55 protein-coding genes and 1 rRNA gene (1 of these 56 only partly in view) are annotated in these 54,804 nt (G+C 72.4%); 33 read left to right on the forward strand and 23 right to left on the reverse strand.

Annotated features, from left to right (window positions below):
- The 9 genes from rrf to ACWGSR_RS30395 all read left to right on the forward strand — a co-directional run.
- A 5S ribosomal RNA gene (gene rrf / locus ACWGSR_RS30355) occupies window positions 1–92 on the forward strand; the annotation flags it as partial.
- An 89-nt stretch (window positions 93–181) separates the two neighbouring features.
- On the forward strand, window positions 182–829 hold the full coding sequence (locus tag ACWGSR_RS30360) for an HAD family hydrolase (protein WP_453571184.1): 648 nt from the start codon (window positions 182–184) through the stop codon (window positions 827–829).
- A gap of 43 nt (window positions 830–872) precedes the next feature.
- Window positions 873–2,075 carry an MFS transporter gene (locus ACWGSR_RS30365; RefSeq protein WP_453571187.1) on the forward strand — a complete coding sequence of 401 codons (1,203 nt, stop codon included), beginning with the start codon at window positions 873–875 and terminating at the stop codon, window positions 2,073–2,075.
- Complete coding sequence (locus ACWGSR_RS30370) at window positions 2,044–3,219, forward strand: acetoin utilization protein AcuC (protein ID WP_453571190.1); 1,176 nt, start codon at window positions 2,044–2,046, stop codon at window positions 3,217–3,219. Before ACWGSR_RS30365 ends, ACWGSR_RS30370 begins: the two co-directional genes overlap by 32 nt.
- A 103-nt stretch (window positions 3,220–3,322) precedes the next feature.
- Entirely contained in the window at window positions 3,323–4,138 is an 816-nt protein-coding gene (locus ACWGSR_RS30375; RefSeq protein ID WP_376244172.1) for a phosphatase, read from the forward strand.
- 127 nt (window positions 4,139–4,265) lie between these two features.
- Window positions 4,266–4,475 carry a helix-turn-helix domain-containing protein gene (locus ACWGSR_RS30380; RefSeq protein ID WP_030219271.1) on the forward strand — a complete coding sequence of 70 codons (210 nt, stop codon included), beginning with the start codon at window positions 4,266–4,268 and terminating at the stop codon, window positions 4,473–4,475.
- A gap of 194 nt (window positions 4,476–4,669) precedes the next feature.
- Window positions 4,670–4,768 (forward strand): 30S ribosomal protein bS22, encoded by a 99-nt coding sequence (locus ACWGSR_RS30385; protein WP_003948845.1) that lies wholly within the window; start codon window positions 4,670–4,672, stop codon window positions 4,766–4,768.
- A gap of 196 nt (window positions 4,769–4,964) precedes the next feature.
- Window positions 4,965–6,050: an NAD-dependent epimerase/dehydratase family protein gene (locus tag ACWGSR_RS30390; protein ID WP_401571004.1), complete on the forward strand. Its 1,086-nt coding sequence runs from the start codon at window positions 4,965–4,967 to the stop codon at window positions 6,048–6,050.
- Window positions 6,051–6,065: 15 nt separating this feature from the next.
- Window positions 6,066–7,094 (forward strand): lysophospholipid acyltransferase family protein, encoded by a 1,029-nt coding sequence (locus ACWGSR_RS30395; RefSeq protein WP_376244165.1) that lies wholly within the window; start codon window positions 6,066–6,068, stop codon window positions 7,092–7,094.
- A gap of 114 nt (window positions 7,095–7,208) precedes the next feature.
- On the opposite strand, the gene ACWGSR_RS30400 is transcribed toward ACWGSR_RS30395, so the two are convergent.
- The 3 genes from ACWGSR_RS30400 to ACWGSR_RS30410 form a co-directional block, all read right to left on the reverse strand.
- Window positions 7,209–8,462, reverse strand: a complete 1,254-nt coding sequence (locus ACWGSR_RS30400) for a DUF5667 domain-containing protein (protein ID WP_453571196.1) — start codon at window positions 8,460–8,462, stop codon at window positions 7,209–7,211.
- A 317-nt stretch (window positions 8,463–8,779) separates the two neighbouring features.
- Window positions 8,780–9,565 (reverse strand): ECF subfamily RNA polymerase sigma factor, BldN family, encoded by a 786-nt coding sequence (locus ACWGSR_RS30405; RefSeq protein WP_376244160.1) that lies wholly within the window; start codon window positions 9,563–9,565, stop codon window positions 8,780–8,782.
- A 501-nt stretch (window positions 9,566–10,066) separates the two neighbouring features.
- Complete coding sequence (locus tag ACWGSR_RS30410; protein WP_376244157.1) at window positions 10,067–11,008, reverse strand: HAD family hydrolase; 942 nt, start codon at window positions 11,006–11,008, stop codon at window positions 10,067–10,069.
- 183 nt (window positions 11,009–11,191) lie between these two features.
- Here ACWGSR_RS30410 and ACWGSR_RS30415 point away from each other — a divergent pair, with 183 nt between their 5' ends.
- From ACWGSR_RS30415 to ACWGSR_RS30445, 7 genes are all read left to right on the forward strand, one after another.
- A complete protein-coding gene (locus tag ACWGSR_RS30415) occupies window positions 11,192–11,470 on the forward strand; it encodes a glutaredoxin family protein (RefSeq protein WP_376244154.1) in 279 nt (92 codons plus the stop codon).
- A gap of 272 nt (window positions 11,471–11,742) precedes the next feature.
- The gene (locus tag ACWGSR_RS30420) at window positions 11,743–12,540 is read left to right on the forward strand and encodes a redox-sensing transcriptional repressor Rex (protein ID WP_376244151.1); all 798 of its coding nucleotides are present in this window, start codon (window positions 11,743–11,745) and stop codon (window positions 12,538–12,540) included.
- Window positions 12,537–13,892 carry a glutamyl-tRNA reductase gene (locus ACWGSR_RS30425; RefSeq protein WP_376244148.1) on the forward strand — a complete coding sequence of 452 codons (1,356 nt, stop codon included), beginning with the start codon at window positions 12,537–12,539 and terminating at the stop codon, window positions 13,890–13,892. The genes ACWGSR_RS30420 and ACWGSR_RS30425 overlap by 4 nt, the downstream gene beginning before the upstream one ends.
- A complete protein-coding gene (gene hemC, locus ACWGSR_RS30430; RefSeq protein WP_366377221.1) occupies window positions 13,889–14,875 on the forward strand; it encodes a hydroxymethylbilane synthase in 987 nt (328 codons plus the stop codon). Before ACWGSR_RS30425 ends, hemC begins: the two co-directional genes overlap by 4 nt.
- Window positions 14,872–16,542, forward strand: a complete 1,671-nt coding sequence (locus tag ACWGSR_RS30435; protein WP_030219243.1) for a bifunctional uroporphyrinogen-III C-methyltransferase/uroporphyrinogen-III synthase — start codon at window positions 14,872–14,874, stop codon at window positions 16,540–16,542. The genes hemC and ACWGSR_RS30435 overlap by 4 nt, the downstream gene beginning before the upstream one ends.
- A 199-nt stretch (window positions 16,543–16,741) precedes the next feature.
- Entirely contained in the window at window positions 16,742–17,743 is a 1,002-nt protein-coding gene (gene hemB / locus ACWGSR_RS30440) for a porphobilinogen synthase (RefSeq protein ID WP_376244145.1), read from the forward strand.
- Window positions 17,744–17,853: 110 nt separating this feature from the next.
- Entirely contained in the window at window positions 17,854–18,123 is a 270-nt protein-coding gene (locus tag ACWGSR_RS30445; RefSeq protein WP_376244183.1) for a DUF1876 domain-containing protein, read from the forward strand.
- A 72-nt stretch (window positions 18,124–18,195) separates the two neighbouring features.
- Here the strand turns inward: ACWGSR_RS30445 and ACWGSR_RS30450 are convergent, their stop codons facing one another.
- Window positions 18,196–18,960 (reverse strand): DUF4232 domain-containing protein, encoded by a 765-nt coding sequence (locus ACWGSR_RS30450; RefSeq protein WP_453571203.1) that lies wholly within the window; start codon window positions 18,958–18,960, stop codon window positions 18,196–18,198.
- 237 nt (window positions 18,961–19,197) lie between these two features.
- On the opposite strand from ACWGSR_RS30450, the gene ACWGSR_RS30455 reads away from it, so the two are divergent.
- A complete protein-coding gene (locus ACWGSR_RS30455; protein ID WP_453571206.1) occupies window positions 19,198–20,682 on the forward strand; it encodes a helix-turn-helix domain-containing protein in 1,485 nt (494 codons plus the stop codon).
- Window positions 20,683–20,752: 70 nt separating this feature from the next.
- On the opposite strand, the gene argS is transcribed toward ACWGSR_RS30455, so the two are convergent.
- Complete coding sequence (argS, locus tag ACWGSR_RS30460) at window positions 20,753–22,543, reverse strand: arginine--tRNA ligase (protein WP_453571209.1); 1,791 nt, start codon at window positions 22,541–22,543, stop codon at window positions 20,753–20,755.
- Window positions 22,544–22,717: 174 nt separating this feature from the next.
- Here argS and lysS point away from each other — a divergent pair, with 174 nt between their 5' ends.
- Complete coding sequence (gene lysS, locus ACWGSR_RS30465) at window positions 22,718–24,505, forward strand: lysine--tRNA ligase (RefSeq protein WP_453571212.1); 1,788 nt, start codon at window positions 22,718–22,720, stop codon at window positions 24,503–24,505.
- A gap of 107 nt (window positions 24,506–24,612) precedes the next feature.
- On the opposite strand, the gene ACWGSR_RS30470 is transcribed toward lysS, so the two are convergent.
- The 3 genes from ACWGSR_RS30470 to ACWGSR_RS30480 form a co-directional block, all read right to left on the reverse strand.
- On the reverse strand, window positions 24,613–25,860 hold the full coding sequence (locus ACWGSR_RS30470; RefSeq protein WP_453571215.1) for a DUF2637 domain-containing protein: 1,248 nt from the start codon (window positions 25,858–25,860) through the stop codon (window positions 24,613–24,615).
- Window positions 25,861–26,021: 161 nt separating this feature from the next.
- On the reverse strand, window positions 26,022–26,753 hold the full coding sequence (locus ACWGSR_RS30475) for a DUF3558 domain-containing protein (RefSeq protein WP_376240619.1): 732 nt from the start codon (window positions 26,751–26,753) through the stop codon (window positions 26,022–26,024).
- A gap of 195 nt (window positions 26,754–26,948) precedes the next feature.
- The gene (locus ACWGSR_RS30480; RefSeq protein ID WP_453571219.1) at window positions 26,949–27,884 is read right to left on the reverse strand and encodes a DUF3558 domain-containing protein; all 936 of its coding nucleotides are present in this window, start codon (window positions 27,882–27,884) and stop codon (window positions 26,949–26,951) included.
- 175 nt (window positions 27,885–28,059) lie between these two features.
- Between ACWGSR_RS30480 and ACWGSR_RS30485 the strand changes: the two genes are divergently transcribed.
- Window positions 28,060–29,253, forward strand: a complete 1,194-nt coding sequence (locus ACWGSR_RS30485) for an RtcB family protein (RefSeq protein WP_453571222.1) — start codon at window positions 28,060–28,062, stop codon at window positions 29,251–29,253.
- Between the two features lie 59 nt (window positions 29,254–29,312).
- On the opposite strand, the gene ACWGSR_RS30490 is transcribed toward ACWGSR_RS30485, so the two are convergent.
- On the reverse strand, window positions 29,313–30,191 hold the full coding sequence (locus ACWGSR_RS30490) for a hypothetical protein (RefSeq protein ID WP_453571225.1): 879 nt from the start codon (window positions 30,189–30,191) through the stop codon (window positions 29,313–29,315).
- 154 nt (window positions 30,192–30,345) lie between these two features.
- Window positions 30,346–31,110, reverse strand: a complete 765-nt coding sequence (locus ACWGSR_RS30495) for an SDR family NAD(P)-dependent oxidoreductase (RefSeq protein ID WP_453571228.1) — start codon at window positions 31,108–31,110, stop codon at window positions 30,346–30,348.
- A 227-nt stretch (window positions 31,111–31,337) separates the two neighbouring features.
- On the opposite strand from ACWGSR_RS30495, the gene ACWGSR_RS30500 reads away from it, so the two are divergent.
- Entirely contained in the window at window positions 31,338–31,838 is a 501-nt protein-coding gene (locus ACWGSR_RS30500; RefSeq protein WP_453571231.1) for a MarR family winged helix-turn-helix transcriptional regulator, read from the forward strand.
- 161 nt (window positions 31,839–31,999) lie between these two features.
- Here ACWGSR_RS30500 and ACWGSR_RS30505 read toward each other — a convergent pair whose 3' ends face one another.
- Both ACWGSR_RS30505 and ACWGSR_RS30510 read right to left on the reverse strand, forming a co-directional pair.
- The gene (locus tag ACWGSR_RS30505) at window positions 32,000–32,737 is read right to left on the reverse strand and encodes a Mut7-C RNAse domain-containing protein (RefSeq protein ID WP_453571234.1); all 738 of its coding nucleotides are present in this window, start codon (window positions 32,735–32,737) and stop codon (window positions 32,000–32,002) included.
- A gap of 125 nt (window positions 32,738–32,862) precedes the next feature.
- Window positions 32,863–33,705 carry an NAD(P)H-binding protein gene (locus tag ACWGSR_RS30510; RefSeq protein WP_453571237.1) on the reverse strand — a complete coding sequence of 281 codons (843 nt, stop codon included), beginning with the start codon at window positions 33,703–33,705 and terminating at the stop codon, window positions 32,863–32,865.
- Window positions 33,706–33,907: 202 nt separating this feature from the next.
- On the opposite strand from ACWGSR_RS30510, the gene ACWGSR_RS30515 reads away from it, so the two are divergent.
- On the forward strand, window positions 33,908–34,357 hold the full coding sequence (locus ACWGSR_RS30515; protein ID WP_376240599.1) for a GNAT family N-acetyltransferase: 450 nt from the start codon (window positions 33,908–33,910) through the stop codon (window positions 34,355–34,357).
- Here ACWGSR_RS30515 and ACWGSR_RS30520 read toward each other — a convergent pair.
- Both ACWGSR_RS30520 and ACWGSR_RS30525 read right to left on the reverse strand, forming a co-directional pair.
- Window positions 34,345–34,881 (reverse strand): GNAT family N-acetyltransferase, encoded by a 537-nt coding sequence (locus ACWGSR_RS30520; RefSeq protein ID WP_453571334.1) that lies wholly within the window; start codon window positions 34,879–34,881, stop codon window positions 34,345–34,347. The two genes, ACWGSR_RS30515 and ACWGSR_RS30520, sit on opposite strands and share 13 nt — an antisense overlap.
- A 14-nt stretch (window positions 34,882–34,895) precedes the next feature.
- Window positions 34,896–35,756, reverse strand: a complete 861-nt coding sequence (locus ACWGSR_RS30525; protein ID WP_453571241.1) for an AraC family transcriptional regulator — start codon at window positions 35,754–35,756, stop codon at window positions 34,896–34,898.
- Window positions 35,757–35,840: 84 nt separating this feature from the next.
- Between ACWGSR_RS30525 and ACWGSR_RS30530 the strand changes: the two genes are divergently transcribed.
- Entirely contained in the window at window positions 35,841–36,419 is a 579-nt protein-coding gene (locus ACWGSR_RS30530; protein ID WP_453571244.1) for a TIGR03086 family metal-binding protein, read from the forward strand.
- 143 nt (window positions 36,420–36,562) lie between these two features.
- Here the strand turns inward: ACWGSR_RS30530 and ACWGSR_RS30535 are convergent, their stop codons facing one another.
- Window positions 36,563–36,808: a hypothetical protein gene (locus tag ACWGSR_RS30535; RefSeq protein WP_453571247.1), complete on the reverse strand. Its 246-nt coding sequence runs from the start codon at window positions 36,806–36,808 to the stop codon at window positions 36,563–36,565.
- A 268-nt stretch (window positions 36,809–37,076) separates the two neighbouring features.
- Here ACWGSR_RS30535 and ACWGSR_RS30540 point away from each other — a divergent pair, with 268 nt between their 5' ends.
- Window positions 37,077–38,105: an ABC transporter substrate-binding protein gene (locus ACWGSR_RS30540; RefSeq protein ID WP_453571250.1), complete on the forward strand. Its 1,029-nt coding sequence runs from the start codon at window positions 37,077–37,079 to the stop codon at window positions 38,103–38,105.
- A gap of 15 nt (window positions 38,106–38,120) precedes the next feature.
- Here ACWGSR_RS30540 and ACWGSR_RS30545 read toward each other — a convergent pair whose 3' ends face one another.
- Both ACWGSR_RS30545 and ACWGSR_RS30550 read right to left on the reverse strand, forming a co-directional pair.
- Complete coding sequence (locus ACWGSR_RS30545) at window positions 38,121–38,537, reverse strand: MerR family transcriptional regulator (RefSeq protein ID WP_453571336.1); 417 nt, start codon at window positions 38,535–38,537, stop codon at window positions 38,121–38,123.
- A 329-nt stretch (window positions 38,538–38,866) separates the two neighbouring features.
- Complete coding sequence (locus ACWGSR_RS30550; RefSeq protein ID WP_376240588.1) at window positions 38,867–39,475, reverse strand: hypothetical protein; 609 nt, start codon at window positions 39,473–39,475, stop codon at window positions 38,867–38,869.
- 269 nt (window positions 39,476–39,744) lie between these two features.
- Here ACWGSR_RS30550 and hemL point away from each other — a divergent pair, with 269 nt between their 5' ends.
- From hemL to ACWGSR_RS30590, 8 genes are all read left to right on the forward strand, one after another.
- A complete protein-coding gene (gene hemL, locus ACWGSR_RS30555; RefSeq protein ID WP_453571253.1) occupies window positions 39,745–41,052 on the forward strand; it encodes a glutamate-1-semialdehyde 2,1-aminomutase in 1,308 nt (435 codons plus the stop codon).
- 110 nt (window positions 41,053–41,162) lie between these two features.
- Window positions 41,163–41,810, forward strand: coding sequence for a histidine phosphatase family protein (locus tag ACWGSR_RS30560; protein WP_376240629.1), 648 nt, complete (start codon window positions 41,163–41,165; stop codon window positions 41,808–41,810).
- A gap of 279 nt (window positions 41,811–42,089) precedes the next feature.
- Window positions 42,090–43,358, forward strand: a complete 1,269-nt coding sequence (locus ACWGSR_RS30565; protein ID WP_453571256.1) for a hypothetical protein — start codon at window positions 42,090–42,092, stop codon at window positions 43,356–43,358.
- A 105-nt stretch (window positions 43,359–43,463) separates the two neighbouring features.
- Window positions 43,464–44,063 carry a TlpA family protein disulfide reductase gene (locus ACWGSR_RS30570; protein ID WP_453571258.1) on the forward strand — a complete coding sequence of 200 codons (600 nt, stop codon included), beginning with the start codon at window positions 43,464–43,466 and terminating at the stop codon, window positions 44,061–44,063.
- Between the two features lie 4 nt (window positions 44,064–44,067).
- Complete coding sequence (locus ACWGSR_RS30575) at window positions 44,068–44,805, forward strand: cytochrome c biogenesis CcdA family protein (protein ID WP_376240577.1); 738 nt, start codon at window positions 44,068–44,070, stop codon at window positions 44,803–44,805.
- A gap of 6 nt (window positions 44,806–44,811) precedes the next feature.
- On the forward strand, window positions 44,812–46,560 hold the full coding sequence (resB, locus tag ACWGSR_RS30580; protein ID WP_453571261.1) for a cytochrome c biogenesis protein ResB: 1,749 nt from the start codon (window positions 44,812–44,814) through the stop codon (window positions 46,558–46,560).
- Window positions 46,557–47,642, forward strand: coding sequence for a c-type cytochrome biogenesis protein CcsB (gene ccsB / locus ACWGSR_RS30585; RefSeq protein ID WP_376240571.1), 1,086 nt, complete (start codon window positions 46,557–46,559; stop codon window positions 47,640–47,642). Before resB ends, ccsB begins: the two co-directional genes overlap by 4 nt.
- 51 nt (window positions 47,643–47,693) lie before the next feature.
- A complete protein-coding gene (locus ACWGSR_RS30590; protein ID WP_376240569.1) occupies window positions 47,694–48,233 on the forward strand; it encodes an SRPBCC domain-containing protein in 540 nt (179 codons plus the stop codon).
- A gap of 9 nt (window positions 48,234–48,242) precedes the next feature.
- Here ACWGSR_RS30590 and ACWGSR_RS30595 read toward each other — a convergent pair whose 3' ends face one another.
- From ACWGSR_RS30595 to ACWGSR_RS30610, 4 genes are all read right to left on the reverse strand, one after another.
- Window positions 48,243–49,796, reverse strand: a complete 1,554-nt coding sequence (locus ACWGSR_RS30595) for a hypothetical protein (protein ID WP_453571265.1) — start codon at window positions 49,794–49,796, stop codon at window positions 48,243–48,245.
- Between the two features lie 4 nt (window positions 49,797–49,800).
- Entirely contained in the window at window positions 49,801–51,909 is a 2,109-nt protein-coding gene (locus tag ACWGSR_RS30600; protein WP_453571267.1) for a hypothetical protein, read from the reverse strand.
- Window positions 51,910–52,036: 127 nt separating this feature from the next.
- Window positions 52,037–52,489: a nucleoside deaminase gene (locus tag ACWGSR_RS30605; protein ID WP_453571339.1), complete on the reverse strand. Its 453-nt coding sequence runs from the start codon at window positions 52,487–52,489 to the stop codon at window positions 52,037–52,039.
- A 39-nt stretch (window positions 52,490–52,528) separates the two neighbouring features.
- Window positions 52,529–52,780 (reverse strand): GntR family transcriptional regulator, encoded by a 252-nt coding sequence (locus ACWGSR_RS30610; protein WP_376240561.1) that lies wholly within the window; start codon window positions 52,778–52,780, stop codon window positions 52,529–52,531.
- A 161-nt stretch (window positions 52,781–52,941) separates the two neighbouring features.
- On the opposite strand from ACWGSR_RS30610, the gene ACWGSR_RS30615 reads away from it, so the two are divergent.
- Window positions 52,942–53,283 carry a hypothetical protein gene (locus ACWGSR_RS30615; protein ID WP_453571271.1) on the forward strand — a complete coding sequence of 114 codons (342 nt, stop codon included), beginning with the start codon at window positions 52,942–52,944 and terminating at the stop codon, window positions 53,281–53,283.
- Window positions 53,271–53,621 carry a hypothetical protein gene (locus ACWGSR_RS30620; RefSeq protein ID WP_453571273.1) on the forward strand — a complete coding sequence of 117 codons (351 nt, stop codon included), beginning with the start codon at window positions 53,271–53,273 and terminating at the stop codon, window positions 53,619–53,621. The genes ACWGSR_RS30615 and ACWGSR_RS30620 overlap by 13 nt, the downstream gene beginning before the upstream one ends.
- Before the next feature lie 15 nt (window positions 53,622–53,636).
- Here the strand turns inward: ACWGSR_RS30620 and ACWGSR_RS30625 are convergent, their stop codons facing one another.
- Both ACWGSR_RS30625 and ACWGSR_RS30630 read right to left on the reverse strand, forming a co-directional pair.
- Window positions 53,637–54,167, reverse strand: a complete 531-nt coding sequence (locus ACWGSR_RS30625; protein ID WP_453571276.1) for a DUF6879 family protein — start codon at window positions 54,165–54,167, stop codon at window positions 53,637–53,639.
- Between the two features lie 23 nt (window positions 54,168–54,190).
- Window positions 54,191–54,804: the 3' portion of a helix-turn-helix domain-containing protein gene (locus ACWGSR_RS30630; RefSeq protein WP_453571279.1), read on the reverse strand. The gene runs 238 nt beyond the window's last position; the window shows 614 of its 852 coding nt (coding positions 239–852); its start codon lies beyond the right edge, outside the window; its stop codon occupies window positions 54,191–54,193.

Consider the following 54,804-nt stretch of genomic DNA (forward strand, 5'->3'; position numbering starts at 1 on the left):
CGCCCGGTTACATTCCGAACCCGGAAGCTAAGCCTTTCAGCGCCGATGGTACTGCAGGGGGGACCCTGTGGGAGAGTAGGACACCGCCGAACAATTTTTAGCCTCAACCCCCGGACCATGTCCGGGGGTTGAGGCATTTTTGCGTTCCGGATGTGTTCCGGGCGCGTTCTACGCTTGGGCCATGCGATACGACTTGGTCATCTTCGACAACGACGGTGTGCTGGTGGACAGCGAGCCGATCTCCAACACCCTGTTGGCCGGCTATCTGACGGAGCTCGGGCACCCCACCTCGTACGAGGACTCGCTGCGCGACTACATGGGGTCCGCCATGCACCGCGTCCACGACCTGGTCGAGGAGCGGACCGGGCAGCGGCTGCCCGCGGACTTCGACGACGTCTTCCACGCGCGCGTCTTCGCCGCGTTCCGGGCCGAGTTGGAGCCCGTGCCCGGGGTCGAGGACGTGCTGAAGCGGCTGGTGGCGGCCGGGGTTCCGTACTGCGTGGCCTCCTCGGGGAGTCACGAGCGGATCAGGGTCGGGCACCGGAAGACCGGGCTCGACGCCTGGTTCCGGGACGAGAACGTCTTCAGCTCCGAGGACGTCGGCCGGGGCAAGCCGGCGCCGGACCTGTTCCTGCACGCCGCCGCGCGGATGGGCGTCGAGCCCGGGCGGTGCGTCGTCGTCGAGGACAGCCGGCTCGGCGTGCAGGCCGCCGTCGCCGCCGGGATGGACGTGTACGGGTTCATCGCGATGACGCCCGAGGAGAAGCTCGCCGGGGCCGAGGGGTTCTTCCGGAGGATGGACGAGCTGCCCGCGATTCTGGGGATGTGATCCGTCTACCCAGGGGTAGTTTCCGGCCGTACGCTGTGCCGCCATGACGGATGCGCGGTTGCGGCGTGGGCGGGGATCCCTGGCGTTCGGTTTCTTCGTGCAGGGGGTCACCTTCGCCCTGCTCGTGACCCGGATACCCGCGATCCAGGACCGGTACGGGATATCCGACGGGCTGCTGCCCGCCTTCCTGGCCGCCGTGCCGATCCTCGCCGGAGTGGCGAGCGTGACGACCGAGAAGGTCGTCGCCCGGGTGGGGCCGGCCGTGGTGCTGCGCTGGTCCCAGCCCTTCGTGCTCCTCGCCCTGCTCGCCGTCGGCGCCGGTACGGAGCTGTGGCAGGCCGCCGTCGCCCTCGGGCTCTTCGGGGTCGCCGTGGGCGCCCTGGACGCGTCCATGAACATGCTGGGCGTGAGCCTCCAGCGGGCGTACGGGCGCAGCATCATGCTCGGCTTCCACGCCGCGTACAGCCTCGGCGGGATCGTGGGGGCCTCGCTCGCCTGGGCCGGGGCGCACTGGCACCTCTCGCTGTTCACGTCCTATCTGCCGGTCGTGGCCGCCCTGTTGCCCCTCGCGCTCGTCGGCAGCCGGTGGTACGCGGCCGGTGGCGACGGGCCCGGGCCGGAGGCGGGCGGGGAGGAGGGGAGCGGCGGGGTCGCGTTCAAGCTGCTGCTGCCGCTCTGCCTGGTGATGAGCTTCGCGTACATCGGGGACTCCACGGTCGCCAACTGGAGCGCCAAGTACCTCCAGGACGTGCTGGGCAGCTCCGAGGAGCTGGCGACCGTGCCGTACAACGCGTACATGGTGACGACGCTCCTCGGGCGGGCCGTCGGGGACTTCGGGGTGCGCCGGCTCGGGGCCGCGGCGGTCGTGCGGGGCGGTGCCGTGCTCGCGGCGCTCGGGTTCGGGCTCGTCGCGGTGGCGCCGGGAGCCTGGGCGGGGATCGCGGCGTTCACGCTCCTCGGGCTCGGGCTCAGCGTGATCGTGCCGCAGACCTTCGCCGCCGCCGGGCGGCTCTTCCCCGGGAACAGCGACGCGGCCGTGGCGCGGCTCAACGTCTTCAACTACGTCGGGTTCCTCGTCGGGTCGCCGCTCGTGGGGGCGCTCGGGGACGCGTGGAGCTACCGGGGCGCCATGCTGGTGCCGATGGTGCTCGTCCTGGTGACGGTGGTGTACGCCACGTCGTTCGGCCCGCGAGGGGCCCGATACGGTGGCGGGCATGAGCGGCCGCGCACTGTTGATGTGGGATGAAGCTGTCACGCAGTACGACTTCGGGTCCGAGCATCCGATGGATCCGGTACGGCTCGCGCTGACGATGTCGCTGGTGCGGGCCCACGGGCTCGACCGGGCGGTCGACGTGGTCGCGGCGAAGCCGGCCGGGGACTCGACGCTGCGGCTCGTGCACCGCGAGGACTACGTGGCGGCCGTGCGGGCGGCCTCGGCCGATCCGCGCCGTGCCGACCAGGCGTACGGGCTCGGCACGGTCGACGATCCGGCGTTCGCCGGGATGCACGAGGTGTCGGCGCTGATCGCCGGGCAGTCGGTGGGGGCGGCGGAGGCGATCTGGCGCGGGGAGGCCGCGCACGCGGTCAACTTCTCCGGCGGGCTGCACCACGCGATGCCCGGCGCCGCGTCCGGCTTCTGCATCTACAACGACGCCTCGCTCGCCATCGCCCGGCTGCTCGAACTGGGCGCGGAGCGGGTGGCGTACGTGGACGTGGACGTGCACCACGGGGACGGGGTGCAGGCGGCGTTCTGGGAGGATCCGCGGGTCCTGACGGTCTCGCTGCACGAGCACCCGAGGACGCTGTTCCCGCAGACCGGCTGGCCGGAGGAGACCGGTGCGCCGGGGGCCGGCGAGGGCGGGGCCGTGAACGTGGCGCTTCCGGCCGGGACCGGGGACGCGGGATGGCTGCGGGCCTTCCACGCGGTCGTGCCGGAGGTGATCGCGGACTTCCGGCCGCAGGTCCTCGTCACGCAGCACGGGGCGGACACGCACTTCGAGGACCCGCTCGCCCACCTGGCGGTCTCCCTCGACGCCCAGCGGGCGGTCCAGGAGGCCTGTCACGAGCTGGCGCACGAGCACGCCGGCGGGCGGTGGCTGGCGCTCGGCGGCGGCGGGTACGCGGTGGTCGACGTCGTACCCCGGTCGTGGACGCACCTGGTGGGGATCGTGGCGCACGCGCCCGTGGACCCCGCGTCGGTGATCCCCTCGTCCTGGCGGGACGAGGTGTACGCGCGAACGCGGCAGTCGGGTCCGGCGCGGATGACGGACGGGCGGTGGCCGGTGGCCTTCCGGGACTGGTCCGAGGGGTACGACCCGGCGGACCGGCTCGACCAGGCGGTGATCGCGACCCGTAGGGCGGCCTTCCCGCTGCGGGGGCTGCTGGCCTGAAGCGCCGCCCGTCCGGGGAACGCCCTACCGGAAGTTACGCCGACGGTGGGGCGTCCTGGAGGTTCGCGTCCCCGGGCGGCCGTGTTCCGGCAGCATCGGAGGGGTGTGGAGCACCGGGGCGCTGCGGGCGCATCTGTTGGCGGCGGGGTTGGCGGGCGCGGTGGCGACCCCCCGGGAGGAGAACCTGCGGAGCTACCGGCTCTTCGCCGCGCGCGATCCCCGGGTGCTGCTCGGGCTCGACCCGGTGCGCGGATGGGACGAGGCCGGGCTGCTGCGGCTCATGGCCGACCGGTGCGGGGTCTCGGGGGATCCGCGGCACCGGTCGGGCCCCGACGCCATCGATCCGGAGCGCACCCTGCGGGGGCTCGACGCCTTCGCGGCGCGGCTCGGAGCGGCGGCGGCGCGGCGGGTTCCGGTGCTCCTGGGCACGGGCCATCCGCACCGGCTGCTCGGTTTCTACGCCGTCCTCGCAGACGCGTTGTCGGCGGCGGGATGTCTTGTCCTCACCCCGGCGCAGGGGAGATGTGTCGACATAACGACCCGGTTCGGCGTACGCACGTACCTCCTCGACTACGCACGGGGGGTGGCGTTCGTACGGGAACCCGGACCGCCCGGGGGCGGGCGCGCACCGGGGGCGCACTGCCATTCGCCGCTACCGGTCAGGGCCGCCCTGGAGAGCGCGGCCGACTCCGGAGGGCCGCTCCCGGAGCTGGTGGTCGGGGACCACGGATGGGTCTGCGGAGCAGGTCAGCTGGGTATCGAGGCCATCGGGCTCGCCGACACGGACGATCCCGCGCTGTTCGTCGGGGAGGCGGAGGGGCAGGTGTCGGCGGTGGTTCCGCTTGACGACGGCGTGCGCTCCGCCTCGTACCTCCCGCTGACGCGCTATGTACTCAATCGAGCGTGTCTGTCACGGTAAACGGCCGGTGGTGGCTCCTCTTCCCCACTCGTACCACCCGCCCCTACTCTGGATCGTGAGCGCTCGGCGACGAAGAGTCACCGGAGGGGAAGCCGGTGGGCGTCGCGGCGGAAGGTACAGGTGGGTCATGGCTGCTGGCGATCGACCTCTCAACGAGGTCAAGTTTCTGACCGTGGCGGAAGTCGCCTCGGTGATGCGCGTCTCGAAGATGACCGTGTACCGCTTGGTGCACAGCGGTCATCTGCCGGCGATCCGGGTGGGCAGGTCCTTCCGGGTGCCCGAGCAGGCGGTGCACGAGTACCTCCGGGAGTCCTACGTGGGGGTGGGGACCGCGTAGCGAGCGCGCGGCACGGTGCCGGGAGAAGTCCGGGAGGACCCCGGGCGGCTCCCGGGAGAGCCGGATATTGCCCTCGGATTACGAGCGAGGTGCTCGGGACGGTAGGCTAGGCCGACGTAGGTCGTGTGGGCCCAGACGCCCCGCACCGATTCCCGCCGAGGCGGGAATGTTCCGAGAAGTGAGCGAGGGTAGTCGTGGGCTCTGTTATCAAGAAGCGGCGCAAGCGGATGGCGAAGAAGAAGCACCGCAAGCTGCTCAAGCGCACGCGCGTTCAGCGTCGCAACAAGAAGTAAGGCGACCGCTGCACCGCAGCATTCAGTGCGTCGGGCGTGGCCCTTCACCGTTCGCGGTGAAGGGCCACGTCTTTTATTGCGCGGAAATCTGGAAGCGCTACGGTGGCGACCTACGGAACCGGCGGAACCCGGCGGAACCGGCGGGACTCGCGGAAGCGTTCCACGGAAGACCGAAGACGGACGGAAGGCGCTGATCTTGGGCAGGGTCGTGCTCGTCACCGGTGCCGCCCGGCACCTCGGCGGCCGCTTCGTGCGGCGGATCCAGCGGGACCCCGAGGTGGAGCGGGTGATCGCGGTCGACGCGGTCGACCCGGCGCACCAGCTCGGCGCCGCCGACTTCGTACGGGTGGACATCCGCCGCCCCGAGATCGCGAAGGTCCTCGCCGAGCACGACGTCGACACGGTGGTCCATCTGGACGTCACCGGGACGGCCCTCGGCGGTGGCGGCCGGACGTCGGTCAAGGAGACCAACGTCATCGGCACCATGCAGCTCCTCGGCGCCTGCCAGAAGTCGCCGCGGATCGGGCGCCTCGTCGTCAAGTCCAGTACGAGCGTGTACGGCTCCGCGCCGCGCGACCCGGCCGTCTTCACCGAGACGACGCCCGCGAAGGCGCTGCCGAGCGGGGGCTTCGCGAAGGACGCCGTCGAGGTCGAGGGGTACGTGCGGGGCTTCGCCCGGCGCCGCCCGGACGTGGCCGTGTGCGTGCTGAGGTTCGCGAACATCCTGGGCCCCCGGATCGACTCCCCGCTGACCGAGTACCTGGCGCTGCCCGTCCTGCCGACCGTCCTCGGCTACGACCCGCGGCTGCAGTTCGTCCACGAGGACGACGTGATCGACGTCCTGCGGCTCGCGGCGCACGAGCCGCGCAGGGCCACCCAGAACAGCGGCACCTTCAACGTGGCCGGGGACGGGGTGCTGCTCCTCTCCCAGTGCGCGCGGCGGCTCGGCCGGCCGACGGTCCCGGTGCTCCTCCCGGCGGTCACCTGGGTGGGGACGGCGCTGCGCACGGTCGGGATCACCGACTTCGCACCCGAGCAGATCCGGCTGCTCACGCATGGCCGGGTCGTCTCCACGGTCCACACGCGCGAGGTCTTCGGCTTCTCGCCCCGGCACACCACGGCGGAGGCCTTCGCGGACTTCGCGCGCGGCCGGGGGCGGGGGCTGCTGCCGCCCGAGGCGCTGGCGGGGGCGGTGGACCGGCTGGCCGGGCACCTGGTCCCGGCCGCTGTCCCTTCCCCCTCTTCTCCTTCCGGAGCTCCCACAGTTCACGACGGCGCCTGAGGAGGCCCGACTGCGATGGCGGACGCCAAGGTCATTCCCTTCGACGACGACCGCTCACGGGCGCGCAGGCGGCCCGCCCGGGCCGACGGCGAGGCGGCGGCCGTACGGGCCCTGCCGGGGCCGCAGGAGCCGGAACTCCCCGCCGCCCGGGCGGCGGTGGAGGAGCCGGCCGCACCCGTCGCCCCGGAGCCGCCGGCCGCCGGGGGCGACTGGGAGCGGCGGCTCGCGGGCGGACTCGCGTTCCTGCGGCGGCGGATCACCGGCGAGTACGAGGTCGACGAGTTCGGCTACGACGAGGAGCTCACCGACCAGGTCCTGATGTCGCTGCTGCGCCCGCTGTACGAGAAGTACTTCCGGGTGGAGGTGAAGGGCGTCGAGAACATCCCCGACAAGGGCGGGGCGCTGATCGTCGCCAACCACTCGGGGACGCTGCCGCTGGACGGGCTGATGATGCAGGTCGCCGTCCACGACCACCACCCGGCGGGGCGGCACCTGCGGCTGCTCGCCGCGGACCTGGTCTTCGTGCTGCCGGTCGTCAACGAGCTGGCGCGCAAGGCCGGGCACACCCTGGCGTGCGCGGAGGACGCGGAGCGGCTGCTGCGCTCCGGCGAGATCGTCGGGGTGATGCCGGAGGGCTTCAAGGGGATCGGGAAGCCCTTCGGGGAGCGGTACAAGCTCCAGCGGTTCGGGCGGGGCGGGTTCGTCTCGACGGCGCTGCGGGCCGGGGTGCCGATCGTGCCCTGCTCGATCGTGGGCGCGGAGGAGATATACCCCATGGTGGGGAACGCGAAGACGCTGGCGCGGATCCTGGGCCTGCCGTACTTCCCGCTGACCCCGACCTTCCCGTGGCTGGGACCGCTGGGGGCGCTGCCGCTGCCGACGAAGTGGACGATCCAGTTCGGGGAGCCGATCCCGACGGAGTCGTACGCGCCGGAGGCGGCGGAGGACCCGATGCTGATGTTCAACCTGACGGACCAGGTGCGGGAGCAGATCCAGCACACGCTGTACAAGCTGCTGGTGCAGCGGAGGTCGGTGTTCTTCTGAGCCCGGGGTTCTGGGCCCGTGTTCTTCTGGGTCCGGTCGCGCGGAAGCGCATGAAGAAGCGGAAGCGCATGAAGAAGGGGCGCCCCCCGTCCGTGGGGGCGCCCCTTCCTCTTGCTAGCGAGCGTCCTCGCTGTCGATGCCGAGGCCCGGAAGCAGGCCCGGCAGGATGGGCGGGATGGTGACGTCGGGGACGTCCGGGGCCGGCTGGTCCGCCGCCGGCGGGGACGGCGGGGTCCCGGTCGGGGAGGGCTTGAGCAGTCCGCCGGTGTCGCCGCCGATGAGGCCGTCGTCCTTCGGCGGGGCGGTGGTGCCGCTGTCCGCGCCCGGGCCGGTGTCCGTGCCGGGACCCGACGGGCGGGGCGCGGTGGACGGGTTGCCGGAGGAGGGCGTCTCCCGGCCGGCCGGCGGCCGCTGGGTGTCCGTCTTCCCGGCGTCCTGCGACGTGCTGGGGGTGCTGCGCGGGCCCTCGGTGCCGACCGCGCCCCTCTCGGGGGTGCGGGGGAGCACCGACTGGAGCGGCTCGACCTCTTCGTCTATGGCGTCGAAGACGTGCGTGACCTCGCTGCCGACGTCCGCGAGCTGGACGGGGAGCCGGTCGCGGAGGCCGTCCCAGGTGTCCCGGTGGGCCTGGGCGAAGGAGTTGAGCCGGGCCATCGGGCCGAGGGCGCCGTCCCGCTCGTACGCCTGGCGCAGGAGCCGGTGGCCCTCGGCGGCGTCGTGCTTCATCCCGCCCAGGACGCGGCGGATCTCGGCGAGCGACTCGTGGTCGAGGTCGCCCGCGCGGCCGCGCTCCATGAGGCGGCGGGCCTCGCTGAGGCGGGTGGAGGCCTGGTCGAGGTAGATGCCGCCGCGGTCCGCGTCGTCGTCCGCCATGCCCAGCTTGATGTCCTCCATCCCGCGCTTCAGCCCGTAGAGCGAGTCACCGGGGAGGGCGTCGGAGCTGGCGGCGGCCACTCCGCCGAAGGCTCCGGCGGCCACGCCGACCGTGAGGCCGCCGGCGGCGAGCCCCTTGGACCAGCGGGAACGGGGGCGGAGCTTCCGGAGCGGGGACGCCCGGTGGGCTCCCTTGCCGGTGGACGTCCGCTGCTCCGGGACCGTGGGGCCCGCTGCCGCACCCCCCTCCATGAGCATCGCTTCCATGGCGGCGACCAACTGGGCCCGCTGCACCACTTTGACCTCGGGGTCCAGCTGCGGCTTGGGCAGCTCGCCGAGTCCGTTCGCCAAGGCCAGGAGCCGTCCCTGCTCCGCAGGTTCGGCCGGTGGGGCCGGGGCCTCGGGCTGCTCGGCCGCAGCGCCCTCGGACGCCCGGTCCTCCAGGGCCTGGGCGAAGGCGTTCGCCCGCCGGTGCGCCGATACGTTCGCGATCACTGGCGGCACCTCCTCTCGTCATGACGGTCGACTCCCCGGGGTGTCCGGAGGGTTGCACACCTTGAGCGCATCCACACGAAAGAGTGAGTGGCTGCGGGCAGGGCGTGACCACGGGGAGCCTGCATCCCGCACAACGAGCGGCGCGGCACTTGGGTTACGCGCGAGAGATGATCGGACCAGTGCGTCATCGGGGCGTCACCGACTGTGAGTTGGACGGGGGTCGGGGGCATGTGGGGGGAGGGGACGGGCCGCGGACCGGGGCGGGTCACGGTGGGACGTGCGTGGGGAGCCACGCGGTCGGCGGCCGGCGTCCCCGGTCAGCGGGCGTCGTCGGGGAGGAGCCGGGCCAGGGTGCGGACCGCCCGGTACTGGAGGGTCTTGATCGCCCCCTCGTTCTTCCCCATGACGCGGGCGGTCTCGGCGACCGAGAGGCCCTGGAGGAAGCGCAGGGTCACGCACTCCTGCTGCTGGGGGTTGAGGCGGCGGACCGCGTCGAGGAGGGCGGCGTTGGAGAGGGACTCCAGGACGGAGTCCTCGGGGCTGCGCTCCACCTCGTTGGCGTCGAGCATCTCGCCGGTGGTGACCTCCAGCCGGAAGCGGCTGGACTTGAAGTGGTCGGCGACCAGGTTCCTGGCGATGGTGACGAGCCAGGCGCCGAAGTCGCGGCCCTGCCAGGTGAAGGTCGAGATCCGGCGCAGGGCGCGCAGGAAGGTCTCGCTGGTCAGGTCCTCCGCCGTCGCCTTCCCGCCGACGCGGTAGTAGATGTAGCGGTAGACCGTGTCGCTGTACTGGTCGTACAGGCGGCCGAAGGCCTCGGCCTCGCCCGCCTGGGCCCGTTCGACCAGGTCCATCATGCGGGCGCTGTCGCTGTCCGCGGCGGGCCGGCGGGAGGCGGTCGAGGTGCCGGAACGGGCGCCGCGTCTGCCCACGGCGGGGCCGCCGTCGGCCAGGGCGTAGCAAGGCCCGACGGGTGCCGGTGCGGCGAAGGCGAAGGCGGGGACGGGGCCGGCGTACGCGGTGGGGACGAAGCCGCGCAAGTGGTCGAGGACCGTTGCGCGCAGCGTAGCCAGGCCCGAGGTGTCAACCCCGACGTGTGGGTACACGGGACTCCCAGAGGCAGAGCTTCCATCACGTGCAGTGCGGGACCGTTCACTCGTCGTGGCGACGGGAGGGTCCTTTGTGCGTCTGAGGAGAATAACGCTTCGTACAGGCGGCGCTACACCCAGTTGCAGAAATCGCCGGTTCCGTCGTATCTGTTACTGCTTGCAGTCGGATCAAGGTCCAGTTGGTGACTGGTTGTTGATCGGTCTGCTTTCGAATGTGATCACGTGCACGCTCTGTTGTGCTCAAGTGAGAGATGCGCGAGTGATCGGGGCCGCTGCGGGGTAAGGGGCCGGGAATGCCCGGGAGTCGACCTGTGCGGTGCTGTTCGACCACGGACGGGTGAGGGCGCCCGGTCCGGGGTTGTCGCAGATGATCGCAGCCGAAACGTATCGGCGGAGGCGGGCGCGGAGCGGCGGACGCGGGGCCCGTCGGTGGGCGCGGGGGCCTGTCGGCGGACGCGGTCGGCGGGAGCGCTCCGGGGCCGGCGGCGGCCCCCGGGGTCAGTGGCGGCGGCGGTGCAGGGCGACCGCGGCGGCCGTGCCGCCGGCCAGCGCGCCCAGGCCCGCGGCGGCGGGGATGCCGACCTTGGCGGCCTTGCGCCCGGTCCGGTAGTCGCGCAGCCGCCACTCCCGTTCCTTCGCGTGCTTCCGGAGCTTGGTGTCCGGGTTGATCGCGTACGGGTGCCCGACGAGCGAGAGCATCGGGATGTCGTTGTGCGAGTCGCTGTACGCGGCGCAGCGGCCCAGGTCCAGGCCCTCGGCGGTGGCGAGCGCCCGTACCGCCTCGGCCTTGGCCGGTCCGTGCAGGGGCTCGCCGACCAGCCTGCCGGTGTAGACGCCGTCGACGGACTCGGCGACCGTGCCGAGCGCGCCGGTCAGGCCGAGCCGGCGGGCGATGATCGTGGCCGTCTCGACCGGGGCGGCCGTGACGAGCCACACCTTCTGGCCCGCGTCCAGGTGCGCCTGGGCGAGGCCGCGGGTCCCGGGCCAGATGCGGTCGGCCATGTACTCGTCGTAGATCTCCTCGCCGATGCTCATCAGCTCGGAGACCCGGTGGCCCTTGACGATGGACAGGGCGCTCTCGCGGGCGTCCTGCATGTGCTCGGGGTCCTCGACGCCGGCGAGCCGGAACCAGGCCTGCTGCCAGGCGAAGCGGGTGAGTTCGCGGCGCTGGAAGAACTTCCGCTTGTACAGGCCGCGGCCGAAGTGGAAGATCGCGGCGCCCTGCATCACGGTGTTGTCGAGGTCGAAGAAGGCCGCCGCCCGCACGTCGCCGACGACCGGGAACTCGGGCTCGGCGGGGGGTTCGGCCGAGGCCTCCTCCCGCTCCCGTTCCAGCTGGAGCGAGGTCTTGCGCGCTGCCTCGGCAGCGGCCTCACCTGCGAGGACGCTGCGCGCGGTGGCGGAGCGCCTACGAGGGGTGAGCCATCCCAGAGCGGCCATGCCGTGAGCATAGCCAGTCTGTTCGGTACTTCCCGACTTGTGACGATGCCGCGGCGTGAACAGTGCGGGACCCCCCTGTTAATCGGATCACGTCCGGACGGGTCCGGAACCGGCTCCGGCGGGTGGGGGGCGGGGGCCGGAAGCGGCCTCGGCGGGCGGGTCCGGTCCCGGCGGCGGGACAGAATGGGAGCCATGTTCGGACGGAAGAAGAAGGCGGACGCCGGGGCGCGGACCGTGACCCTCATCGGCAGGCCGGGGTGTCATCTCTGCGACGACGCACGGGCGGTGGTCGAGGCCGTGTGCGCGGAGACCGGGGCGTCCTGGGAGGAGAAGGACATCACCCGCGACGAGGATCTTTACCGGGCTCACTGGGAGCAGATCCCCGTCGTCCTGGTCGACGGGGAGCAGCACACCTTCTGGCGGGTGGACGCCGAACGGCTCCGGCGCGAACTGGGTGCGTGACCGGAACCCGGTTACCATCATGGACGTTTTGTTGGGTTTCGGGGGCGGCGTCGTGAGGAGAGTGTGCGGTTTTGCCCCCTTCGGGTTCTCAACGCGCTGAGCTTCTCCGCGGTTCCACGACGGCGGGAACCAGCCGCGTGACCCCGGTCACTTTGGCCGGACAAAACGGACACCATCTTTGTGCACGCGTTCACAAAGACATAGCCTGCATTCGACGGGGCGGTCTTGGGACATATGGCCGCCTGCAGCCCCGCTCATCCCGCAGGAGCACCGTGGCAACTGGCCGAACTCACCGACCGGCGACCCGTAGCCGAGGAATTCCCGAGGCCACCGTCGCCCGGCTTCCGCTGTATCTGCGCGCGCTGACCGCGCTCTCGGAGCGTTCCGTACCCACGGTCTCCTCCGAGGAGCTCGCGGCCGCGGCGGGGGTCAACTCCGCGAAGCTGCGCAAGGACTTCAGCTACCTCGGCTCCTACGGCACCCGCGGGGTCGGCTACGACGTCGAGTACCTCGTCTACCAGATCTCCCGCGAGCTGGGCCTCACCCAGGACTGGCCCGTCGTCATCGTCGGCATCGGCAACCTCGGCGCCGCGCTCGCCGGGTACGGCGGCTTCGCCTCCCGCGGCTTCCGCGTCGCCGCGCTGATCGACGCCGACCCGGCCATGACCGGCAGGCCCGTCGCCGGCATCCCCGTCCAGCACAGCGACGACCTGGAGCGGATCATCGAGGAGGACGGCGTCTCCATCGGCGTCATCGCCACCCCCGCCGGCGTCGCCCAGCAGGTCTGCGACCGCCTCGTGGCCGCCGGCGTCACCTCCATCCTGAACTTCGCCCCGACCGTCCTCTCCGTCCCCGACGGCGTCGACGTGCGCAAGGTCGACCTCTCCATCGAGCTCCAGATCCTCGCCTTCCACGAGCAGCGCAAGGCCGGCGAGGAAGCCGGGGCCGACGGCGCCGCGGGCGCCGACACCGCGCCCGCCCCCGCCGCCGTACCGCCCGCCCCCCGCGGCACCACGGGCGGCAGCCGCAAGGGACCCGACGGGGACGTCCCCGCCGTGATGCCGGCATGAGCCTCCTCGTCGTCGGACTCAGCCACCGCAGCGCCCCCGTCTCCATCCTGGAACGGGCCGCCCTGCCGGCCGACACCCGCACCAAGCTGCTCCAGGACACCCTCGCCGCCGAACCGGCCACCGAGGGCACCGTCCTGGCCACCTGCAACCGCATCGAGCTCTACGCCGACGTCGACAAGTTCCACGCCGGCGTCGCCGAGCTGTCCACGCTCCTCGCCCAGCACAGCGGCGTCGGCCTGGACGAGCTCACCCCCTACCTCTACGTGCACTACGAGGACCGGGCCGTCCACCACCTCTTCTCCGTGGCCTGCGGCCTGGACTCCATGGTCGTCGGCGAGGGCCAGATCCTCGGCCAGATCAAGGACGCCCTCGCCCTCGGCCAGGACCTGCACACCGCCGGACGCCTCCTCAACGACCTCTTCCAGCAGGCCCTGAGGGTCGGCAAGCGCGCCCACAGCGAGACCGGCATCGACCGCGCGGGACAGTCGCTGGTCACCTTCGGACTCCAGCAGCTCGCCGACGGCACCGACGTCGAGACCTGGGCCAAGGGCAAGAGGGCCCTCGTCATCGGCGCCGGCTCGATGTCCTCCCTGGCCGCCGCCACCCTCGCCCGCTCCGGCGTCGCCGAGATCGTCGTCGCCAACCGCACCCTCGCCCGCGCCGAGCGCCTCGCCCAGATCCTGAGCGAGCCCGGCGGCACCGGAGTCGTCGCACGCGCGGCCGAGATGGTTGCCGTCGGCGACGAACTGCACCGCGCCGACATCGTCGTCTCCTGCACCGGAGCCACCGGACTCGTCCTCACCGGCGACGACGTCGCCGACGCCGTACGGGACCGCCGGGCCCCCCTCGCCCTGCTCGACCTCGCCATGCCCCGCGACATCGACGCCGCCGCCCACCGCGTCCCCGGCGTCCGGCTCGTCGACATCGAGTCGCTCGCCGAGGCCTCCGCCGACGCGCCCATGGCGGCCGACGTCGACCAGGTCCGGGCCATCGTCTCCGACGAGGTCGCCGCCTTCGGCGCCGCCCAGCGCGCCGCCCACATCACCCCGACCGTCGTCGCCCTGCGCGCCATGGCCGCCGACGTCGTGACCACCGAGGTCGCGCGCCTCGAAGGCCGGCTCCCCGGCCTCGACGAGAAGCAGCGCGCCGAGATCACCCAGACCGTGCGCCGCGTGGTCGACAAGCTCCTGCACGCGCCGACCGTGCGGGTCAAGCAGCTCGCCAGCGAGCCCGGCGGCGCCGGGTACGCGGACGCGCTGCGGACACTCTTCGACCTCGACCCGGAGACGGTCGCCGCCGTCAGCCGGGCCGACCTGAATGACGCCGACGTCAAGAACCGAGGGCGAGTATGACCGAGAGGGCACTGAGGCTCGGGACCAGGCGCAGCAAGCTCGCCATGGCCCAGTCCGGGCACGTGGCCGACGCCGTACGGCAGCTGACCGGCCGGCCCGTCGAGCTCGTGGAGATCACGACGTACGGGGACACCTCCCGCGAGCACCTCGCGCAGATCGGCGGCACCGGCGTCTTCGTCGCCGCCCTGCGCGACGCGCTGCTCGCCGGCGAGGTGGACTTCGCCGTCCACTCGCTGAAGGACCTGCCGACCACCCCGCACCCCGACCTCGTCGTGGCCGCGATCCCCCGCCGCGAGGACCCCCGCGACGTACTGATCGCCCCCGACGGCATCACGCTGGACCGGCTGCCCAAGGGCGCCCGGGTCGGCACCGGATCGCCGCGCCGCATGGCCCAGCTGCACGCCTACGCGCGCAGCCACGGCCTGGAGCTCACCTGCGTCCCGATCCGGGGCAACATCGACACCCGCGTCGGCTACGTCCGCAGCGGAGAACTCGACGCGGTGGTCCTCGCCGCGGCCGGACTCAACCGCATCGGCGGCACCGAGGAGCTCACCGGCTCCCTGACGGTCGACCGCCTCCCGGTCGACTCCGTGCTGCCCGCCCCCGGCCAGGGGGCCCTCGCCGTCGAGTGTCCGGCGTCCGACGCCGGACTCGTCGCCGCGCTCGCCGCTCTCGACGACCCGCACACGCGGGTCGCCGTGACCGCCGAGCGCTCCCTGCTCGCCGCCCTGGAGGCCGGCTGTTCCGCACCCGTGGGTGCGCTCGCCGACCTGCTGGCCGACGACCCCGGTCACGGGCAGGCTGTCACCGAAATGCGCCTGCGCGGCGTCGTCGGCACCACCGACGGCTCGACGCTGGTGCAGCTGTCCACCACCGGACCCGTACCCACCTCGCACGACGAGGCCATGGCGCTCGGACGCGTACTCGCGGACGAGATGCTCGCCAAGGGTGCGGCCGGTCTTATGGGGGAGCGAGCACTTTGAACCCCACCAGCCCGACCACCAGCCCCCTGTCCCCGGCCTTCGCGGGCCACGGGCACGTCACGTTCCTCGGCGCGGGACCGGGCGACCCCGGACTCCTGACCCTGAGGGCCGTCGAGGCCCTCGCGGGAGCGGACGTCCTGATCGCCGAGCCCGAGGTCCTCGACGTCGTCCGCGGCCATGCGCGCGCGGGGGTGAGCACGCCGGAGCTGGCGGTCGTCGACGAGGCGTCAACAGCCGCCGGTGTCCCCGTGTTGAGGGATGCCGCCAATCTTGTCATGGAGGCCGCGAGGGGCGGCAGGCGGGTCGTCCGTGCGGTGACCGGCGACCCCGGCCTCGACGGCAACGCCGGCGCCGAGATGCTCGCCTGCGCCGCCGAGGGCATCCCCTTCGAGGTCGTCCCCGGCGTCGCCACCGCCGTCGGCGTCCCCGCGTACGCCGGCGTGCCGCTGCGCGACGCCCAGGGCACCGACGTGCGCTTCGTCGACGCCCGCACCGCCGACGAGCGGTGCTGGAGCGAGGTCGGCGCCTCCGACGGCACCGTCGTCGTCTCCACCACGCTCGACGCGGTGGCCGCCGCCGCCGGCGAACTGGTCGCGGCCGGCCGCAAGCCGGACACCCCGCTCACCGTCACCGTCGCCGGCACCACCACCCGCCAGCGGACCTGGAACGCCACTCTCGGCACCATCGCCCAGGTCTTCAAGCAGGGCAAGGTCCTCCCCTCGCCCGAGGGCCACCGGCCGGTCATAGCCGTGGTCGGCGAGCGCAGCGCCCCGGCGCAGCGGGACCAGCTGTCGTGGTTCGAGTCCAAGCCGCTCTTCGGCTGGCGGGTCCTCGTGCCGCGCACCAAGGAGCAGGCCGCCTCGCTCTCCGACCAGCTGCGCTCGTACGGCGCCGTGCCGCACGAGGTCCCGACCATCGCCGTCGAGCCGCCGCGCACCCCCCAGCAGATGGAGCGCGCGGTCAAGGGCCTGGTCACCGGCCGCTACGAGTGGATCGCCTTCACCTCCGTCAACGCGGTCAAGGCCGTCCGCGAGAAGTTCGAGGAGTACGGGCTCGACGCCCGCGCCTTCGCCGGCATCAAGGTCGCCGCGGTGGGCGAGCAGACGGCCGCCGCGCTCGTCGACTTCGGCGTCAAGCCCGACCTGGTGCCCAGCGGCGAGCAGTCCGCCGCCGGACTCCTGGAGGACTGGCCGCCGTACGACCCGGTCTTCGACCCGATCGACCGCGTCTTCCTGCCGCGCGCCGACATCGCGACCGAGACCCTGGTCGCGGGCCTCATCGAGCTCGGGTGGGAGGTCGACGACGTCACCGCCTACCGGACCGTACGGGCCTCGCCGCCGCCGGCCGACACCCGCGAGGCGATCAAGGGCGGCGGCTTCGACGCGGTCCTCTTCACCTCGTCGTCGACCGTGCGGAACCTCGTCGGCATCGCCGGCAAGCCGCACAACGTCACGGTCATCGCCTGCATCGGCCCCGCCACCGCCAAGACGGCGGAGGAGCACGGCCTGCGGGTCGACGTCCTGTCGCCCGAGCCGTCCGTCCACAAGCTGGCCGAGGCCCTCGCGGACTTCGGCACGCGCCGGCGCGAGTCCGCCCTGGAGGCGGGCGACCCGGTGACGCGGCCGAGCGAGCGCCGGCCGGGCGCGAGACGGCGCCGGACGACGTAGCGGTTCCTCTCGCCGGGGTGCGGGTCCCTCACGGGGCCCGCACCCTTCGCGTTGTGCCGGGCGTTCCTCGCGTCGCCGGGCGTCCTTCGCGTCGCCGGGCGTTCTCCGCGTCGCCGGGCGTTCCTCGCGTCGCCGGGCGTCCTTCGCGGCAACACCCTGTCGGCAAGTGCACCGTCCGCGCGGGCGTAGCCTCGGGCGTATGAACTCGTACGGATCCTTTCCCGGGGCGCGGCCGCGGCGGCTGCGGACGACGCCCGCCATGCGGCGGATGGTGGCCGAGACGCGGCTGCATCCCGCCGACCTGATCCTGCCCGCGTTCGTGCGCGAGGGGATCACCGAGCCCGTGCCGATCGGGGCCATGCCCGGCGTCGTGCAGCACACGCGCGACACCCTGCGGAAGGCCGCCGTGGAGGCGCTGGAGGCCGGGGTCTCCGGGATCATGCTCTTCGGCGTGCCCGAGGACGCCAAGAAGGACGCGGCGGGCACCGCCGGCACCGACCCCGACGGGATCCTCCAGGTCGCCATCCGGGACGTGCGGTCCGAGGTCGGCGACGACCTCGTGATCATGTCCGACCTGTGCCTCGACGAGTTCACCGACCACGGCCACTGCGGCGTCCTCGACGCCGACGGACGGGTCGACAACGACGCCACGCTGGAACGCTACGCCGAGATGGCCCAGGTCCAGGCCGACGCCGGCGTCCACGTCGTCGGCCCCTCCGGAATGATGGACGGCCAGGTCGGCGTCGTCCGCGACGCCCTCGACACCATCGGCAAGGAGGACGTCGCGATCCTCGCGTACACCGCGAAGTACTCCTCCGCCTTCTACGGCCCCTTCCGCGAGGCCGTCGGCTCCTCCCTCAAGGGCGACCGCAAGACCTACCAGCAGGACCCGGCCAACCTCCGCGAGTCGATGCGCGAGCTGGCGCTCGACCTGGAGGAGGGCGCGGACATGGTCATGGTCAAGCCCGCAGGCCCGTACCTCGACGTCCTCGCCAAGGTCGCCGCCACCGTGGACGTGCCCGTCGCCGCCTACCAGATCAGCGGCGAGTACGCGATGGTCGAGGCCGCCGCCGAGAAGGGCTGGATCGACCGCGACAAGGCGATCCTGGAGTCCCTCACCGGCATCCGCCGGGCCGGCGCGCAGATGATCCTGACGTACTGGGCGACCGAGGTCGCGCAGAAGCTGGGCCGCGGGGACTGACGCCGCAGGAGCCGGCTGCCCTCGTTTCCGGCTGGTGGGGGGCCGTCGACCGGCGCACCCTGGAGGGGTAGCCGACAGGTACCCCTACCTCGCCGGAGGTGGTCCTCATGATGCACACCCTGGTCGGATGGCACGTGGAGATGGAGTTCCAGGAGGAGGGCGACCGGACCCGGGCCGCCGCCATGGTCCGGCTCGGCGACGGCACCGAGTTCCGGGCCCACGGCACCGCGAACCGGCACCCCTCCGACCCGGACCAGCTACGGGTCGGCGAGGAGATCGCCGGCGCCCGCGCCCTGATGGACCTCGCCTCGCAGCTCCTCCAGAAGGCCCACACGGAGATCGACGAGGTCTCCGGACGCACCTCGCACTCCATCCGGTGACCCACGGCGGTGCGCCGCGCCCCGGGGAACGGGACGCGGCGCACCGCGGACGGCCGGGAACGGGCCCCGGGGTCAGAAGCCCAGGGCATCCTCCATCGAGCTCTGCCAGTACGTGACCCGGGTGGTGCTGTCCGTGTGCGTGCCGGCCGGCAGCTTCAGGACCGCCGGGCCCCCGGCCGAACCCGCGTCGTCGCGCGGCGCGAACCACACGGTCAGCTTCTTCGACGTCCGGCCGTGGTTTCCGCTGCCGTCGGCCGCCGACAGGATCATGGCCGCGTACGCGCTCTCGCCCGGGAACAGCGTGACGACCGCCTGCGGCTTGCTGGCCCGGTCCACCGCGACCGCCGCCTGCCCGTCGTCGAGGCGCAGCACCGGGGCGTAGTAGGCGCTGCACGCCGTGCGGCCGGTGTTGGTGACGGTGAGCAGCGCGTGGTTGAGCGGACGGCTGACCGGGCTGTAGACGACCCGCACGGCCGACGCGTCGCACGGCCGGTCGGCGGTGTCCTTCCCGCTGCCGCCTCCGCCCTTGCCCTTGCCGCCGTTCTTGCCGGGGGCGGGTGCGGGAGTGGTGCCGGGGGAGCCCTGCGGGGAAGTGCTCTTGTTGCCGGAGGTGTCCGTGCCCGTCGGCGTGGCCGCCGCGTCCGGCGTGGACGCGGGCGCCGAGGCCGACGCGGGGGACGCGGGGGACTGCGTGGGCGTCGCCGGTGCGGTGGTGGTCGTGGACGAGGCCCGGCCCTCGTCCCGCGTTCCGCCCGCCGAGCCCTGGCAGGCGGTGAGGGAGAGGGCGGCGGCGGTGACGGCCGCCGCGGCGGCGACGCGGATGCGGTGTGTGCGCATGGTGGTGGAACCCCCGTGGGTGTCGTTGCTTTTCGGTCGGTCTCCGGCTGCCGCACTGCCCGTCCGACCGGTGCCGTGCGGCGTGGTCCCAGGTTGCGGGGCGGCGGATTCCGGCCGCAACGCCGAACGGGCCATGGGGGACGCTGGAACGCTCACGGGTACGGTGACCAGCGGGAACGGACCTTGCCTGGAACGCCGTTCCGGGACGCGAGAGCACCGAACACGGGGAGGGGCACGGTGGCGACCACACCGGAGGCCCAGGAGTTGGGCACGCTGCTGCGGCAGCTCAAGGAGCGTTCGGGGCGCAGTTACGGGGTGCTCGCCGGGCGGCTGCACGTCAGCACGTCGACCCTGCACCGCTACTGCAACGGCGACGCCGTACCGGCCGAGTTCGCGGTGGCCGAGCGGTTCGCCCGCCTGTGCGGGGCCGAACGCGAGGAACTGATCGAGCTGCACCGGCGCTGGATCGTTGCGGACGACGCGCGGACACGGAGCCGCTCGGCGGCGACGGTGAAGCCGGTCGAATCGGGGCGGGAGCCGGTGCCGGTGTCGGAGTCGGAGTCGGTGCCGGAGGCGGATCCGGGGCCAGGGTCTGTGGTCGTTACGGACGCGAGTACGGGGCCCGGGGCGGGAGGCGTTTCGGGTACACCCGACGCACCTGATGCGTCCGACGCACCCGATGTACCCGACGCGTCCGACGTACCCGACGCGTCCGAAGTGCCCAGGGCGCCCGGCGTGCACGACCGGCCCGATGCCCGGAGCGGCGGTGCGCGCCGTCGCCGCGTGCTCGTCGCGCTCGCCGCCGCCGTGGTCGTCGCGGTGGCCGTGCCGGTCGCCGTGTTCGCGTCCGGCGGCGACGGCGGGGGACGACCGGAGCGGGCGGCGCCGGTGCCCGCCCCGTCCGGTCCGGCGACCGGCGGCGCCCTCCCCGTACGCCCCGGCCTCGCCTCGTCCCCGGCCGTGACCCCGACCCCGTCCGGCACCCCGACCGGTTCCCCGTCCGGGCCGCCCGACGACAAGGGCTCCCCGTCCTCCCCGGCCCCGGACCCCTCGCGGAACCCGTCGCCGACCGCCCCGGGGTCCGGCGCGCCCGCGACCGGCGTCCCGCTGCGCGTCGGCATCAGCTCGTACAACTGGGAGCACCCCTGCGGCCAGTACTACCTGCTCGACCGCGACCCCGGCACCGTCCCCCCGCCGCCCCCGCCCCAGGACCACCGGGGCTGGGCGCGGTCGCTCGGCGCGGTGGACGGCGGCGGCATGCGCCTCGAACTCACCGCCACCGGCCGCACGGCCGACTCCGTGGTGATCAACAGGGTCAACGTCCGGGTGGTGGGGCGCTCCGCCGCCCTGCCCTGGTCGGCGTTCTCGATGGGCGAGGGCTGCGGCAGCGGCGTCACCCCGCAGACGTTCGCCGTGGACCTCGACCGCCCCCAGCCCGGCGTCCGCCCGATCGCCGGGCAGAACGGCGACATCGTCGTCCCCGCCAAGGACTTCCCCTACAAGGTCGCCTCCCACGACCCCCAGGTCCTCCGCTTCGACGTGACCACCAAGGCCCACGACGTCAGCTGGTACCTGGAGGTCGAATGGAGCAGCGGCGACCGCAGGGGCACGATCCGGGTCGACGACGGAGGCCGCCCCTTCCGCACCAGCGCGACCGCCGGACGCCCCTCGTACCTCTGGTGGGTCGACCCGGGCGAATGGCGCGTGGACGAAGGGGACTGAACGCGGAACGGGCACCTCTCGCTACGCGAGAGGTGCCCGTCGGTGCGCGGAGGGCCGGAGCCCCCGGGGATCAGAGCCGCTCGGGCGTCCGGATGCCCAGGAGCGCCATGCCCTGGTGGAGCGTGCGGGCCGTCAGGTCGCAGAGGAACAGCCGGTTCTCCGCGACCTCCCGCGCCGGCTCCGGCTTGAGCACCGGGCACTGGTCGTAGAACGTCGTGTACAGCGAGGCGAGCTGGTACAGGTACGCGGTCAGCTTGTGCGGCGCGTACTCCGCGGCCGCCTCCGCCACCGTCTCCGCGAACCCGTCCAGGTGCAGGCCGAGCGCGCGCTCCGCCGGGGCGAGCTCCAGCTCCGGGTGGGCGACCGGGGTGCGGTCGCCCGCCTTGCCGAAGATCGACCTGACCCGCGCGTACGCGTACTGGAGGTACACCGACGTGTCGCCGTTCAGCGACACCATCTGGTCCAGGTCGAACTTGTAGTCCCGCGCGGCCGACGTCGACAGGTCGGCGTACTTCACCGCGCCGATGCCCACGTGCTGCCCGTTCTCGACGATCTCCGCCTCGGTCAGGAGGGACTGCCCGGTCCTCTCCCGGTAGGCCTCCTCCTTCTCCCGGACGACCTCCGTCGCCCGGTCCACGGCCTCGTCGAGCAGGTCCACCAGCCGGACCGTCTCGCCCTCACGGGTCTTGAACGGCTTGCCGTCCTTGCCCAGGACCGTGCCGAACGCCAGCTGGTGCGCCTTCACCTCGTCGTTCAGCCAGCCCGCCCGGCGGGCCGTCTCGAAGACCATCTTGAAGTGCAGCGACTGCCGCGCGTCCACCACGTACAGCAGGGACGTCGCCTTCAGGTTCCGCACCCGGTCCCGGATCGCCGACAGATCCGTCGCCGCGTACCCGAAACCGCCGTCGGACTTCTGCACGATCAGCGGCACCGGGTTGCCGTCCGGGCCCTTCACGTCGTCGAAGAAGACGCACAGCGCGCCCTCGGAGCGGACCGCGACGCCCGTCTCCTCCAGGATCCGGCAGGTCTCCACCAGCATGTCGTTGTAACCGGACTCGCCGACCACGTCGGTGTCCCGGATGTCCATGTCCAGCTTGTCGAAGACCGAGTAGAAGTAGATCTTCGACTCGTCCACGAACCGCTGCCAGAGCGCGAGCGTCTCCTCGTCACCGGCCTGGAGGTCCACCACGCGCGCACGGGCCCGCGTCTTGAACTCCTCGTCCGAGTCGAACAGGGCGCGCGACGCCTTGTACAGCCTGTTCAGGTTCGACATCGCCTCCTCGCCGGACACCTCGGACTCCGAGGAGTGGTCCAGCTCGTGCGGGTGCTCGATCAGGTACTGGATGAGCATGCCGAACTGGGTGCCCCAGTCGCCGATGTGGTGACGCCGGACCACCGTCTCGCCGGTGAACTCCAGGATCTCGACCATCGCCGCGCCGATCACCGCGGACCGCAGGTGGCCGACGTGCATCTCCTTCGCCACGTTCGGCTGCGCGTAGTCGATCACCGTCGTGCCCGCCGACTCGTTGAACGGCACGCCGAGCCGCGCGTCGGCGGCACGGGCCGCCAGGGTCTCGACGATCGCCGCGTCGGTGACCGTGATGTTCAGGAAGCCGGGGCCGGAGACCTCGACCTCCTTCAGGACGTCGTTCGCCGGAATCGCCTCGACGACCTTCGTCGCCAGCTCGCGCGGATTGCCCTTCAGCCGCTTGGCGAGGGCCAGGATGCCGTTCGCCTGGAAGTCGGCCCGGTCGCTACGTCGCAGCAGCGGGTCGGCGGACGCGGCCTCCGGCAGGGCAGCCGAGAGTCCGTCCGCGAGGCGCTGCTGCACGGTCGAAGCGAGGGAAGGGACCGAGGCCATGAGCTTCCGTTTCCGTCGAGAGGTGTCCGGTGGTCTATTTTCGCTTGTCAAGTGTCCCACGGGAGAGCAACGTGTTTTCTCCGCCTGTGGACGAGCCGGACCCGCGGAGAATCCGCACCTGTGGACAACCCGCACCTGTGGACAACCCCGGGGGCCGTCGTTCCGTCTGGGACAATGACAGACGTAGGGCCTGACGCAAGGCGCCGAGGGAATTCCGGAAAGAAGGACGTACCGACCGTGGCTCAGAGCAGCACCGAGACCGACTGGGTCTCCCGTTTCGCGGACGAGGTCATCGCCGAGTCGGAGCGACGTGCGCCTGGCAAACCGGTCGTCGTCGCCTCCGGACTCTCCCCCTCCGGCCCGATCCACCTCGGCAACCTCCGCGAGGTCATGACCCCGCACCTGGTCGCCGACGAGATCCGCCGCCGCGGACACACCGTCCGCCACCTCGTCTCCTGGGACGACTACGACCGCTACCGCAAGGTCCCGAACGGCGTCGAGGGCGTCGACGAGACCTGGGCCGAGCACATCGGCAAGCCGCTGACCTCCGTCCCGGCCCCCGCCGGCTCGCCCCACGCCAACTGGGCCGAGCACTTCAAGGCCGCCATGGTCGAGTCCCTGGCCGAGCTGGGCGTCGAGTACGACCCGATCAGCCAGACCGAGCAGTACACCGCCGGCACCTACCGCGAGCAGATCCTGCACGCCATGAGGAACCGCGCCGGCATCGACGCCATCCTCGACCAGTACCGCACCAAGAAGGCGCCCAAGAAGCAGTCCCAGAAGCCCCTCGACGAGGCCGAGCTCGAAGCCGAGGAGGGCTCCGGCGCGGCCGCCGAGGACGACGGCTCCGGCGGCGGCGCCGGCTACTTCCCGTACAAGCCCTACTGCGGGCGCTGCGAGAAGGACCTCACCACCGTCACCTCCTACGACGACGACACCACCGAACTCGCCTACACCTGCACGGCCTGCGGCTTCGCCGAGACCGTCCGGCTCAGCGAGTTCAACCGCGGCAAGCTGGTCTGGAAGGTCGACTGGCCCATGCGCTGGGCCTACGAGGGCGTGATCTTCGAGCCCTCCGGCGTCGACCACTCCTCGCCCGGCTCCTCCTTCGTCGTCGGCGGCCAGATCGTCCGCGAGATCTTCGACGGCGTCCAGCCCATCGGCCCCATGTACGCCTTCGTCGGCATCAGCGGCATGGCCAAGATGTCCTCCTCCCGCGGCGGCGTCCCCACCCCCGCCGACGCCCTGAAGATCATGGAAGCGCCCCTGCTGCGCTGGCTCTACGCCCGCCGCAGGCCCAACCAGTCCTTCAAGATCGCCTTCGACCAGGAGATCCAGCGCCTCTACGACGAGTGGGACAAGCTGGAGGCCAAGGTCGCCGACGGCACCGTCCTGCCCGCCGACGCCGCCGCCCACTCCCGTGCCGCCCGCACCGCCGCCGGCGAACTCCCCCGCACCCCGCGCCCGCTCCCGTACCGGACCCTGGCCTCGGTCATGGACGTCACCGCCGGACACGACGAGCAGACCCTGCGGATCCTCACCGAACTCGACCCCGACAACCCCGTCACCTCCCTCGACGAGGTCCGGCCCCGCCTCGACCGCGCCGAGAACTGGATCACCAACCAGGTCCCGGCCGACCAGCGCACCATCGTCCGCGACGAGCCCGACACCGAACTCCTCGGCTCGCTCGACGACGAGGGCCGCGAGTCGCTCCGCCTCCTCCTGGACGGCCTCGACACCCACTGGTCGCTCGACGGTCTCACCACCCTCGTCTACGGCGTCCCGAAGGTCATGGCCGGACTCGACCCCGAGGCCAAGCCCACGCCCGAGCTCAAGATCGCCCAGCGCGCCTTCTTCGCCCTGCTCTACAAGCTCCTCGTGAGCCGCGAGACGGGCCCCCGCCTCCCCACCCTCCTCCTCGCCGTCGGCGCGGACCGGGTGAGGAAGCTCCTCGGCGCCTGACGCCCACCGAAAGGCGCCCGGCGCACACGTGAAAGGGGCCGCCGCCCGGATGCCCTCCGGGCGGCGGCCCCTTTCACGTGCTCACGTGCTCACGTGCTGCATGCGGGTCAGGGCGTGTGGCGCGCGACCATCGCCTGCCGGATCTCCTCCTGCACCTCGGGAATCAGCCGCTGGAGCGCCTCGGGGTCGTAGTACTGCTGGGCGCCGTGCTGCTCGGCCACCTGACGCGCCAGCTCCGCGTCCTCCGGGAAGTTGTCGTGCTGTACGGCGTACTCCCACATCAGCTTGTGTACGACCTCACGGAGGTAGTCGACCTGCGGAGTCGGCTCCTCCACGTACTCCGGATACTCCACGAACCCCTCGGGACCCGGCGCCGGAATGTCCTCCGGACCCTGCGGCACCGGCACCGGCATCGGCTCCAGACCCTCCACGATCTGGGGGTTGTACGTCCCCTCGTACGCCTCCGTGGACACCTTCTGCGTGTCGAACCACGGGCTCTCGTGGTTCACGGGCACGATCGCGACCTCCCCCTGCGGCAGGCCCCCCGCCTGCTGCGGAAGCTGCTGCGGTACCGCCTGCGGCGCCACGGGCGACTGGGACGACTGAGGAAGCTGCGGCTGCTGCGGCTGCTCGTACACCTGGCCCTGCTGCGCGGGCAGCACCGCCGGCTCGATCCCCGCCGCCGCCAGACCCGACGCCGCCGTCTCCGCCAACGGCACCCCGTACCGCGCCAGACGCAGCGGCATCAGCGCCTCCACCGGAGCCTTCCGCCGCCAGTTCCGGCCGAACCGGGCCTGGAGCCGGGCCTGGTAGATCATCCGCTCCTGCTCCAGCTTGATGACCTGCTCGTACGAACGCAGCTCCCACAGCTTCATCCGCCGCCACAACCGGAAGGTCGGTATCGGCGACAGCAGCCACCGCGTCAGCCGCACCCCCTCCATGTGCTTGTCCGCCGTGATGTCCGCGATCCGGCCCACCGCGTGCCGCGCCGCCTCCACGGCCACCACGAACAGCACCGGGATCACCGCGTGCATGCCCACGCCCAGCGGATCCGGCCAGGCCGCCGCACCGTTGAACGCGATGGTCGCCGCCGTGAGCACCCACGCCGTCTGCCGCAGCAGCGGGAACGGGATCCGCAGCCACGTCAGCAGCAGGTCGAGCGCGAGCAGCACACAGATGCCCGCGTCGATGCCGATCGGGAAGAAGTACGAGAAGGTGCCGAAACCCTTTTGCACCGCGAGCTCGCGCACCGCGGCGTACGAACCCGCGAAACCGATTCCCGCGATGATCAGCGCACCGGCGATGACGAGGCCGATGAGTACCCGGTGTGTGCGTGTCAGCTGCATCGCGGCCACCCGCGACCCCTCCCGTCGATCGACATCTCGCGCGCACAGAGTGGCACATGTGAACGAAGCCCGGCCCCCGGGGGAGGGACGGGCTCCATGCAGATGTGCCGTTCCGTGGCGCTTCGCGCCTGTTTGTCGTCCGCTGCTCGTCGGCCGCTACTCGTCGGCCGTCACTTGTTGGCCGCCGCCACCGACGACACGGCCTCCTTGGCCGCCGCGGCCGCACCGTCCGTGATCGCCTTCTCCGTCGGAGTCGGCGCACCCGAGTAGCCGGCGCCGTTGTACGACAGCAGCACCAGCACGTTCCCCGTGCGCGCCACGATCGACGTGTACACGAAGTTCACGCCCGTCTTGGTCTCCTGGTACGTGACCGTCTTCGCCTCGTCGCCGATCCCCGTGGCCGCCGTCGTCCGGAGGTTCTTCGCCCCGGCCGTCCCCTCGACCTTCGCGACCTCCTTCGCGAGGTTCTGCCGCGCCCGCTCCTGACCACTGCCGAGGGAGGCGTCCGAGTCGTACCGGTAGAAGGACACGTCCAGCCAGCGGTACTGCGAGCCCTTCACGCCCTTGTCGTCCAGACCGTTCCACGAGCAGCCGCCGCGGCTCCCCAGATCGCTGGAGACGCCCGGCGTACCGTTCTTGGTCTTCGCCTTCGGCACCAGGGCCTCGGTCGTCTTCGCCGTGATCGACTGGCAGACCTGGGGCAGCTTCGCGAACTTCGCCGGCTCGACCGCCTTCGTCGTCTGCGCGGGCGAGGGCGTCGCGGACGCCGACGCGCCCGGAGTCTCCTTCGCCTTCGACTTCCCGGAGTCACCGGAGTCGGAGGAGCAGCCGGCGACGACGAGCATCACCGGGACGGCTGCGCAGGCGAGTATGCGGGTGAGTCGCGGAGCTGATCGCTGCATGGTTCCTTCAGTCGCTTGTCGTACGGTCCGGCGGTCGTGCGGTACGGCTGTCGTGCGGTCTGGCGGTCTGGCGGTCGTGCGGTCCGGCTGTCCTGTGATCCGGCTGTCGTGCGGTCCGGCTGTCGTGCGGTCCGGCCACGGGCCACGGCGACACGTTACGTGCTCGCCCTCCGCTCACGGAGCGGCACCGGCCGGCTACTCCTCCAGGCGGTCGGCCAGCAACCGGGCCAGCTTCAGGGCCCTTTCCTGCAGTTCCCGGGCGTCCGGCGCCCCGGCGGAACCGGTGGCCTCCTCCCGGTACGACACCGTCACGATCACGTTGGATGTGCGGAACACCACGCCGACGGACCGCTCGCGGCTGCTCGCGCCCGGCCCGCCGGGGACGTCGTCGAGGTACGCGACCTCGCCGAGCCCCTCCAGGACGCGCGACTCAAGGCCCGTGGTGGAGGGATCCCCGGACGGGGTCGGCCCCGAACCGGTCGGCCCGGTGGGCGTGGGGGCGCCGGGAGTGGGAGCGGTGGAGACGGCGGCGTTCACCGGATCCGCGCCACCGGTCGCCGACGGCTTGTGCGCCGGGGGCACGGTCGGACCGCCCGTAGTGCCGGTCGGCGTCCCGGTGGGCGTCCCGACGTTCTCGGACGGCGCGGCGGGCGGCAGCGGGATGCCCGCCGCGAGCTGCTTGCGGACGTACACCTCCTGCGCCCGGTCGTCGTCGCTGACCGAGGTGTCGTACGAGACCACGCGCTCGACGTCGAGCGAGAGCCGGTGCGAGGTCTCCGGCGCGTCGGCCCGCCACGAGCAGCCGACCCGCCGGTCGGTGTCGTACGTGACGGCGGCGGTGCCCCGGTAGGCCTTGTCGCGCTCGGGGTCGGGCAGGGCGGCGGCACCCGGGAGCATCTCCTTGAGGACGCCCTGCGGGACGGCGCCGCAGGGCTCGAAGAGGGTGCGGTAGCGGCCGGGGGACGCGGCGGGGGAGGCGACACCGGCCTTGGCGTCGACGGTGACGTCGTCGGCGGGGGTGCCGGAGGAACAGCCGGAGAGGCCCGCGCCGAGGCCCAGGCCGAGTGCGAGGACGAGGACGGTACGAGCCGTGGACCCGGTGCCACCGGGGGCGTACCTCTTTCGCTGCACGGTCCCAGGCTCCCTTCACCCGTAAGACTTTCCCGAAAACTGTTTGCCGCGCGAACCCGGCCGATGGACACAATGTCTATCGCACACGCTGCCGTTGATGCCGGTCCCCTGTCACCTGTACGGGCTTTGGCTCCGGTTTTTGCGTTATCGGACGTTTCGGGGGAATCGAGGAAGTATGTCGTACGTAGAGGTGCCGGGGGCGAAGGTGCCGATCCGGATGTGGACCGACCCCTCCACGGTGGAGGGCGGCGCCATGCAGCAGCTCCAGAACGTGGCGACGCTCCCCTGGATCAAGGGCCTGGCCGTGATGCCGGACGTGCACTACGGCAAGGGCGCGACGGTCGGCTCGGTGATCGCGATGCAGGGCGCGGTGTGCCCGGCGGCGGTCGGCGTGGACATCGGCTGCGGCATGTCGGCGGTCAAGACCTCCCTGACGGCCAATGACCTGCCGGGCGACCTCTCCCGCCTCCGCTCCAAGATCGAACAGGCCATCCCGGTCGGCCGCGGCCTCCACCGCGAGGCGGTGGACCCGAAGCGGCTGTACCAGTTCCCGACGGCGGGGTGGGAGGACTTCTGGTCGCGGTTCGACGGGGTCGCGGACGCGGTGAAGTTCCGGCGGGAGCGGGCGGGGCAGCAGATGGGGACGCTGGGCGGAGGGAATCATTTTGCGGAGCTCTGTATAGATACGCAGGGCTCGGTGTGGCTCATGTTGCACTCCGGATCCCGCAACATCGGTAAGGAGCTTGCCGAGTACCACATTGGTGAAGCGCAGAAGCTACCGCACAATCAGGGGCTCATAGACCGCGATCTCGCAGTGTTCGTCTCGGATACTCCGCAGATGGCTGCCTACCGGAACGACCTCTTCTGGGCGCAAGAGTATGCGAAGTACAACCGCGCGATCATGATGGCACTCTTCCAGGAGGTCGTCCGCCGGGAGTTCCGCAAGGCCCGGGTGGCCTTCGAGCCGGTGATCTCCTGCCACCACAACTACGTGGCGGAGGAGCGGTACGAGGGCATGGACATGCTGGTCACGCGGAAGGGCGCGATCCGGGCCGGCTCCGGGGAGTTCGGGATCATCCCGGGCTCGATGGGCACGGGCTCGTACATCGTGAAGGGCCTCGGGAACGCGGCGTCCTTCAACTCGGCCTCGCACGGCGCGGGCCGGAAGATGAGCCGGAGCGCGGCGAAGCGGCGCTTCACGACGCGGGACCTGGAGGAGCAGACGCGGGGCGTGGAGTGCCGCAAGGACTCCGGCGTCGTGGACGAGATCCCGGGCGCGTACAAGCCGATCGAGAAGGTCATCGACCAGCAGCGGGACCTGGTGGAGGTCGTCGCGAAGCTGAAGCAGGTGGTCTGCGTGAAGGGCTGAGGAGAAGCCGGGATGGGGCGCCGTTGATGCGGCGTCCCGTCCCGCATCCTCGCGCCGGACTACTGGTCGGGCGTGGGCACCTGACCGGTGCGGAGCCGCCACAGGCGCATGAAGCAGCTCTTCTCGGTGCGGTCGAGCGTGACGGCTGCGGCGGCGGGATCGCCGAGCCGCAGCAGTTCGTGGTCGTCCGCTTCGGTCCAGCGCTTGCGAGATGGCGCGAACTTCATGTCCGCCGGGCGTACCCAGGTCTGGAGCGCGGCTGCATTGGCCTTCTTATGGTCCAGGGCGAGACAGCCAGGGTAATAGAGGTGCGCGGCGAGCTGTTGTGCCTGCTCCTTGAAGTACGTGATGACGTAGACCTGGTCGCGGGCGTTGCGGCGAGCGATGCGCTCGGCGCCCGTGATCTTCTTCGCGTAGTGGCACAGGTACGCGGCCAGGGCCGTGCTGGCCGATGTGAACGACAGGAACGGGATGCCATCGGCGGTCCAGCCGAGCGATCCGTCGGCGTCGATGCAGCCGCGGAGGTAGTCGGGGCGGGAGAACTCGATGCGGGGTGGCCGGATGATGCGTGACTTCTTGCCGTACGGAATCCCGAGTTCGTTGAGCGCGGTCCTTGCTTCAAGTGCGCACAGAGTCCACGTGGCCGAGTGGTGCCGTTCGGCGAAGTTGGTGGTGCGGACTCGTTCTGTGATGGAGCTGTAGTACGGGGTCAGACGCTGGAACTCGTAAAGGATGTGGGCGTCCCGCGCGTTGATCTCGACGCTCAGGCTGCCTTTCCGGCCTGTGCCGCGCGCCAGGTGTCCGTCGGCCTGGAGAAAGCCGAACATGTAGGCGTAGCCGGGGTCTTCGAGGTTCATGAAGGCCGGCGGGGGCGGGGCGGTGGGCGTAAGGGCGCTCAGGTCGAAGAGCGCGGGCACGCTAGGGTCCTGCTCAGCCATGGGAAGTGTTGCCTTCCTGATGGTCAGGCCCTCGGGTGGGATTGCCGTCCCGCCCGAGGGCCGTTCTGTATGGAGTTGTTCCCGACGCTAGGCCGGGGTTCGGTCGCCGTGCGGGTGATCGGATCTGTTCACCCGTTCGTGTGGCGGATCGTGGTCAGAGTTCCCGGTGGACCTTGGTGTTGGAGGCCTGGGCGCGGGGGCGGACGACGAGGAGGTCGATGTTGACGTGCGGGGGGCGGGTGCAGGCCCAGGTGATGGTCTCGGCGACGTCGTCGGCGGTGAGGGGCTCGGCCACGCCGGCGTAGACCTTGGCGGCCTTGTCGGTGTCGCCGCGGAAGCGGGTGGTGGCGAACTCGTCGGTCTTGACCATGCCGGGGGCGATCTCGATGACGCGGACGGGGGTGCCGACGATCTCCAGGCGGAGGGTCTCGGCGAGGACGCGGGCGCCGTTCTTGGCGGCGACGTAGCCGGCGCCGCCCTCGTAGGTGCCGTGGCCCGCGGTGGAGGAGAGGACGACGACCGTGCCGTCGCCGCTCGCGGTGAGGGCGGGGAGCAGGGCCTGGGTCATGTGGAGGGTGCCGAGGACGTTGACCTCGTACATGCGGCGCCAGTCGTCGGGGTCGCCGGTGGCGACGGGGTCGGCGCCGAGGGCGCCGCCCGCGTTGTTGACGAGCACGGCGAGGGTGCGGAAGGCGGTGGCGAACTCGTCGACGGCGGCGCGGTCGGTGACGTCGAGGGCGTAGGCGGTGGCCTGGTGGCCGGCGCCGTTGATCTCGTCGGCGAGGGCCTCGACGCGGTCCTTGCGGCGGGCGGTGAGGACCACGCGGTAGCCGGCGGCGGCCAGCTGCCTGGCCGTGGCGGCGCCGATTCCGCTGCTCGCGCCGGTGACGACGGCGATGGGGGTACCGGAGGCGGTCATGGCGTGCTCCTCGCGCAGGTGATCGAAGGTGGTGATCGTCCGGTCAGGATAGGTGGGGCGGTGGGGCGGGGATCGGGGGCGGCCGGGTGGTGGACACGCGGGACCGGGTTGCGGGGCTTCCGCAGGAGCTGACGGCGGAGGTCGCCACGGCCTGGCGGGACGGGGCGGTCGACCGGCACCGGTGACCCTTACGTCTTCTGAGCGGGAGACGTCCGTACGATCTCTGCATGACGCAGAAGAGTTCCGCCCGGCGCGAGGCGCTGATGACCGAGCTGTACGGGGAGGCCCGCCGCTACATGGCCGCCTACGCCCTGTTCAACCAGGCCGTCGCGGACCATCTGGGGCTCCACCCGACCGATGTGCAGTGTCTGAACCTGCTCAGTCTGGAGGGCGGGCCGGTGACCACCGGGCGGATCGCCGAGCTGACCGGGCTCACCACCGGTTCGGCGACCCGGCTCGTCGACCGTCTCGAACGGGCCGGGTACGTGACGCGGGCGCGCGACACCGAGGACCGGCGCCGGGTCCTGGTCTCGCTCGTCCCCGAGCGGACGGCGGAGCTCGGCGCCCTGTGGCGGAGGCTCAACGGCACCTGGGGCACGATGTTCGACGTCTACACCGACGCCGAGGTCGCCCTGCTCATCGCCCACATGCGGCGCACCGTCGAGGTGAGCGCCCGGCAGGTCGAGCGCCTGCGCGACGGCGACCTCGACCGGCCGGACGGCCCCTAGGGCGTGTCCGGCGGATCATGGCCGGGTCCGCGGCGTCTGGCACGGCACCTCGCCGCGTTGCCGAAACGTCCCGATAGCTCCGCTATCGAGCCGCTCCGGCGCCTTGCGAGCCACCGCACCAGACGCCGCGTCCTATCCGACCCTGATCCGCCGGACACGCCCTAGCGGGCCGTCGCCCCGCCGAATTCCCGTACCGCGTCGGAGACGATCGCCTCCAGGCGTGCGTGGTGGGCGCCGCGCCAGTAGACCCGGTCGCACTCCACGCACTGGGCGAACACGTCGTACGTCTTCTCGGTGCCCTGCTCCAGTCGCTCGCGCACCACGTCCTTGTCGGCTTCGCTCAGTGCGCCGTTGCAGGCCGTGCAGCGGGTCCAGGGGGCGAGCAACGGTGCGAACCGTTCGAGGACGTCGCGGAGCTGCTCGTCCGGCCGGTCGCTGTAGACGTAGGCGCCCGCCCACAGTTCGCGGCGGCGCAGCAGGCCGCGGTCCCGGGAGAGCATGACGCGCCGCTCCCGTGCGGAGAGCGCGGCCAGGGCGGGGTCGCCGATGTCCTCGCTCTCGTAGGCGGCGTCCACGCCGAGCAGGCGCAGGCGCCGGGCCAGGGTGCCGAGGTGCACGTCGAGCAGGAACCGGAGGGGCGCGCCGGGGACCGGCTGCGGGCGGGCGACGTCCTCGACCTCGACCGTCTCGCCCGCGCTCGGGACGTGCGAGGCCTCGACGGGCCGGCCGTCGACCAGCAGCCGTCCGGCCTCGGTGAGGGGCACGCCCAGTGACTCCACGACGTGGCCGAGTGAGGAGGCGCCGTCGGTGGTCACGGGGGTGGGGCCGGTGCGCCGCTCCGCCGAGACGAAGAGCCGCAGGCCGGGGGCGAAACTGATCTGGATCTCCGGTCCGTTCACGGGGACAGGATGTCACCGGGGGCGGACGGGCTGCCAGGGAATTCGGTCCGGGGCGGTCCGGGGCGGTCCGGGGCGGTCCGGGGTGGGGCGCGGGCGGGGAGCGCGGCGGGGCGCGGGCGGGCCGGTCAGGGGCGGAAGGCCTCCGCGTGGTCCGTGGCCCAGGTGGCGAAGGTGCGGGGCGGGTGGCCGGTCAGTGTCTCCACGGTGTCGGTCAGGGGCGCGGGCCGGCCGTCGTGGGCGGCCCAGTGGGCGAGGAGGCCGTCCGCGAGCGGCTCCGGCACGAAGGCGGCGACCGACTCCTTCCACTCCTCGGGGGTGACGGCGGTGTGCGGTGCGGGGCGTCCGGTCACCTCGGCGAGGATCGCGAGCTGTTCGGTGAAGTCCAGGGACGCGGGGCCCGTCAGCCAGTGGGAGGAGCCGCGCAGTCCGGGGTCGGTGAGGACGGCTTCGGCGAGGTCGCGCTCGTGGATCGGGTCGCTGTGCGCGTGCGGATGGGGCAGGTCCGGGCCGCGGCCCGCCTTGAGCGGACGCGCCCAGGCGAGGGCGTTGGTGGCGAAGGCGCCGGGCTGGAGGTGGGTGGCCTCGAAGGCGCCGGACGCGGCGGCGGCCGCCAGGGCGCGTTCGGCCGCCAGGTGGCGGGCGGCGACGGCGTTCTCGCCGGCGTCGGGGGCGAGGACGGCGCTGGAGGAGAGCAGGACGACGTGCTCGACGCCGGCGGCGCGGGCCCGTTCGGCGAAGGTGCCGGCGTGGGCGGCCTCGGCGTAGAGGAAGACGGAGTCGACGCCCTTCAGGGCGGTGTCGAAGGTGGCCGGGTCGGTGAGGTCGCAGTGCACGGTGCCGGTTCCGGCGGGTGGGGAGAGGTCGGCGGGGTTCCTGGATCCCGCCCTGGCCTCGATGCCGGCGGCGGTGAGGAGTTCGAGCAGGGTGGAGGCGACGCGGCCGCGGGCTCCGGTGACGAGAACGGTCATGGGGTGTCCTTCCGGGACGGCGGTCGACGGGTGACCGGCAGGTAGGGGTGAGTGGAGGCAGGGGTGGGTGGCCGATGGGTTCGGCCGGCCCGACCGGTCCGGTCCGTTCGACTGCGCTACGAATAATCTGCGTGACACAGATAAATATCCGGGACGGTGCCTCGACGGTCAACCCTGAGAAATCCTGGGGTACCGTCCCGGCATGAAGATCACCGATCTCGAACCGGGCGACCCCCGCCTGGAGAGCGACCTCCTCCCGGTCCTCTCCGAACTCCGCCCCCACCTCACCCCGGAGCTCTTCCGCGAGGTGTACGGGACCGGGCACGCCCAGGGGCTGCGGTTCAGCGCCGCCTACGCGGACGACGGGCGCTGCGTCGGCGCGGCCGGGTGGCGGATCGTCGTCAACACCAGCTCCCTGCGCAAGCTGTACGTCGACGACCTGGTGACGGCGGCGGCCGACCGCTCCACCGGGGTCGGGCACGCGCTGATCGCCCACCTGGAGGGCCGTGCCCGCGAGGCCGGCTGCCACGAGCTGAACCTGGACTCCGGCACCCACCGCACCGGGGCCCACCGCTTCTACCTGCGGGAGCGCTTCGACATCGTGGCGTTCCACTTCACCCGGCCGCTCACCGCGCCCGGTCAGGACTCCTGAGCCGGGTCCCCCAGGTCGAGCCGCCAGTCGGTGCAGCGCATCGGGCGGCCCGGCGGGTACTCGAAGTCCCGTTCGCCGCGCGGCTCGAAGCCGGCCTTGCGGCACACCGCGTTCGAGGCGGCGTTGTCCGAGGACGGGAAGGCGTGCAGATGCCGGCGGAGGCCCGTCGCCCGGGCCTCCGCGGCCACCGCGCGCGCGGCGGAGGTCGCCACGCCCCGCCCCTGGAAGCCCGGCAGCACGGCCCATCCGGTCTCGTACACCGGCTCGTCGTCCCAGGTCTGCGCCCAGAAGCCGATGCTGCCCGCCACGGTCTCCTCCGGGAGCAGCACGATCCGGAACATCCTGCCCGCGCCCGGCTCCGCGGCGCTCATGTCCACGTACCGCCGGTGGCGCCGTACGAGCTGTTCCTCGGTCTCCGGGCCGCCGAGGTGGGCGGTCAGCTCCGGTGCGTTCAGGGCGCGCAGCAGTCCGGCGTCCTCCTCGGACCAGGGTTCCAGGCGTACGCGTGAGGTGTCGTCGTCCATCTCCGCACCGTAGGTCACGGCACTGACGGTCCACGGGCGTACGCCGTCGGCGGCACTCCGATCGTCGCCGTGAAGTCCCTTACGAGGTGGGCCTGGTCGCTGTAGCCCAGTTCGGCGGCGAGGGCGGCCCAGTCCGGGGCGCCCGCCGTCCCCGCCGCCTCGGCGCGTTCCAGGGCCTCGTGGATCCGGTAGCGCAGGATCACCCATTTCGGGCCGACTCCGACGTGGCTCGCGAAGAGGCGCTGGAGGGAGCGGGCCGACAGGCCGGACGCGGCGGCGAGTCGGGACGTCCCGCGGACCGTGCGGTCCGAACGGACCAGCTCCACCAGCTCCATGGCGTGGTCGGCGGCCGGGTCGGGGGCCGGTCCGTGGGCCAGGAGGAAGGCGTCGAGCGCCGCCACGCGCGCGTGGTCCTCGTCGGGGGTGAGGACGGCGGCCGTGGCGTCGGGGGAGTCCCGGGTCCCGGGGAAGACGTCGGTCAGGGGGACGCGGCGGCCCGTCCACGTCGACACCGGCCACGCGGGCGCGAAGGGCCGGAAACCGCCGGGGCGGAACTGGATCCCGCAGACCCGGCCCGCCTCCTCCAGCTTGTGGGTGAACAGGCCGAGCCCGATCCCCGAGACCTCGGCCGACGCGTGTGCCCCGGCCGCCGGGGCGCCCTGCGGGCCGTACCGCTGGAAGACGACGTTCACCGACGGGTGCGGGACGACGTGGCTCGCGTACGGCTCCGGGAGTTCCCAGTCGATCAGCCAGTAGTGCTCCAGGTACGGCCGCAGCTCCGGCGCCGGGAGGTGCCGGCGGAAGCGGACGCGGGAGAGCAGTCCGGCGGGGTCGACGATGCCCCGGGTGTCCCGGCGGGGCGCGGAGTCCGACATGCCCCGCATGCTAGGTGCCTCTCGTTCGCCGTCTGTCGTGTTTCTTCAAGACGGGGCCGGGCATGCTTCCGTAGCGTCGGGATCATGACGAACGAGGCCCAGCTCCGCATCGGTGACCTGCTCCGTACCGCCGCCGACGACGCCGTTCCCGTGGTCGGCGGCATCGCCGACGCGTCGCTCGGCGCGCCCACGCCCTGCGCCGAGTACGACGTGCGCGCCCTGCTCAACCATCTCTTCTCCGTCGTCGTGAACTTCCAGGTCCTCGCCGCCAAGGGGACGCCCGACTTCTCCGAGACCCCGGACCGGGTCGCCGGCCCCGGCTGGCGCGAGCTGTTCGCGGCGGAGACCGGGAAGCTGGTCGAGGCGTGGTCGGCGCCCGGTGCCGAGGAGGGCACGTCCGGGTCGATGGGGCTGCCCGCGCGGACGGTCGGCTCCATGGTGCTGCTCGACCTGACCGTGCACGCCTGGGACCTGGCCCGTGCCACCGGCCGGGCCTTCGAGCCGGACCCGTCCGTGGTGGCGGGCCTCGCCGGGGAGGTGGAGGGAATGGCTCCGACGGCCCGGCGGATGGGCGTCTTCGGGGACGCCGTCGAGCTGCCCGGGGACGCCACCGCCTTCGAACGGCTGCTCGCCACGACGGGCCGCGACCCGCGCGCCCGGTAGATCCCGTCCGGTGGACCCCGCTCAGTGGACCCCGCTCCGTGGACCCCGCTCCGTGGACCGAGCCCGGCGGACCCTGCCCGTTGGACCCCGCCCGGTAGACCGCGTCCGGCGGACCCCGACCGTTGGACAGTCGCCGGGGCGGATCAGCGCGGGCGGTGCACCGGGCCGGGGGAGAGGCGGTGGGCGACCTGGCCGAAGGCGTGCTCCTCGGCGGGCGTCAGCGGGACCGACTCCTGCGGGTGCCAGACGCGCTCCAGCGGGACGCCCGCCCGGTCGCGACGGGCGGCCAGGGCGCGCAGGCCCAGGGCCAGGCACGTTGCCGTCGTGGCGGCGAGCAGGCCGAAGAGCGTGATCGTACGGGGGTTGGAGAACCGGCCGGGCAAGGGCATGGCGCACTCCAGGGCGTGGGGGCCGCCCGTACGCGTGCGCCCCGGCAGACGGCGCGCCCGCACGGCGGCAGGACGATTCCTACGGGTTCCTCTGCTTCCTCCCGACGCTTTCAGTGAACACCTTCCGGGAGGCTTTCGGCAGGGTGAGCCCGGGCCGGCGTCCCGGCCCGGGCGGGCCGGTGCGGGGGCGCACGCCCTCTTGTGCGGATCGGACAACCGTTCCAAGGTGGCGGAACAGGGAGATTCCGGCCGGGGAGGGAGCAGCCGCATGTCCGGAACACAGGCATGGGGATTCACGGACGACAGGGGCGAGCAGCTGGGGGCGGCCCGCGTGCCGAGGCGGGTGCTCGCGTACGTGCGGGCCGGGGCCGCCCTGTACGACCTGGGGGTGATACCGGTCGCGGTGTACGGCTCCGGACACGACGGCGACGCGTACGACCCGGCGAAGGCGGGCGTCCTGGAGGCGGTCGGGGTGCCGTACCTCGGGCCGGGCCGGGCCCTGGGGGAGGCGGTGCTGCGGGAGCTGCGGCCGGACGTCGTCGTCGACGTGACGTACGACGGGAAGACCCCGTACGCGCTGGACAAGGCGCTCGTCGAGCGGCTCGGGATCCCGCTCGTGGCCCTCTCCGTCGGCAACGAGCTCGACCTGCCGGCCATCCTCGACCGGTTCGCGGCGCTGGCCGCCGGGCTGAGGGTCGGCGGCCCGGGAGGCGGGAGCGCGGGGCCCGGCGACCCGGCGGCCGGCATCCCCGTGGCCGGCGACCCGGAGGTCGGCATCCCCGTGGCCGGCGACCCGGTCGGCGTCCCCGTGACCGGCACCCCCGTGATCGTCGGTTCGGACGCCGTCGGGCCCGAGATCGTGACTCCGGTGACCGTGAGTCCGGCCGTCGGGCCCGGTCAGGGCGCCGCCCTCGCGGAGTTCGAGGCCGCCGAGGCGGCGCTCCGGGAGGCGGCGGCCCGGAGCGGGCTCGGGGTGCTCGCGCTCTCCGGGGCCGGGCCCGAGCAGGTCCACCTGGCGCGCCCGCACGCCTGGCCCGAGCTGGCGTGGCTCGCCGGGCTCGGCGTCCGGCTGCTCGACCCGGGCCCCGGGCCCGGCGCCAACTGGCTCACCTCCGGCTGGGAACGGGTCGCCGAACTCCGCCCCGACCTGGTCCTCTTCGACAGCCGGGAGCACGCCACGCCCCCGTACGCCCTCCCGGGCGGGGTGCGGCTCGCGCCCTGGAACCCGGAGACCCCGCCCAGCCCCGCCGCGTACGCCCGCTTCCTCCGCGATCTCGCGGAGGCGCTGGCCCCCTGAGGCGGGCCCTTCGGCTCAGGCCGGAACCGCCGAGAGGCGGGAGCGGAGGGACTGGACGAACTCCTCCGCGCGGGCGAGCTGCGTCCGCAGGTCGGCGACGCACTCGGCGGCGGCCTGCTCGTAGCGGCGGACGCGGGACACGAGCGCGGCCCGGTCGCCCGGGTCGAGCTCCGTGTCCGTGCCCGGGCGGTCGGCGGCCAGCCGGTCCACGGCGGTGAGGAGTTCGCGGGTCTCGTCCAGGGTGAAGCCGAGCGGCTTCATCCGGCGGACCACCATGAGCCGGGCGACGTCCTCGTCCGTGTAGAGGGGGAAGCCGCCGGGGGAGGCCGCCGAGGGGACGACCAGGCCGCTGTCCTCGTACTGCCGGATGGTGCGCAGGGACAGTTCGGTCCGTGCGGCGACCTCGCCGATCTGCATGGGTTCGCCGGACATTCGTACTCCGCTCACGCGTCAGGTCCCTCCTCGTACAGGCACTTCCCCGGTACGGGCACTTCCCCGGGGCGCGGGGCACTCCCACAGAGCGCGGCTTCCGCGCATTCCATACCATTCGTCCTAATTTCAGCACTTATGGAAGCCGGAAGTGCGGCGAAACGCCTGTTCGTAGGCCGTCCGCCACGTTCGTAGGCCGTCCGCCACGGAGGAGGGACGGCGAGAAGGGGCGGCGAGGAGGAGACGGCATGCGTGAGCCGGGGCCCGGTCGAAGGCCCCGTGCGATCCACCGGCGGGTCGGTGCGTCAGCGGGTCGGCGCGTCAGCGCGTTCTCACGGCCACACCAGGCAGTACGGCTGGTGGCCCGCCTCGTGGAGGCGTACCGAGAAGTCCTGCCACTCGTGGAGCAGCTGGTAGACGTCGAAGGCGTCGCGCGGGCCGCCGCGGTCCGGGACCGTGGACCAGATGAAGGCGGCGGCGCCGACCGACTCCTCGCCGATCGCGCGCAGCGGGTCGACGACGGTCATCGGCAGCTTCACCACCGCGTAGTCGGGGTGCAGGACCACCAGCTCCAGCGGGGGCACCTTGTACAGGGGCATGCCCTGGATGCCGGTGAGGACCATGGCCGCTATGGTCTCCGGCTTGATCTTGGTGAACATGCCGCCCATGCCGAGCTCGTCGCCGCCGAGCTCCTCGGGACGCATCGAGATCGGCACGCGGGCCGCCGTGGCGCCGTCGGGCGCGCCGAAGTACTTGTACGTCACCCCCAACCGGCCCCTCCCGCCACCGGCGGCCGGTTCTTCCCGGGCGTCCGGCGGACCCTGCTTTCCCGGTGCGTCCGGGATCGGGTCCTCGGTCCGCCGGCGCCGGTGCCTTCCCCGCCGGGCAGACTCCGGACCCAGGTCGTCCGTCCCCTCGCCCGGTCCGCCACCGCGATGCATATCTCCACCCGACTGCTTTTTTTCGGCAACACGACCCCGCCGCGCGACCCGATCATCGTGACAGTGACCTCCCCCGCGCTCGTACGGTGAAACACCCGTCCGCGAGAACGCCGTGGCCTCTGACACCATGGATTCCGTGAGCCATCCCTATGACGCCCCAGTTTCGCAGACGCGGAGGCCGTACGCCCCGGCGTAATGCACAGGATGTCCACGCCGTCCCTCCGTTCCCGATGTCGTGCCCTAAGTCGTTCTCGCAGGTCAGGATCACAGTGCCGTATTCATACGAAGCCCCAGTCTCACAGACGCTTTTCGACCGCGCTTCCCTCGTGACGCCCGGCGGCGTGAACTCACCGGTGCGTGCCTTCCGGGCCGTGGGCGGAACGCCCCGGTTCATGGTGTCCGGTTCCGGTCCGTACCTCACCGACGCGGACGGACGGGAGTACGTCGACCTGGTCTGCTCGTGGGGACCGATGATCCTCGGCCACGCGCACCCGGAGGTCACCGCCGCCGTGCAGGCCGCGGTGGCCCGCGGCACCTCGTTCGGCACCCCCGGCGAGGGCGAGGTGGCGCTCGCCGAGGAGATCGTCGCGCGCGTGGAGCCGGTCGAGCAGGTGCGCCTGGTCTCCTCGGGCACCGAGGCGACGATGTCCGCGATCCGGCTGGCCCGCGGGTTCACCGGACGCGCGAAGGTCGTCAAGTTCGCGGGCTGCTACCACGGCCACGTGGACGCGCTGCTCGCCGCGGCCGGCTCCGGCCTCGCCACCTTCGCGCTGCCGGACACGCCCGGCGTGACCGGCGCGCAGGCCGGTGACACGATCGTGCTGCCCTACAACGACCTGGAGGCGGTGCAGACCGCGTTCGCCGCGAACCCGGGCGAGATCGCCTGCGTCATCACCGAGGCCTCGCCGGGCAACATGGGCGTCGTCCCGCCGGCCGAGGGCTTCAACCAGGGCCTGGCGGACCTGTGCCGGGAGAACGGCGCGCTGTACATCTCCGACGAGGTGATGACCGGTTTCCGCACCTCGAAGGCCGGCTGGTACGGCGTCGACGGCGTCAAGCCCGACCTGCTGACCTTCGGCAAGGTCATGGGCGGCGGCTTCCCGGCCGCCGCGTTCGGCGGCCGCGCCGACGTCATGGGGCACCTGGCCCCGGCGGGCCCGGTCTACCAGGCGGGCACGCTCTCCGGGAACCCGGTCGCGACCGCCGCCGGACTCGCGCAGCTGCGGCTGCTCGACGACGCCGCGTACGCGAAGGTGGACGCGGTCTCGGCGGAGATCCGCGGCCTGGTCGCGGACGCCCTGGCCAAGGAGGGCGTGGCGCACCGGCTGCAGACCGCCTCCAACATGTTCTCGGTGTTCTTCACCTCCGACGAGGTGCGGAACTACGACGACGCGAAGAAGCAGGACGCCTTCCGCTTCAACGCCTTCTTCCACTCGATGCTGGCCGACGGGGTGTACCTGCCGCCGTCCGCGTTCGAGTCCTGGTTCGTGTCGACCGCCCACGACGAGCGGGCGGTCGAGCGGATCGCCGCCGCCCTGCCGGCCGCCGCGCGCGCCGCCGCGGAGGCGACGGCATGAGCGACGTGAGCAGCGTGGACGACGTGAGCACCGTGGACGGCACGAGCACCGTGGACGAGGTGAACGCCGAGAAGCCCGTGGGCGACGACGACATCACCGTCGTCCACCTGATGCGCCACGGCGAGGTGCACAACCCCGACGGCGTCCTCTACGGGCGCCGCGCCGGCTACCACCTCTCCGACCTGGGGCGGCAGATGGCGGACCGGGTCGCGGAGCACCTGGCCGACCGGGACGTCACGTACGTCGTGGCCTCCCCGCTGGAGCGGGCGCAGGAGACGGCGACGCCGGTCGCCAAGTCGCACGGCCTGGACCTGGCGAGTGACCCGCGTCTCATCGAGGCGGCGAACGTCTTCGAGGGCAAGACCTTCGGCGTCGGCGACGGGGCGCTGCGCAAGCCGGCGAACTGGAAGCACCTGACCAACCCGTTCCAGCCGTCCTGGGGCGAGCCGTACGTCGAGCAGGTCGTCCGGATGATGGGCGCGCTCGACGCGGCGAAGGACGCGGCCCGGGGCCACGAGGCGGTCTGCGTCAGCCACCAGCTCCCGATCTGGATCGTCCGCAGCTTCGTGGAGAAGCGGCGGCTGTGGCACGACCCGCGGCGGCGGCAGTGCACGCTGGCGTCGCTGACCTCGTTCACGTACCGGGGCGACAAGATCGTCTCGGTGGGGTACAGCGAGCCGGCCCGGGACCTGGTCCCGGCGCACCTCCTCGCGGGCGCGAAGCCGGTCAAGGGGAAGTCGAAGGCCTTCGGGGCGTAGCCGCCCCGTCCGGCAGGCCGGATCCTTTCGAGAGGCCGGGTCTGTCCGGCAGGTCGGGCCCGCCAGGCAGGTCGGGTCCGTCCGGGAGGCCGGTTCCTTCCGCCGGACGGGGCCGGCCTTGACGGATCACGGTGCAGGGCGTTCGGATGATGTTCATGTCATCCGAACGCCCTTAAATTTTTGTTCTATTTAACGGGAACCCCCGTGTTCCTCCCCGCATCTCACTGTTTGTCGGTTTGGATGACATTCAGTTCATACGTCAGCGCGAATGGGGACGACATGCGCGAGATCAGCGGGATCACACGAAGGGGGCTCCTCGGGGCGGGTGTTGGGGCCGCCGCGGCGATGGGCCTCGCCGCCTGTAGCACCTCGAACCAGGACAATTCGGGTCGTCCCGGGCCCGAGAAGCCCGGCAAGGGCGGTGACGCCACGGGGGACCAGGGCACCCCCACCCCGAGCAAGGACCCGGTCCGGCTCATCGGCGACGGCTCCACCGCCGACACCGGCAAGCAGCCCCACCAGCCCGACGCCCCCGTCCCGCTCGAACCCGGCCAGACCCCGCCGCAGTTCGTGGTCTTCTCCTGGGACGGCGCCGGCGAGGTCGGCAACGGGCTCTTCCCCCGCTTCCTCGAACTGGCCAAGAACCACGACGCGGCGATGACCTTCTTCCTCTCCGGGATCTACCTCCTGCCCGAGGCGAAGAAGAACCTCTACCGCCCGCCGAACAACCGCGTCGGCGCCTCCGACATCGGTTACCTCAGCGACGACCACATCAAGGACACCCTGAAGTACGTCCGGCAGGCCTGGCTCGACGGCCACGAGATCGGCACCCACTTCAACGGGCACTTCTGCGGCGGCTCCGGCTCCGTCGGCCACTGGACCCCGGCCCAGTGGCAGAGCGAGATCGACCAGGCCGTGAAGTTCGTCACCGAGTGGAAGACCAACAGCGGCTGGACCGAGATCGACCCGCTCCCCTTCGACTACTCCAAGGAGCTCGTCGGCGGCCGCACCCCCTGCCTCCTCGGCCAGGACAACCTGCTGCCCACCGCCAAGCGGCTCGGCTGGCGCTACGACGCCAGCTCGCCCGGCGGCCGCCAGACCTGGCCCGACAAGCGCCTGGGGATCTGGGACCTCCCGCTCCAGGCCGTGCCCTTCCCCGGGCACTCCTTCGAAGTCCTCTCCATGGACTACAACATGCTCGCCAACCAGTCGAAGAACAGCACGAAGGGCATGCCCTCGCGCTACCCGGGCTGGCGCAAGCAGGCGGCCGAGGCGTATCTCTCCGGCTTCACGCGCGCGTACGAGACGAATCGCGCGCCTTTCTTCGTCGGCAACCACTTCGAGCAGTGGAACGGCGGGATCTACATGGACGCCGTCGAAGAGGCGCTCAAGGGAATGGCCGGAAAGAAGGACGTCCGGCTCGTCTCCTTCCGGCAGTTCGTGGACTGGCTCGACGTCCAGGACCCGAAGATTCTCGCGAAGCTGCGCGGCCTGGGCGTGGGGGAGAAGCCCACCGGCGGCTGGAACGCCTTTTTCAAGGCCGCTTGATCACTCCCCCGGGTTCCCGCCCGCTTAGCCGTCCTTGACAAGGTGCTTTACGGGCACGTAGGGGGGTGCCCAAGATCCCCCAAACGCCCATGCGAAACTTTTCACATGAGCCTTAGCCGCGCCCCTCGACGCACCCTGTTCGCCGTCGGAGTGCTGTCCGCCGCCCTCGTGCTCTCGGCCTGCGGCGGCGACGGCGGCACGACCGGTGGCGGCGGCACCAACTTCGTGACCAACAAGGGCGGCATCTCCACCGCCCCCAAGGGCCAGCGCGCGGCCCCGGGCAAGCTCGCCGGCGAGACCGTCGACGGCAAGCCGCTCGACGTCGCCGACCTCAAGGGCAAGGTCGTCGTCCTCAACGCCTGGGGCTCCTGGTGCGGCCCCTGCCGCGCCGAGGCGCCCCACTTCGCGAAGGTCGCCGCCGACCTCAAGGGCAAGGGGGTCGAGTTCGTCGGCCTCAACACCCGCGACTTCAACAAGCAGCAGGCGCTCGCCTTCGAAGAGGACTACAAGGTCCCCTACCCGAGCCTCTACGACCCCGACGGCAAGCTGATCCTCTTCGGCTTCCCCAAGGGCACCCTCAGCCTCCAGGGCATCCCCTCCACCGTCGTCCTCGACAAGGAGGGCAGGATCGCCGCCCGCGCGCTCCTGGCCCTCGACGAGAAGAAGCTCCGCTCGATGATCGACCCGCTCCTCGAGGAGAAGTGAGCCGGTGAACGAGACGGTCACCAGCGGAGCCCTGCTGCTCGCCCTGCCCATCGCGGTCCTCGGCGGCCTGGTCTCCTTCTTCTCGCCGTGCGTCCTCCCGCTCGTCCCCGGCTACCTCAGCTACGTGACCGGCGTCACCGGCACCGACCTCGCCGAGAAGCGCCGCGGCCGGATGACCGCCGGCGCCGTCCTCTTCGTCCTCGGCTTCACCGCCGTGTTCGTCTCCGGCGGCGCCCTCTTCGGCTACTTCGGCGAGAACCTCCAGATGTACCGGGGGACCCTCAGCAAGGTCCTCGGCGTGCTCATGGTCCTCATGGGCGCGTTCTTCCTCGGTCTGATGCCCTGGCTCACCCAGCGCGAGTTCCGCTTCCACCGCAAGCCCGTCGCGGGCCTGGTGGGCGCCCCGCTGCTCGGCGCGCTCTTCGGCATCGGCTGGACCCCGTGCATCGGCCCGACCCTCGCCTCCGTCAACGCGCTCGCCCTGGAACAGGCCAGCGCCGGGCGCGGCGCCCTGCTCGCCTTCGCGTACTGCCTCGGTCTCGGCGTACCGTTCGTGCTCGCCGCCATCGCCTTCCGCAAGGCGCTGGGGGCGTTCGACTGGGTCAAGCGGCACTACGTCTGGGTCATGCGGATCGGCGGCGGAATGATGATCGTCACCGGCGTCCTGCTCCTCACGGGGGCGTGGGACAGCATGGTCGCCACGATGCAGGGCTGGTCCAACGGTTTCACGGTGGGGATCTGAGGAGCGATGAGCAAGACCTACGCGACGGGGAACACCCCGGCCCCGGACGAGACGGACGAGACGGGTAAAGCGACCGGAACGGACGAGACCGCCGGTGCGGCCGGGGCCCAGCTCTCGACCGCCCCCGCCGAGGACCGCGAGGAGACCGTCACCGGCGGCCCCGGCCTCGGGTTCGTCGGCTGGCTCCGCTGGTTCTGGCGGCAGCTCACCTCCATGCGGATCGCGCTGCTCCTGCTGCTGCTGCTCTCCCTCGGCGCCGTCCCCGGCTCCCTCGTCCCGCAGACCAGCGCGGACGAGATGAAGGTGCAGGACTTCAAGGCCGCGCACCCCACCCTCACGCCGATCTACGAGAAGCTCCAGTTCTTCGACGTCTACGGCTCGGTGTGGTTCTCCGCGATCTACCTCCTGCTGTTCGTCTCCCTCATCGGCTGCATCGTCCCGCGCACCTGGCAGTTCGTCGGCCAGCTCCGGGGCCGTCCGCCGGGCGCCCCGCGCCGCCTCGACCGGCTCCCCGCGTACGCCACCTGGCGCACCGGCGCCGACCCCGAGGAGGCCCGGGAGGCCGCGCTCGCCCTCCTCGGGAAGCGCCGCTTCCGCGTCCACCGGGTCGGCGACGCGGTCGCCGCCGAGAAGGGCTACCTGCGCGAGGCCGGCAACCTGGCCTTCCACGTCGCCCTGATCGTGATGCTCGTCGCCTTCGGCTGGGGCGTCCTCTTCAAGTCCGAGGGCGGCAAGCTGATCATCGAGGGCGACGGCTTCTCCAACACGCTGACCCAGTACGACGACTTCAAGTCCGGCTCCTGGTTCGGGACCGACGAGCTGGTGCCGTTCAGCTTCAAGCTGGACTCCTTCACCGGCACGTACGAGGAGGGCGGCCCGCAGCGCGGCACCCCGCGCACCTTCGAGGCGGCCGTCACCTACTCCGAGGGCGGCGCGGACAGGAAGCGGATCATCCGGGTCAACGAGCCGCTGAAGGTGGGCGACTCCAAGGTCTACCTGATCGCCCACGGCTACGCGCCCGTCGTCACCGTCAAGGACGGACGCGGCAGGACCGTCTTCCACGGCGCCGTGCCGCTGCTGCCGATCGACAACAACATCACGTCGACCGGCGCGATCAAGGTCATGGACGGCTACCGCGACAAGGACGGCAAGAAGCAGCAGCTCGGCTTCCAGGCCTTCTTCGTGCCGACCTTCGCGGGCGCCGGCCAGGGCACGATGTTCTCGCAGTTCCCGGCGCTCGACTTCCCCGTCATGGCGCTCACCGGCTACCACGGCGACCTGCGCGTGGACTCCGGACTCCCGCAGAACGTGTACCAGCTCGACAAGTCCAAGATGACCCAGTTCACGGACGCGTCCGGCAACAAGCTCGCCCAGCGCCTGCTGCCCGGCGAGACCATGACGCTCCCCGACGGTGCCGGCTCGATCACCTTCGAGAAGGACATCAAGGAGTGGGCGAGCTTCCAGATCTCGCAGCAGTCCGGCAACGGCCTCGCCCTCGCGGGCGCCCTCGCCGCCATCGCGGGCCTGACCGGCTCGCTCTTCATCCAGCGGCGCCGGGTCTGGGTCCGGGCCGTACGGGGCGAGGACGGGGTGACCGTCGTCGAGATGGCCGGCCTCGGCCGCAGCGAGTCCGCGAAGCTCCCCGAGGAGCTGGCCGACCTGGCGGTCGCGCTCACGGACCAGGCCCCGCCCACCACGGAACCAGCGGACGCACCCGCGGAAGACCCCGCCCCTTCTGGAGAGGCTGACAAGTGATCCTCGCCGCCACGACCGACGAGAGCCTGGCGCGGATGAGCGACCTGCTCATCTACTCCTCGATGGCCGTCTACACCCTGGCCTTCTTCGCCCACATCGCCGAGTGGGTCTTCGGCAGCCGCAGCAAGGTCGGCCGCACCGCCGCCGCCCTCACCCCGCGGACCGGCGCCGCCACCGCCGCCGCCGTGACCGTCCAGGTCAAGCAGGCCGGCTCCACCGCCGTGCTCGACCGGCCGAAGGTCGTCACCCGGAGCGCGGCCGGCACCCGCGACGTGCCGGACGGCCCCGGCGCGGCCGGCGGCACGGTCAAGGGCGACCTGTACGGCCGGATCGCCGTCTCGCTCACCGTCCTCGCCTTCCTGGTCGAGGCGTCGGGCGTGGTCACCCGGGCGCTCTCCGTGCAGCGGGCCCCCTGGGGCAACATGTACGAGTTCTCCACCACCTTCTCCACGGTGGCGGTCGGCGCGTACCTCGGCTTCCTCCTCGCCAAGAAGAACGTGCGCTGGATCGGCCTGCCGCTCGTCACCACGGTCCTGCTCGACCTGGGCATGGCCACCACCTGGCTGAAGACCCCCAGCGACCAGCTGGTGCCCGCGCTCGACTCGTACTGGCTGTGGATCCACGTCTCCACCGCGATCTTCTGCGGCGCGGTCTTCTACCTCGGCGCGGTCGCCACCCTGCTGTACCTCTTCCGCGACTCGTACGAGAACAAGCTCGCCACCGGCGGGAACCCCGGCGCCTTCGCCCGCTCGGTCCTGGAGCGGCTGCCCGCCGCGGCCTCGCTCGACAAGTTCTCCTACCGGGTCAACGCGGCGGTCTTCCCGCTGTGGACCTTCACGATCATCGCGGGCGCGATCTGGGCCGGCGACGCGTGGGGCCGCTACTGGGGCTGGGACGCCAAGGAGGTCTGGTCCTTCATCACGTGGGTCGGGTACGCCGCGTACCTGCACGCGCGCGCGACGGCCGGCTGGAAGGGCCGGAAGGCGGCGTACATCGCGCTCATCGCCTTCGCCTGTTTCCTCTTCAACTACTACGGCGTGAACATCTTCGTGACCAGCAAGCACTCCTACGCCGGAGTCTGAGGCCCGGCCTCCGGGCTGGCACCGGGCCCGCCCCTGGGTGACGCTGGAACCATGAGCGAGATACCCCGGGGCAGGAGCGAGACCCACGACGGCGACACGCACGTGCTGCGCTTCACCGTCGAGCTGCCGCACCCGCCGTCCGAGGTCTGGACGGCCGTCACCACCCCCGAGGGCCTGGCGCGCTGGCTGTGCACGGCGGACCCGCTGGAGCCCCGGCTCGGCGGCCGGGTCGTCCTCCACCGGCTGACCAGCGGCGACACCGAGGACCCGGGGCGGGTGACCGCCTGGGACCCCGAGAGCGTGGCCGAGTACACGGTCGATCCGACGCACGGCCGGATCCGGTTCCACCTGGAGCCGGGCCCGGGACCCGGCGGCGACGGATCGACCGTGCTGCGTTTCACCAACGAGCTGCGGGGCCCGCCGGAGCACCGCCTCGACCGGCTCGCCGCCTGGCACGACCACTTCGAGTGGCTCGCCCGCGCCCTGGACGGCCGTCCCGCCGACTGGCGGGAGCGCACGTCCGAGCGCTGGCTGCACCTGCGGGAGCTGTACGAGCGGGACGCGGCGCGCTGGCCGAAGTGGGAGCCGTAGCCCCGCGTCTCACCCCCGCTTCGGCGGCAGGCACGGCGACTCCGGCGGGCGTCCCTCCGGCCAGGCGATCTGCACGAAGCGCTGCGAGCCGTTCGGGGCCAGCTCCACGATCGGCACGGCCTTGTTGTACGGGTTGCCGTAGTTGTCCAGGCAGATCCAGCCGCTCGCCCCCTCCACCCGCAGCGAGCCCTTCACCTGCGGCCACTGGGTGGCCACGTCGGCCGCCGCCGGGTGGCGGGCCCCCTGCGGGGTGGCCTGGCGGATCGCGTGGACGGCCGTCGCCATCGCGTCGTACGCGACGATCGCCTGCCCGTCCGTGAGCGACGGCGGCTCCTTCAGGTCACGCGTGAAGTCCTTCAGGAAGGTCTCGTACGCCTTGGTGGAGCCGCCCGTGGCCGGGACCTTCCGCCCCTCCGCCGGCAGCCAGGCGTCCGGGTGGGCGAGCGCCGCGTAGCGCACGGTCAGCCTCGACCTCAGCGCCTTCCGGTCGAGCTTCGCGTCCGCGCCCAGGTACGAGCCCTCGTCCCCGGTCAGGACGGTGAAGGCCCGGTCGGTGCAGCCGCGCGACCCGAGCGCGTTGATGAACTGGCGGAGCTGGGTGTGGCGGCCCGCGAAGAAGACGGTCTCGGCGCGGCTGTCGCAGATCAGATGGGTGATCTGGCGGAAGGTGTTGGCGGTGGTGCCCTCCTCGTTGGGGTCGGCGGGCGAGGTGAACAGCTCGGGGGCGTGCGGGCTGTTCTTCAGGGTGGCGGCGAAGGCGGCCTTCAGGGTGTCCGTGTAGTGGTCGCCGCTGCGGGTGTCCTGGACGAGGAGCGCCTTGGCGGAGTCCACGCGTCCGAAGTGGGCGAGGGCCTTGGCCTCGTCGCCGTTGGTGGGCGAGACGCGGGCGAGACCGGGATAGCGCTCGTTGCCGGGCGCGTTGGCGATGTCGTCGGCGGTGATGGTGGTGCCGACGACGGCGATCCCGGCCCCGGTGAGGGCGGTCACCGCCTCCCGTACCTCGGTGGAGGAGGTGGCGACGCCGGAGACGGCCCGGAGCCGGTCGGCGGAGTCCTTCATGGCGATCAGCCGGTCGACGGTGGGGCGCCAGTGGGCGTTGCCCTTGCCGGTGTTGGCGAGGACGAGCCGGATCTTGGGCAGCTCCTCGTTGGACTCGTGGTTGGCGCGGTACTGGTGGGCGTGGGCGCCCCGCAGCTCGTTCAGCATCTTGATCCGCATGCCGCCGTCGGTGGAGGTCAGCGGCAGCAGCAGGGCGACGGTGACGTGGTCGTCGGGCTTGAGCGTGGCGTTCTCGGCGCCGATGGCGCCGGCGATCTCGGCCAGTTCGCCGATGCCGAAGTCATGGCCGTCGCCGTTGACGCCGACGCACTCCTCGCTGCCGGCGGGCCGCTCGACGCCCGCCGCGCAGGAACGGTCCTCCGGGGTGGTGAGGCGGACGACGCCGTATCCGCCGAGGCCGAGGACGACGGCGGCGGTGACGAGGAAGGCGACGAGCTTCTGGCGGGGGGTGCGGACGCGGCGGCGGAGCCGGTCGAAGGGGCGGTCGGTCACGCGGTCGGGCATGGCGTCAGACTCCGTCCTCGCGGCCCGGCGGCAGCGAGGGCTCCCGCCGGGCGCGGATGTCGCGCGGCCAGTGGGTGGCCGCGTCCCAGAGCGAACCGCTGCCCGACAGATGGCGGCCGGAGAGCCGGCGCAGCTCGTACGAGAGCCGGTCGGCGACCTCGTCGTCGGGCAGTGCGAGCGGATCGGTGAGCAGCCATACGGCGTGCAGCAGGCGCCGCAGGGCGAGGTGCAGCTCGACGGCGTCGGCGCCGAGCCCGGCGGGGGGCTCGGCGGCCGGGTCGGAGCCTCCCGCCGGGGCCCGGCCTCCCGCCGGGGCCTGGCCGAGGGCGACGGCCCGGCGCGGATCGGGCCCGGTCGCGTCGCGCTCGCGCGGGTACGGGGCGGAGGCGACGAACCGCAGCCGCCCGAGCCAGCCGAGGACGTCCGGCTCGGCGAAGGTGGCCCGCAGATGGGTGACGGCGTCCTCGGTGCGGCCGAGCGCGAGGTCGTGGTGGAGCCGGTACGGGCCGGGCTCGGGCCCGTAGTGCCGGCGCAGGGTCTCGTGGACGGCGTGCCAGGCGGCGTAGCGCGGGTGGTCGCCGTCCTCGAAGCGCAGCCGGTGCAGGAGCAGGGCGCGCAGCAGCGGGTCGGCGACGAAGTGCCGGGTGCCGGGCGCGGACGCGGCCCAGTCCTCGGCGCGCAGCCGGTCGCGGACGCGCAGCGCCACGTCGCCGTCGCGGGACTCGGAGGGGAGCCGGGCGTGGGCCAGGACCCGGGCGGACTCCTCGTCGTGGGCGGCGGCGAGCACGGCGTACGGGCCGAGCCGGGGCACCGGTAACAGCTCGGCGAGCAGGGCGGGGGCGACGGGCACCGACGGGGAGTCCTCGCGCAGCTCCACCGTCAGGTCGAGCAGCCGGCCCGGGGTGAGGTCGGGCTTCAGGCGGGCGGGGGCCTCCCCGGCGGCCCGGCCGAGGAGCACCACGCCCAGGGGGCGGCCGCCGGTCAGCCGGTGGACGGCGGGGGAGAGTTCGGCGGGGGTGCGGCCCGCCGGGTCGTAGCGGTCGAAGGCGCCGCGGGTCTGGGCGGGGGAGAGCGGGGTCAGCTCGACGACGAGGATGCCGGAGCCGACGCTCGCCCCGCGCGGGCAGGGCGCCCGGTGCGCGGTCTCGGGGAGCCGGAGCCGGGTGGCCTGGCGCAGCGCCTCGTGGTCGCGGACCCGGGAGGCGGCCAGGACGACGAGCCGGTCGCGGCGCCCCTCGGCGGAGCGGGCGCGCAGAATCGGTTCGACGAGCTGCCGGCCGAGCGGCTCGTGGGCGTTGTCGAGGAGGAGCAGGGGCCGGCCGATGCGGCTGCCGCGCCGGAAGCCGGTGTAGGCGTGGAGGAGGTCCTCGGTGAGCGCCCCGACGAGGAAGGCCTCGGCCTCGCCGCGGCGCCGACCGCCCTGCTCGAAGTCGTTGGCGAGCTGCTGGAGCCCCGCCTTCCCCCGCCCTCCGGCATTGCGGTATCCGCCGTACCACCCCTCGGCGGACCGCTGGAGCCGCCCGAAGACCTCCTCGATGACGGTCTCCACGGTCGCCTCGGCGAGCACCCCGGCGAGCGGGGCGGCGGTCTCCGCGAAGGTGGCGGCGAGCTTGGCGAGGACCTTGCCGACCCAGTGGGCGGCGGCGCCGCGGGTCGGGTCGACGGTCGCGAGGAGCGGCCCGAGCCGCTGGAGGTCGCGCCGGGCCCGCTCGTCGTCCTCCCGGGACCAGCCGATCGCGGCGACGGCCACGAGCCCGAGCGAGAGCCGGGGGAACCGCACGGGCGCGGCCCCGGGCACCTTGGGCGAGAACTGCACGGCCAGCTCGGACAGCGCCCCGGTGAGCGGGGTCCAGCCGGGGCCGTGGTCGGCGGGCGGCTCGACGTGGGCGCAGTCGAGCAGCGCGAGCGGGGTGTACCCCCGGTACCGGTTCCGGACCTCCTTGAGCAGCGCGGTCTTCCCGGTCCCGCGCCCGCCGGTGAAGACGGTGACCGGCGGATCGTCCCCGTGCTCGTACGCCACCCGCGAGACCCCGTGCCGGGTGAGCCCGCAGAGCCGCGCGACAAGCCCGCCGTCGTCCAGGGCCGCTTCGCGGCCGTACAGCTCCCTGTCCAAGCCCCGCCACCCCCGTAACAGTCAACACAAGGATATCGACGGTGTGTTGGGAAAGCGGTCGACTTTTCGAGTCTATTGTGAGGGCGTTGCGGGTCTGTGGCGGAAGTGGGGGTTTGGGGGCGGGCCCTCACTCCTCCCCGATGTCCTCGTTCCACAGCTCGGGACGTGTGGCGATGAACTCCCGCATGAGCGCCATGCATTCGGGATCGTCGAGCACGACGACCTCGACGCCGTGCCCGGCCAGCCAGTCGTGCCCGCCGCGGAAGGTCTCGGCCTCGCCGACGACGACGCGCGAGATCCCGAACTGCCGGACGAGACCGGAGCAGTACCAGCAGGGCGAGAGGGTGGTGACCATGGTCGTCCCCCGGTACGAGCGCTGCCGCCCGGCGGCCCGGAACGCGGCGGTCTCCGCGTGCGCGGACGGGTCCCCGTCCTGCACCCGCCGGTTGTGCCCGCGCCCGAGGAGGGCGCCGTCGGCCCCGTAGAGGGCGGCCCCGATCGGGATCCCGCCCTCACGAAGGCCGGCGCGGGCCTCGTCGAGGGCGGTGGCGAGCCATGAGCGGGCCTGGTCCTTGTCCATGGGGTCCATGGCGGATTCTTTCCCGGTGGGGCTGGGAGGTCACGCGTCGGCCGGAGGACCGCTCGGCAGGACGTAGGAGCCCTTGCCGGGCACGGTGACGATCAGTCCGCGTTCGCGGAGTTCGCGCATGGCCCGGCGGGCCGTCAGCACGGCGATGCCGTACTCCTCGGAGAGGCGGCCCGGCGTGGGGATCATCCGGTCGGGGGCGAACTCTCCGGAGGAGATCTTGGCTGCGACCACGTCGGCCAACTGCATGTACAGCGGGCGGGCCGACTTCGGATCAAGGCTCATAGTTCAACAGTAGATAGTCATACAAATACACGTTGGGGTGGCTCTAGCTACATCGTGATGCATCACAGTGCATCACGCCTTACGGTTTTCCACGCAAGACCCCGGCGACCGCTGCAACCGGCCCCGGGGCATGGCCACCAACTACTCAGGGAGTTGATGACGTGCGGAACCCTATCGCGCGCGTACTGGGCCGGGCCTGGATCCCGGTCCTCCTCTGGCTGCTGATGCTGACGCTGCCACCCACCGGCAGGCACCGCCCGACCCGCACCACCCACCGCCGCCCGGTCTCGCAGCCGCGCCACCGGGCCCCCGTCACCCCACGCTCCCCGTACGCCCGGGAACAGGCGATGCCCCTGGACGGCGCCCGTTCGCCCCTCGCCCGCCCCTACCTGGCGACGGCCACGTCACGCGCGGCGCAGCGCAGGCGTCGGCGGGCGTTGTGGCTGGCGACGGTCGGGGTGGACGTCGACCAGCGGAACATCCACGCGGGATGCTCCCGGTGAGCCGCTGCGGGGCACGGCGTTCCGTGCTCGCCGTCGCGGAGGCGGTGCGCCCGGTGTGGGCGGGCTCGGTCTGCGTCCTCGGCCCCGGGCACGAGGGCCCGCACCGCGACCGCGCGGGCGACGGCTGGTGGGTGACGCCCGAGATCGCGGACGCGGTGAGCGTGTCCCTGGTGGCCCACGCCCTCACGGCCGAGACCGACGAGCCGGAGTACCGCTCACCGCGCTGCGTCGTCGGCCGGCACTCCCACTGCCGGGACCACGTCCCACGCGACAGCGGTGTCCTCGGGGTCCGGTACCTGGTGTGCGGGTGCCCCTGCCATCAGGAGCCCCCGGGCTGAGCGGGACGGCCCCGGTCATCGGGTCAGTCGCGCAGCGAACCGGTCGTACGGGACGGCGTACCGCATCGCGGCGTCGCGTACCTGGACGTACCGCAGCACCTCGGCCGGCTCCGTGGTCACCTCGACACGGAGCAGGTCGTCGGTCTCGCTGAAGACGAGGACCGCGACCAGGCGCGAGTCGAAGATCCAGAAGTCTTCCGAGGGCAGCCTCACCCGGTCGGCGTCCGCCCGCCACAGGTTCCGTACGTCCTCGCCCGTGGCCGCGTTGCACTTCGCGTAGTCCAGGAGGAACAACTGCCCCTGGGTGGGGGGATCGTCAACGACGCGCACTCGTCCGACTTCCTTTCCGGCCACCGTCTGGCGCGTGATGTTCGTGCACCACGCGTTGTCGAGGTCCCAGAGGGCGGAGCCGGTCTCCACGAAGGCCCGGTAGGAGTCGTCGTCGCGGTCGGACGCGTACCCGCGCCGGGTTTCGAGGTGCCACGCCGTGTACTCGAAGGCCTCGAAGAGCTTGCCGAACTGCTCGGGTGTGATGGGCTCGCGCACGCGCTCGGCCCCTTTCGTGGTGGTCAGGAGAGAGCGGAATCCAGGGCCTTGGCGACGAGGCGGCGAGCCGCCGCCCCGTACGCGGCGGTCCGGGACAGCTCCGCGAACGCCCTCAGGTAGGTGTGTACTTCGCTGGGGGCGGTGATGTTCACTTCGGCCGTCAGCGTCTCCACGGCCACCTGGGCGTCGTCGAACGCGTAGAAGGCCTCCAGCGGCCAGACGGTACGCCGGGCACCGAGCGGGACGATGCCCAGGGACACGTTCGGCCGGGCCATGACCTCTTGCAGGTACCGGAGCTGCTCGGCCAACTCCACCGCGTCGCAGACCCGGTGGTGGAGAACGGCCTCCTCGACCAACAGGGCGAAGCGGTGGTTGCCCTCATGAACGACACGGGAGCGGGCCAGGCGCGCCCGTACGGCGTCGGCCACGTCGTCGGGAGTGCCCTGGAAGGCGGTGATGGAGCGCAAGAGACCCGTCGCGTATCCGGCGGTCTGGAGCATTCCGGGCACGACGTTGGAGGCGTACACACGGAAGCGGGCCGTCCGCTCGTACAGCGGGACGGTGCTTTCGTGGACCCGGCACATCCCGTCCCGGTGGATCTGTCGCCACTGGACGTACATGGATTCGGCTGTTCGGG

The sequence above is a fragment of the Streptomyces sp. NPDC055632 genome, from assembly GCF_053618675.1.

Coding starts and splice junctions, on each gene's coding strand:
- ACWGSR_RS30360 (WP_453571184.1), top strand. CDS start 182: ATGCGATACGACTTGGTCATCTTCGACAACGACGGTGTGCTGGTGGAC.
- ACWGSR_RS30365 (WP_453571187.1), top strand. CDS start 873: ATGACGGATGCGCGGTTGCGGCGTGGGCGGGGATCCCTGGCGTTCGGT.
- ACWGSR_RS30370 (WP_453571190.1), top strand. CDS start 2,044: ATGAGCGGCCGCGCACTGTTGATGTGGGATGAAGCTGTCACGCAGTAC.
- ACWGSR_RS30380 (WP_030219271.1), top strand. CDS start 4,266: ATGGCTGCTGGCGATCGACCTCTCAACGAGGTCAAGTTTCTGACCGTG.
- ACWGSR_RS30395 (WP_376244165.1), top strand. CDS start 6,066: ATGGCGGACGCCAAGGTCATTCCCTTCGACGACGACCGCTCACGGGCG.
- ACWGSR_RS30410 (WP_376244157.1), bottom strand. CDS start 11,008: ATGGCCGCTCTGGGATGGCTCACCCCTCGTAGGCGCTCCGCCACCGCG.
- ACWGSR_RS30415 (WP_376244154.1), top strand. CDS start 11,192: ATGGGAGCCATGTTCGGACGGAAGAAGAAGGCGGACGCCGGGGCGCGG.
- ACWGSR_RS30425 (WP_376244148.1), top strand. CDS start 12,537: ATGAGCCTCCTCGTCGTCGGACTCAGCCACCGCAGCGCCCCCGTCTCC.
- hemC (WP_366377221.1), top strand. CDS start 13,889: ATGACCGAGAGGGCACTGAGGCTCGGGACCAGGCGCAGCAAGCTCGCC.
- hemB (WP_376244145.1), top strand. CDS start 16,742: ATGAACTCGTACGGATCCTTTCCCGGGGCGCGGCCGCGGCGGCTGCGG.
- ACWGSR_RS30445 (WP_376244183.1), top strand. CDS start 17,854: ATGCACACCCTGGTCGGATGGCACGTGGAGATGGAGTTCCAGGAGGAG.
- ACWGSR_RS30450 (WP_453571203.1), bottom strand. CDS start 18,960: ATGCGCACACACCGCATCCGCGTCGCCGCCGCGGCGGCCGTCACCGCC.
- argS (WP_453571209.1), bottom strand. CDS start 22,543: ATGGCCTCGGTCCCTTCCCTCGCTTCGACCGTGCAGCAGCGCCTCGCG.
- lysS (WP_453571212.1), top strand. CDS start 22,718: ATGACAGACGTAGGGCCTGACGCAAGGCGCCGAGGGAATTCCGGAAAG.
- ACWGSR_RS30475 (WP_376240619.1), bottom strand. CDS start 26,753: ATGCAGCGATCAGCTCCGCGACTCACCCGCATACTCGCCTGCGCAGCC.
- ACWGSR_RS30485 (WP_453571222.1), top strand. CDS start 28,060: ATGTCGTACGTAGAGGTGCCGGGGGCGAAGGTGCCGATCCGGATGTGG.
- ACWGSR_RS30490 (WP_453571225.1), bottom strand. CDS start 30,191: ATGGCTGAGCAGGACCCTAGCGTGCCCGCGCTCTTCGACCTGAGCGCC.
- ACWGSR_RS30495 (WP_453571228.1), bottom strand. CDS start 31,110: ATGACCGCCTCCGGTACCCCCATCGCCGTCGTCACCGGCGCGAGCAGC.
- ACWGSR_RS30500 (WP_453571231.1), top strand. CDS start 31,338: ATGACGCAGAAGAGTTCCGCCCGGCGCGAGGCGCTGATGACCGAGCTG.
- ACWGSR_RS30510 (WP_453571237.1), bottom strand. CDS start 33,705: ATGACCGTTCTCGTCACCGGAGCCCGCGGCCGCGTCGCCTCCACCCTG.
- ACWGSR_RS30515 (WP_376240599.1), top strand. CDS start 33,908: ATGAAGATCACCGATCTCGAACCGGGCGACCCCCGCCTGGAGAGCGAC.
- ACWGSR_RS30520 (WP_453571334.1), bottom strand. CDS start 34,881: ATGGACGACGACACCTCACGCGTACGCCTGGAACCCTGGTCCGAGGAG.
- ACWGSR_RS30525 (WP_453571241.1), bottom strand. CDS start 35,756: ATGTCGGACTCCGCGCCCCGCCGGGACACCCGGGGCATCGTCGACCCC.
- ACWGSR_RS30530 (WP_453571244.1), top strand. CDS start 35,841: ATGACGAACGAGGCCCAGCTCCGCATCGGTGACCTGCTCCGTACCGCC.
- ACWGSR_RS30535 (WP_453571247.1), bottom strand. CDS start 36,808: ATGCCCTTGCCCGGCCGGTTCTCCAACCCCCGTACGATCACGCTCTTC.
- ACWGSR_RS30540 (WP_453571250.1), top strand. CDS start 37,077: ATGTCCGGAACACAGGCATGGGGATTCACGGACGACAGGGGCGAGCAG.
- ACWGSR_RS30545 (WP_453571336.1), bottom strand. CDS start 38,537: ATGTCCGGCGAACCCATGCAGATCGGCGAGGTCGCCGCACGGACCGAA.
- ACWGSR_RS30550 (WP_376240588.1), bottom strand. CDS start 39,475: ATGCATCGCGGTGGCGGACCGGGCGAGGGGACGGACGACCTGGGTCCG.
- ACWGSR_RS30560 (WP_376240629.1), top strand. CDS start 41,163: ATGCGCCACGGCGAGGTGCACAACCCCGACGGCGTCCTCTACGGGCGC.
- ACWGSR_RS30565 (WP_453571256.1), top strand. CDS start 42,090: ATGCGCGAGATCAGCGGGATCACACGAAGGGGGCTCCTCGGGGCGGGT.
- ACWGSR_RS30570 (WP_453571258.1), top strand. CDS start 43,464: ATGAGCCTTAGCCGCGCCCCTCGACGCACCCTGTTCGCCGTCGGAGTG.
- resB (WP_453571261.1), top strand. CDS start 44,812: ATGAGCAAGACCTACGCGACGGGGAACACCCCGGCCCCGGACGAGACG.
- ACWGSR_RS30590 (WP_376240569.1), top strand. CDS start 47,694: ATGAGCGAGATACCCCGGGGCAGGAGCGAGACCCACGACGGCGACACG.
- ACWGSR_RS30595 (WP_453571265.1), bottom strand. CDS start 49,796: ATGCCCGACCGCGTGACCGACCGCCCCTTCGACCGGCTCCGCCGCCGC.
- ACWGSR_RS30605 (WP_453571339.1), bottom strand. CDS start 52,489: ATGGACAAGGACCAGGCCCGCTCATGGCTCGCCACCGCCCTCGACGAG.
- ACWGSR_RS30610 (WP_376240561.1), bottom strand. CDS start 52,780: ATGAGCCTTGATCCGAAGTCGGCCCGCCCGCTGTACATGCAGTTGGCC.
- ACWGSR_RS30620 (WP_453571273.1), top strand. CDS start 53,271: ATGCTCCCGGTGAGCCGCTGCGGGGCACGGCGTTCCGTGCTCGCCGTC.